This is a genomic window from Comamonas sp. GCA5, assembly GCF_036541385.1.
In the GTDB taxonomy this organism is placed as follows: domain Bacteria; phylum Pseudomonadota; class Gammaproteobacteria; order Burkholderiales; family Burkholderiaceae_C; genus Comamonas; species Comamonas aquatica.
In genome coordinates, this window is sequence record NZ_JAZHFR010000002.1 from 1 (window position 1) to 56889 (window position 56889).

Consider the following 56889-nt stretch of genomic DNA (forward strand, 5'->3'; position numbering starts at 1 on the left):
GCCGGCGCGCCGAGACCACCGGACGGCCCGGTGGGCGCCGCGCTGTCGTGCCCGCCGACGCCTGGCTGCCCGCCGGTGCCATGTCACCCCACTGGATGTCTTCACGCGCAATCGCGCGCCACTGGCCCGGGGTCAGCGCCTCCAGCTGCAGGTTGGCAATGCTGCGCCGGATCAGGCGCAAGGTCGGGTGGCCGATGGCCGCCGTCATCTTGCGCACCTGGCGGTTCTTGCCCTCGACCACGGTGATTTCCAGCCACACGTCCTGCACGCTCTTGCGCACCCGCACCGGCGGATCGCGCGGCGCCACCTGCGGCTGGGGCTGCAGCAGCTGGGCCTGGCACGGCAAGGTGGTGTAGTCCTCGATGCGCAGGCCGTCGCGCAGGCGCTGCAGCGCGGCCTCGTCGGGCACGCGCTCGACCAGTACCCAATAGGTCTTGGGCTTCTGGTAGCGCGGGTGGAGCAATTGCTCGATCAACGGGCCGTCGTCGGTCAGCAGCAGCAGGCCCTCGGAATCCTTGTCCAGCCGCCCGGCCGGGTACACCCCGGGCGGCAGGTCGAACTCCGCCAGCGACCGCGCCCCATCCTCGGGGGTGAACTGGGACAGGACGCCATACGGCTTGTGGAAGAGGATGTACTGGGGCATGCCGGATCGATAGTGCGCAAAGGCCGTGATTGTCGGCCCAAAACAAAGCCCCGGCATGCCAGGCATGCGGGGCTGTAATCCTCAGGGGGAAGCAGGTTCTCAGCGGCGCTGGGCGCCCTTGCACAGCAGCGCCAACAGCACCAGCGCAAAGCCGACAAACCACAGGAAGGACCAGTTGGCGATGGTGCCGCCCAGGAAGGTCCAGTCCACGGCCGTGCAGTCGCCCGAGCCGCGGAAGATCATGGGAATGGCGCGGCTGATGGGGTAGTTCTCGATCATGCCGTACAGGTCACGGCCGCAGCTGGCGAACTCGGGCGGGTTCCACTGCAGCCAGCTCTGGCGGGCGGCCACGAAGGCACCCAAGCCGGCGGCCACCGCGGCCAGCAGGCTCCAGGTCTTCCACCAGGCACTGCGCCGGCCCAGGCTGGCCAGGCCGGTACACAGGGCCACCAGCACCAGGGCGTAGCGCTGCACGATGCACATGGGGCAAGGCTCCAGGCCCTGCACATGCTGCAGGTACATGCCAAAGGCCAGCAAGGCCACGCAGGCGGCGGCAATCAGCGCCAGGCTGCGGCGGGGGGCGGAAGTGATCCAGTTCAAAACCAGCATGTTGTTCTCATTTCAGGGGACGGCACCAGCGCCCCCTGCCCCATGCAGGTGGCGGACTCAGATACCGGCTGCTTCGTCCAAGAATACCTTGGCGCGCCGTGGTGTGACCACCAAGGTCTCCCCCTCGCGCAGTGCCATCTCGTGGAACTGCTGGGCAGGGATTTGCGCCTCGATCAAACGCTCGGAACCCGCATTGTCTGCGGATTGGGTGTCGTCCGCGGGAATAAGTTCCAGGCGCGCGATCGGACCCACCACGATGGCGCGGCTGAGCTGCACCACCATGCCGGTCTGGCGGCCGTTGCCGTCGGTGTTCTGGCCGGGGGAATAGCGCTCCACCTCCAGCTCGTGCGGGCGCACATAGGCGAAGGCGTTGCGGTCCACGGCCCCGGCGGCATCGCTGCTGGCCAGCTGCGTGCCATCGTCCAGCACCACGTGTCCATCCTGGGCGCGGCCCTTGAACAGGTTCACATCGCCCAGGAAGCCGTACACAAACGGGCTGGCCGGGTTGTTCCAGACTTCCTGCGGCGTGCCTTCCTGCTCGATCTTGCCCTGGTTGATGACCACCACGCGGTCGGCCACTTCCAGCGCTTCCTCCTGGTCGTGCGTCACGAAGATGGAGGTCACATGCAGCTCATCGTGCAGGTGGCGCAGCCAGCGGCGCAGCTCCTTGCGCACCTTGGCATCCAACGCACCGAAGGGCTCGTCCAGCAGCAGCACCTTGGGCTCCACCGCCAGAGCGCGCGCCAGGGCAATACGCTGGCGCTGCCCCCCCGACAGCTGCGAGGGGAAGCGGTCGGCGATCCAGTCCAGCTGCACCAGCTTGAGCAGGCTCATCACCTTCTCCTTGATCTGGGCTTCGCTGGGGCGCTCGCGGCGGGGCTTGACGCGCAGGCCGAAGGCCACGTTCTCGAACACGGTCATGTGGCGGAACAGCGCGTAGTGCTGGAACACGAAGCCCACGTTGCGCTCGCGCACGTGCACGTCGGTGGTGTCTTCGCCGCTGAAGTGGATGCTGCCGACGTCGGGCGTTTCCAGCCCGGCGATGATGCGCAGCAGCGTGGTCTTGCCGCAGCCCGAGGGGCCCAGCAAGGCAATCAGTTCCCCGGACTGGATGTCCAGGCTCACATCGCGCAGGGCCTGGAAGTCGCCGAACTGCTTGCTGACATTGCGGATTTCAATGCTCATGGTCTTGATCTTTCATGCGCGCCGCGCTTCAGGCGGCGGAGCGTGGCGTGGGTTGCTCGGGCGGCAGGCTGGCCGCGTCCTTGAGCTGTTGTTCATGCTTCCATTCGGCCATGGTCTTGATGACCAGGGTCACCAGCGCCAGCAGGGCCAGCAGGGAGGCCGCTGCAAACGCCGCCACGGATTGGTATTCGTTGTAGAGGATCTCCACGTGCAGCGGGATGGTGTTGGTCTGGCCGCGGATGTGGCCCGAGACCACCGACACCGCACCGAACTCGCCCATGGCGCGGGCGTTACACAGGATCACGCCGTACAGCAGGCCCCACTTGATGTTGGGCAGCGTCACCTTCCAGAAGGTCTGCCAGCCGCTGGCCCCCAGCACGATGGCAGCCTGCTCCTCGTCATTGCCCTGGGCCTGCATCAGCGGGATCAGCTCGCGGGCGATAAAGGGGAAGGTCACGAACACGGTGGCCAGCACGATGCCGGGCACGGCGAAGATGATCTTGATGTCGTGCGCCGCCAGCCAGGGGCCGAACCAGCCATGCGCGCCGAACACCAGCACATACATCAGGCCCGCCACCACGGGCGAGATGGAGAACGGCAGGTCGATCAGCGTGATCAGGAAGGCCTTGCCACGGAAGTTGTACTTGGCGATGCACCAGGCGGCCGCCACGCCGAACACCAGGTTCAGCGGCACGGCAATCACCGCAGTGATCAGCGTCAGCTTGATGGCGGCCCAGGCGTCGGGTTCGTTCAAGCCCTCCAGGTAGGCCCCAAAGCCCTTGCGCAGCGCCTCGGTGAACACGGCCGCCAGCGGCAGCACCAGGAACAGGGCGATGAAGGACAGCGCCACCCCGGTCAGCACCCAGCGCACCCAGCGCGGCTCGGTGGTGGACAGCTTTTCAGGCTTGCTGCCCTTGCGCGGGGCCGTCAGGTGGTAGGCCACCACGGCCAGCACCAGCACGGCCAGCAGCAGCTTCAACAGGAAATAGTGTTGTTCGTTCATGCGGGGGCTCCTGCATGGCGGCGCTGCCACGCCTGCAAGGCGTTGATGACCAGCAGCAGCACAAAGGAGATCACCAGCATCACCACCGCCACGGCCGTGGCGCCGGCGTAGTCATACTGCTCCAGCTTGCCGATGATGATCAGCGGTGTAATTTCGGAAATCATGGGCATGTTGCCGGCGATGAAGATGACCGAGCCGTACTCGCCCACCGCGCGCGCAAAGGCCATGGCAAAGCCAGTCAGCAAGGCCGGTGTGATGGCCGGCAGGATCACCTTGTAGAAGATCTGCCAGCGGGTGGCGCCCAGGCTGGTGGCGGCCTCTTCCAGCTCTTTCTCGGTGTCTTCCAGCACGGGCTGGACGGTGCGCACCACGAACGGCAGGCCGATGAAGATCAAGGCGATGACGATGCCGTTGGGGTTGAAGGCCAGCTGGACGCCCAGCGGCTCCAGGTACTGGCCCACCCAGCCGTTGCCGGCCAGCAAGGCCGTCAGCGAGATGCCGGCCACAGCCGTGGGCAGGGCAAACGGCAGATCGACCAGGGCATCGACGATTTTCTTGCCGGGGAACTGGTAGCGCACCAGCACCCAGGCGATCAGCAGGCCGAACACCAGGTTCACCAGCGCGGCGGCGAAGGAGGCGCCAAAGGTCAGCTTGTAGGAGGCGACCACCCGCGGTGCGGCCACGGCCTCCCAGAACTGGGCCCAGGACAGGTCAAAGGTTCTGAGCAGCAAGGCCGACAAGGGGACCAGCACGATCACGCTCAGATAAAACAGGGTGTAGCCCAGCGTCAGCCCGAAACCGGGCAGGACGCGGCCCGCGCCACGGCCCCGGCGTGGCCCTGAGGGCTGACCGGAGGCTGTGGCGCTGGGCGTGGGGCTGGCAGGGGATACGACGGACATTGTTGGTTTTTCCCAGTCGGCCAGAAATCGTTGTTGTTATGAAAAGGGACGCTGTCGCCAGCGTCCCGTGCACAGCCCGGGCTTACTTGCCGGGGGTGTAGATCTCGTCGAACTTGCCGCCGTCGTTGAAGTGCACCTTCTGCGCTTCGCCCAGCGAGCCGAAGTACTTGGCGACTGTGAACTGCTTCAGGGGCTTGAACACGTCGGCATGCTTTTTCAGCACGGCTTCCGAACGGGGGCGCAGGGCGTGGTTGGCGGCGATTTCCTGGGCTTCGTCCGAGTACAGGTAGTCCAGGTAGGCCTTGGCCAGCGCGCTGCTGCCCTTCTTCTCGGCCGTGCGCTGCACGATGGCGATGGGGTTCTCGGCGACGATGGAGCTGGAGGGGTAGACCGCCTGCACCTTGCCCTTGCCGAACTCGCGGTCCACGGAGATCACCTCGGATTCAAAGGTGATCAGCACGTCGCCGATGTTGCGCTGCAGGAAGATGGCCGTGGCATCGCGCCCGCCCTTGCCCAGCACGGGCACGTTCTTGTACAGCTGCTTCACGAATTCCTGGGCCTGGGCGTCGGTCCCGCCGGCTTCACGCACCGAGCCCCAGGCCGCCAGGTAGGCGTAGCGGCCGTTGCCACCAGTCTTGGGATTGACCACCACCACCTTCACGTCGGGGCGGGTCAGGTCCTTCCAGTCCTTGATGTTCTTGGGGTTGCCGTTGCGCACCAGGAACAGCATGGTCGAGGTGGTGGGCGAAGCGTCATGGGGGAACTGCTTGGCCCAGTCCTTGGCCACCACGCCGTTGTTGGCCAGGAACTCGATGTCGGTGGTGGTGTTGAAGGTCACCACATCAGCGGGCAGGCCGTCGTTGACCGCACGCGCCTGGGCGCTGGAGCCGCCGTGCGCCTGGTCAATCTTCACATCCTGGCCGGTGGTCTTTTTGTAGTGCGCAATGAAGGCCTGGTTGTAGTCCTTGTAGAACTCGCGGGCCACGTCGTAGGAGACGTTGAGCAACTGGCTCTGCGCGGAGGCCATGCCGGTGGCGGCCAGCGCAATCGTTGCCAGGAAAGTCTTGAGCTTCAAAGAGGTCATGGTGCGGTCGCCTTACTCACGCGGAGTCTGTTGCAAGAGATGCAGCGGATTGTGAAGAACAATCTTTAAAACTCAAAAGAATATATTTTTTAAATTAATCCAAAATAAGAATAAAGAAAAAGTGAGCTATCTGTGCATACTCAGCAAGCGAAAGACCACGATTTGATGCAAATTCAGGCCGCCACCGTGCGCGGCTGGGCCCCCCAGGCCATGTCCTGCACCAGGGATTGCAGCAGCGCCCGGCCCAGCGGCCATTCGCCGTGCCCGGACTCGGTGTTGATGTGGCCGGCGTTCTGCAGGCGCACGAACTCGCTGCCCCAGGCGCGGGCATAGGCACCGGCCAGGCGCACGGGGCAATAGGGATCGTTGCTGCTGGCCACCAGGATGCTGCGGTACGGCAGCGCCTGGTAGGGCACGGGGGCAAAGTCCGCCAGGTGGGCCCGGCGCTCGGGATCGGCCGGCGCCACCAGCAAGGCGCTTTGGATGCGCGCGGCCGCCTCCGGGCCGACGTGGCTGGTGGTGATGCAGCCCAGGCTGTGGGCCACGATGATGACCGGCTCGGGCCGCGACAGGATCAGCGCCTCCAGCGCGTGGACCCAGTAGGCGCGCTTGGGGGTGAGCCAGTCGTCCTGCTCGACCCGCTCGGCCTGCGGAAGGCTGTGGGCCCACAGGCTCTGCCAGTGGTCGGGGCCGGAATTGCGCCACCCCGGAACGATGACGATGCGCGGTTCTGTGTGTGCCATGGCTGGCCCTCCTTTGAGGCCGCCGATTGTCTGCGCCCATGCCGCCAAACCCAACGAATGATTGGTTGTTTTCTTATGTGCATAAGCTTGTGCGCCGGCAGCCCTGCTGGGGCGTCCAGGCCGCCTCAGGCCCTGGGGGCGGGCACCCGGACCGGGCTGCACGCGACCGGTGGCCCACACGCATAGCCACGCCTGGGGTTGGGAGCTCTTGCCTAGAACTGATTTATGCAAGAGCGCCCCTATCGGGCCTCGCAACAACTCACAGCGCCCGCAAAGCTTCTGCCTCGCGGGCCAGCGCGGTGATGCGGCTCCAGTCGCCCTGTTCCATCGCCTCCACCGGCACCAGCCAGGAGCCACCGACGCAGACCACGTTCTTCAACGCCAGGAACTCGGCTGCGTTGCCGGGAGAAATCCCGCCCGTGGGGCAAAAACGCACATCGCCAAACGGCCCCTGCCAAGCTTTGAGCATGGCCGAGCCACCGGCCTGCACGGCGGGGAAGAATTTCAGCTCGTTGAAGCCGTCGGCCTGGGCGGCCATGATCTCGCCGCTGGTGGCCACGCCGGGCAGCAGCGGCAATTGCAGGTCCTGGCAGGCTCGGCCCAGCGCACTGGTGTAGCCCGGACTCACCGCAAAACGCGCACCCGCATTCGCACAGGCCTGCGCATCGCCGGCGCTGCGCACGGTGCCGGCGCCGACAATGGCTTCGGGCACGGCGCGCGCGATGGCCTCGATGCTGGCCAGCCCCTGGGGCGTGCGCAATGTAACTTCCAGCACACGCACCCCGCCCGCGACCAGGGCCTGGGCCATGGGCACGGCATGCGCGACGTTGTTCAGGACGATGACCGGGATGACCGGCGCGTCCTGCATGATCTCGAGGGCGGTCAGTCGTTGTTGATCCATGTGCAGGCTCCCTCTTCTGCGCTGAGCGCGTGGCGCCGGAATCCGGCAAACAGTTCGCGGCCGAAACCTCGGCCATTGGCGTGGCGCAGCGCCTGGGGCATGGTGGCCACGGGGCGTTGCAGCCATTCGTCTTGGCTGACCAGTACGGCCAGCGTGCCGGCCACGGCGTCCAGGCGCACGCTATCGCCGTCGCGCAGGCGCGCCAGCGGCCCGCCCACGCAGGCCTCGGGCGAAACGTGGATGGCGGCGGGCACCTTGCCTGAGGCGCCGCTCATGCGGCCATCGGTCACCAGGGCCACCTTGTAGCCCTTGCCCTGCAGCACGGCCAGCGGCGGCGTGAGCTTGTGCAACTCGGGCATGCCGTTGGCGCGCGGACCTTGCCAGCGCACGACGCAGACCACGTCGCGGTCCAGTTCGCCGGCCTTGAAGGCCTGCTGCAGCGCTTCCTGCGAATCGAACACGCGCGCGGGCGCCTCGATGATGTGGCGGTCCTCGGGTACGGCGCTGACCTTGATCACGCTGCGCCCCAGGTTGCCGGACAGCAGCTTGAGCCCGCCCGTGGCGCTGAAAGGCTGGTCGGCGGGGCGCAGCACGGACAAGTCGCCCGAGGTGCCGACCTCATGCCATGCCAGCTGGCCGGCCTGCACGGCGGGGATGCAGGCGAATTCCTGCAGGCCCTGCTCGCGCACGGTCAGCACGTCGCCATGCATGAGCCCGGCCTTGAGCAGCTGGCCGATGACGTAGCCCGGGCCGCCTGCGGACTGGAACTGGTTCACGTCGGCGCTGCCGTTGGGATAGACGCGGGCCAGCAGCGGCACCACGCCCGAGAGTTCGGAAAAATCGTTCCAGTCGATGCGGATGCCCGCCGCGCGCGCCACGGCCACCCAGTGGATCAGGTGGTTGGTGGAGCCGCCCGTGGCCAGCAAGGCCACCATGGCGTTGACGATGCAGCGCTCGTCCACCACATGGCCTATCGGCGCGAAGCGCCGGCTTTTCGTGATGTCCAGCACCGTGCGCATGGCTTCGCGGGTGAGCAGCTCGCGCTCGCCATCAGCCGGGTTGATGAAGGCCGTGCCCGGCACGTGCAGGCCCATCGCTTCCAGCAGCATCTGGTTGCTGTTGGCTGTGCCGTAGAAGGTGCAGGTGCCCTCGCCGTGGTAGGCGGCCGTTTCGGCGGCCAGCAGTTCCTTGCGGCCCACCAGCCCCTGGGCGGCCTGTTCGCGCACCTTGGCCTTGTCGCTGTTGGACAGCCCCGAGGTCATGGGCCCGGCCGGCACGAAGACCGTGGGCAGGTGGCCGAAATGCAGGGCGCCGATCAAGAGCCCCGGCACGATCTTGTCGCAGATGCCCAGCATCAGCGCCGCATCGAACACATCGTGCGACAGCGCGATGGCCGTGCCCATGGCGATGGCATCGCGGCTGAACAAGCTCAGCTCCATCCCCGGCGCACCCTGGGTCACACCGTCGCACATGGCGGGCACGCCGCCCGCCACCTGGGCCGTGGCACCCAGTCTGCGGGCCTCGTCCTTGAGGACCTCCGGATAATGTGCCAGCGGCGCATGGGCCGACAGCACGTCGTTGTAGGCCGTGACGATGGCGACGTTGGGCGCCTTTTCCTCCACGATGCGGATGCGGTCACGACCGGGAATGCCGGCAAAGGCATGGGCCACATTGGCACAGCCCATGGATTGGGCGCCTGGCGGCCTGGCGGCCATGGCGTCCACCTGTTCAAGGTAGGCGGCGCGCGACGCGGCGCTGCGCGCACGGATGCGGCGCGTGACCTGGTCGACGATGGGGTGGATAGTGCTCATGCGTGGTTCCTGCGATGCGCTCGGTGGCGCCTCTTCTCTGGTTCATGGGGCGTCCGGGACACGGCCCCCTGCCGTGTCCCGGACCACCCGGTGCGCCTTACTTGGCGGCGCGTGCCTGCTTGACGGCAGCCTGCACCTCGTCCCAGGTGCCTTGGCCCACGGTCTTGGCGATACCGGTGTTCACCGCCGTGAGCTTGTCGCGCATGCGGCCGGCTTCAGCGGCAGGCAGTTCGTTGACCTGCATGCCCTTGGCCTTGATGTCCGCCAGGGCCTTGGCCGCCTCCTCGCGGGTGTCCTTGCGCTCGAACTCGCGGCTCTTGATGGCCGCGTCCTGCAGCACCTTCTTTTCGGCGGCGCTCAGGGTGTCCCACCACTTCTTGCTGACGGTGACGATCCAGGGGCTGTAGACGTGGTTGGAGACCGTCAGGTACTTCTGCACTTCATAGAACTTGCTGGACAGCACGGTGTTGAACGGATTTTCCTGGCCATCGACAGCTTTGGTTTCCAGCGCCGTGAACAGCTCGGAGAACGGCAGCGGCACGGCATTGGCCCCCAGCGCCTTGAAACTGTCGAGGAACACATTGTTCTGCATCACACGCAGCTTGACGTCGGCCAGGTCTTCCAGCTTGGCAATGGGGCGCTTGTTGTTGGTGAGGTTGCGGAAACCATTCTCCCAGTACACCAGCCCCACCATGCCCTTGGGCTCCAGCGTGGCCTTGACCTTTTCGCCCACGGGACCGTCGAGCACCACGTCAGCCTCCTTGGCGTTGCTGAACAGGAAAGGCGTGTCCCACACCGCCATCTCCGGCGACAGACCGACCAGCGTGGCCGTGGAGCCGACCATCATCTCCTGCGCACCGCCGATCAGCGCCTGCTGCATCTGCGTGTCCGAGCCCAGCGAGGCATTGCCGATCGCCCGCACCTTCATCTTGCCACCCGTCGCCTTCTCCACCTCCTTGGCGAAGAAGCGCACAGCGCGCCCCTGGTTCGAATCATCCACCAGGCCATAGCCGAATCGCACGATGCGAGGCTTGAAGTCCTGGGCCAGGGCCTGGCCGGTGGCGGCCAGCGTGGTGAGAGCGGCCATGAGGCTGGCCAGTGCAAAGGGAATACGCATTTTCATCTCCTTAGGTTGTAGGGTGTCGGTGAAATGGGACTAACTTTGTCAATGCATCCAGCGCAACGGTGCCAGGATGATTTGTGGGAAGAGCACGAATAGCACAGCCAGCAACACGTAGACCATCAGGAACGGGTTGGTGCCTCTGATCACGGTCTCCATGCGCAGCCGGCCCACGCCGGCTACCACGTTTTGCACCGTGCCCACGGGTGGGGTGATAAGCCCGATACAGCCCACGTAGATGAACATGAAGCCAAAGTAGACGGGGTCGATCCCAGCCTTGACAGCCAGCGGCGCACAGACGGGGCCGAAGATCAGGATGGTCGGCGTCAGGTCCATGGCAGTGCCCACCACCAGCAAGAAAAGCATCATCGTGGCCATGAAGAGCACAGGATTGCCCAACAGGCCCGAGAAACTCTCTGCCAGCATATTCGGCAGGTCCGCCAGCGTGATCATGTAAGCCGTCACCGTGGCCGCCCCACACAGGAACATCACCACGGCCGTGGTCTTGGCCGCCGCCAGGAAGACGGCATACAACCGGCCCCAGGTCATCTCGCGGTAGATCACCATCGACACGAACAGGGCATAGACGGCGGCGACCACGGCCGCCTCTGTGGGGGTGAACACACCGCCTTTAAGACCACCCAGGATGATGACCGGCATCATCATGGCCCAGAAACTCTGGGCAAGGGTCTTCAGGCGCTGCCCCCAGGCCATGCGCGGGCCGCGCGACAGGTCATATTTGCGGGCAATGGACCACCAGGCAAAGATCAGGAACAGGCCCATGATCAGGCCCGGCACCAGCCCGGACAGGAACAGCTTGCTGATCGAGGTGTTGGTGGTCACGCCATAGATCACGAAGGGCATGGACGGCGGGATGATGGGCGCGATGATGCCACCCGATGCCAACAGCCCGGCGCTGTAGCTGTCGGGGTACTTCTGGTCCCGCATCATGGGCAGCAGAATGGTGGCCAGCGCAGCGGTGTCGGCGATGGCCGAGCCGCTCATCGAGGCCAGCAACACTGCCGCGCCGATGGCCACGTAGCCCAGGCCTCCACGGATATGGCCCACATAGGCGCGCGCCAGGTCGATGATGCGGCGCGACAGACCGCCCGCATTCATCAACTCGCCCGCCAGGATGAAGAAAGGCACGGCCAGCAGCGGAAAGTTGTCGAAACCGGCCTGCAGGTTCTGCGCAAGCAACTGCGAATCGAAGAAATCCAGGTGCCACATCAGCGCCACGCCCGTGAGCACCAGCGCCTGTGCGATCGGCATGCCGATCACCATGCCGCCGATCAGCACCGCCAGAAAGATCAGGGTCACAACCATGGTGTGTACTCCTTACTCGACCGAAGTCTCGGCATGGTTTTCAGCCGGCGCACCGCGGCGCAGGTCGCGCAAGGTCACCACGATCAGGCCCACGGCCAGCACCAGGGTGGCCGCCGCGCCCAGCGCCAGCGGGTAGCCGAGCACCGTGCTGAAACTGTTCAGCCCGGCCTGGACCTGGTCCCAGGAGCCCGACAGCAGCAAGCCCATGCATGCCAGCACCAGCAGCTGCGACAGCCAGAACAGCAGCTTGCGTGCAGCGGGTCCCACGCGCGAGGTCACCAGATCGAAACCCAGGTGGCTGCCTTCGAAGGCCGCGACGATGGCACCGATGGCCACCAGCCAGACAAAGAGCAGGCGCGAGATCTCCTCGTACGACACGATGCTGGTGTGAAACACATAGCGCAGCACCACATTGACGAAGACGGCAATGACCATGCCGGCCAGCGCCAGCACCATCAGCGCCTCGGCCAGCCGCTGAAGGCGCGGCTTGGGGCGGGCTGCGGGGGAATCGGTTTGCATGTGGGGTCTCCTGATGTTGTGTTTATGTTGTTAGGTGGTCAGTGCATGGGGCCGGCCCAGCCACGATTGGGTGCGTTGCACGATCTCGGTCAGCGGCAGCGTGGCATCCACGCAGAGCACGGCGCCCTCACCCTCGGGGCGCTCCAGGGTCGCAAACTGGTTGGCCACGAGTTCCGGCGAGAAAAAATGCCCGGAGCGGCCCTGCACACGCTGCAGCGCGGTGTCGTAGCCCAGGTCCAGGAAGACGAAGCCCACCGTACCGCTCGGGCCGGCATCGCGCAGGCGATCACGGTATTTGCGCTTGAGCGCCGAACAGGTCAGTACCACGCCAGTACCGGGCGTTGCAATGGCCGAGTCAAGCAAGTGCGTCAGCGTGTCAAGCCAGCCGCTGCGATCTTCATCGGTCAAGGGAATGCCGGCTTGCATCTTGCGAATGCTCTCTTCAGCGTGGTAGGTATCTCCTTCGTGCAGTGTCCAGCCCAAGGAACAGGCCAGCGCCTGTCCCACGCTGGACTTGCCGCAGCCTGAGACGCCCATGACGACCAGCACACTGGGATTGGTTTCTGGATGATTTTTTGGATAGCGCTATCCATAACTTTGCAAAAAAAGACAGGCTAGAACCTGCCCTGGATTTCGGTGCTTATCCCAGACATACTGCGTATAAACCCGCAGCTGCACTGTCTTCTGGATAAATTGGTTAGCGCTATCATAGCCTTCACAAATAAAGCCATCGACCTAGGACATTCCCTTGGATCAACACCTGCCTACAGCTTCGCAACCCAATCCCGCCGAGCAGGCTCGCAGTCGCACTCGGTCTTCTCGCGCCAGTGGCCGAGTCACGCTCAGCGATGTCGCAGAAGCCGTCGGCGTCAGTCCCATGACGGTCTCGCGCGCACTGCGCGGCGAACGCCGCGTGGACCCCGCTTTGGTCGAGAAAATACGCGCCACCGCCGCGCAGATGGGCTATGTGCCAGACCCGGCAGCCCGCGCACTGGCTTCGCAAAAAAGTGCACAGGTGCTGGTGCTGGTGCCGATGCTGTCCAACACCCTGTTCGTGGATCTGATCGAGGCCGTGCACAAAGAGCTGTTCGCGGCGGGCTACCACGCCCTGATCGGCGTGACCCACTACGACCGTGCCGAGGAAGAGCAGCTGTTGCGCACCTACCTGCCCATGCGCCCTGCGGGCCTGCTGCTCACCGGCTTTGACCGCAGCCCCGCCGCACGTGCACTGGTGGCCGCCAGCAAGGTGCCGTGCGTGCACCTGATGGAGCTGGGCGACGGTAGCGGCACGCCCAGCGTCGGGTTTTCACAGGCCGATGCAGGCACCACCATCACCCGGCACCTGGTGGAACGCGGCCACAAGCGCATCGCCTTTTGCGCCGGTCAGCTCGATGCCCGTGTGATGCAGCGGGCCACCGGCTACCGCCGTGCATTGCAGGAAGCCGGCCTGTACGACCCTTCTCTGGAACTGCTCTGGCCCCGCCCCACATCGATGGCCCTGGGGGCCGAACTGCTGGACGCCGCGCTGCAGCTGAAGCCCGCACCCGATGCCCTGTTCTTCTGCAACGATGACATTGCTCAGGGCGCCTTGCTAGAAGCACTGCGCCGGGGGCTGCAGGTGCCGCAGCGCGTCGCTATCACAGGCTTCAATGACCTGCCGGGCAGCGACCAGATGGTGCCGCCGCTGACCACCATACGCACGCCGCGCAGCCATATCGGCACCGAAGGCGCACGCATGCTGTTGAAGCTCATACGGGGCGATGCCGTTGAACGACCCAATCTAGATTTGGGGTACGAGTTGGTTGTACGTAAAAGTAGCTAAGGGCCTCAGTTTCAAGGGGCTCTGTTGCACAAATCCAGGCCAAGCCGCTGCTAGGCTCTGGGCATGAGTGAGAGCAAGCGCCCTCGGGGCAAGTACAAGACGACGAACTGGGCCAACTACAACGCCTCACTCAAGGCCCGTGGGTCACTTACGGTCTGGCTGGACAAGGACCTGCAGTGGTATGCCCCGGCTACCGGCAAACGGGGCCGTCAACCCATCTTCTCTGATGCCACCATCCAGTTCTGCCTGAGCATCAAGAGCCTCTTGGGCTTGCCCCTGCGCCAGAGCCTGGGAATGGTTGAAAGCCTGTTGCGCTTGGCCGGGCTGGAATGGAAGGTTCCGGATTTCAGTACCGTATGCCGGCGTCAGAAGCACCTGAGCGTCAAACTGCCCTACCGACCCAGCACCACCGCGCTGGACCTGCTGGTCGACAGCACCGGCATCAAGTTCCTGGGTGAGGGCGAATGCAAGCGCAAGAAGCATGGAGCGGACTATCGGCGCCAGTGGCGCAAGGTGCACCTGGCCATTGATGCCCACACACTGGACATCCGGGCCATCGAGGTCACCGACAACGCCACGGGTGATGCCCCCATGCTGCCTGAACTGCTCAGCCAGATACCCGCAGATGAGCCGATTGCCAGCGTGGGCGGCGACGGGGCCTACGACACCAAGGCATGTCACGCGGCGATAGCCAGACGCAACGCCCAGGCCATCATTCCTCCACGCAAAAACGCTCGGGCATGGAAGAGCAGCCAGACAGGTGCGGCCTCACGCAACGAAGCTTTGCGAGCATGCCAACGGCTGGGACGACGAATCTGGAAGAAGTGGATTGGTTACCACCGGCGCAGCCTGGTGGAGACGAAGATGAATTGCTTCAAGCGGCTGGGCGAGCGGGTGATGGCCAGGACGTTTGAGCGTCAGGTGACGGAATTGCACATCCGTGTGGCTCTGCTCAACCGCTTCAGCCAACTCGGACGCCCGGTGACTGTGGCCGTGGCCTAAGTCCGTCTGGGGTTGGGGTTACTGCGTCCGCACGGGTCTTTGTGCAACAACGCCTACTTGCTGAGCAAACGATTGTGGGATCACGATATTCAAATACCTATTTAGCAATCCCTGAAAAAGCGCCCTAGCCCTTGCGGGATGGGCGCTGGTAACTATGGTTTGCTGACTCAGAGATCGGCAGCCAGACCGATGCGCACGGTATCACAACTGCCGTACAAGGCATTCAGCGAAGCCTTGGCCATGATGGGTTGGCCGTCGGGCAGCTCCAGCTCGAACACGAAGTGGCTGCCGCGGAAGGTCCGCTCGCGCACCTGGGCACTCACCCCCTCCTCCACTAGGCGCACATGCTCGGGCCGCAGCAGCACCTGCACCCCTTGTTCGGTCTGGAAGTGGGGGTGGCCGGCGGGCAACATGCCCAGCGCCGTTTGCCACTGGCCCCCGGGGGTGGATTGCGCCGGCACCAGCGCGCCCTCGCCCACGAAGCGGGCCACCTCCTGCGTGGCGGGTGCGCAGTAGACCTGCACGGCATTGCCCCACTGCATGAGCTGGCCGTGCGACATGACGCCCACGTTGTCGGCCATGGCAAAGGCTTCGTTCTGGTCGTGCGTGACCATCAGGGCCGTGGCCTTGGCGTGCTTGAGGATGGCGCGCACTTCGCGCGCAATGCTCTCGCGCATGGTGGTGTCCAGGCTGGAGAAGGGTTCGTCCATCAGCAGCAGGCGGGGCTTGGGAGCCAGGGCCCGCGCCAGCGCCACGCGCTGCTGCTGGCCGCCCGACAGCTCATGCGGCCAGCGCTGGCCCATGCCCTGCAGGCCCACCAACTCCAGCATTTCCTGCACGCGCGCGGCCCGCTCGGTCTTGGACAGCTGCTGCAGACCGAAGCCCACATTGCCATCCACCGTCAGGTGCGGGAACAAGGCATGGTCCTGGAACACCATGCCGATGTCGCGGTGCTGAGGGGGCACGCGCTGCGCCACGGCCGCCACCGTGCGGCCTTGCAGGTCGATGTGGCCGGCACGCACCGGCTCGAAGCCGGCGATGGCCCGCAGCAAGGTGGTCTTGCCGCAGCCCGACGGGCCCAGCAGGCAACCGATCTCACCCTGATCCAGACGCAGGCTGACGTTCTGCACCACCGTGGTGGCGCCGTATCCCAGTGAAACGTTTTTGACTTCAAGCATCACAAAATCTCGGCGATGTTCAACCGGCCGCAGACGGTTGTTTCTCGGTCTGCAGCACCAGCAGGATCACGGGCAGCAGCCCCACCAGCACAATCGCCAGCGCGGGCAAGGCCGCCTGGTCCCACATGGACTCGGAGGTCAGCTGGAACACGCGCACGGCCAGGGTGTCCCAGCCGAACTGGCGCATCATCAGCGTGATGGGCATTTCCTTCATCACGTCCACCACCACCATCAGGAAGGCGGACAGCAGGCCCGTGCGCAGCAACGGCAGGTGCAGGCGGCGCAAGGTCTGCCACGGCCCCAGACCCAGGGAGGCGCAGGCCTCCTCCTGGCTGCGCGTGATGCGCTGCATGGCCGCGTCCGTGGCGTTGTAGGCCACGGCCATGAAGCGTGCGGCCAGCGCCAGCAGCATACCGGCCAGGCTGCCCTTGAGGATGGCCAGGGTCTCGATCCCCAGCGGGGCCAGCAGGGCAATGAGGCGCTCGTCCAGCCAGGCAATCGGCACGAACACGCCCACCGCCAGCACCACGCCAGGCATGGCATAGCCCAGCACGGCCAGGCGCACGGTCCAGGCCGTCCAGGGGTCGCTGTGGCGGCGCCGCGTCCACGACAGCAGCAGGGCAAACACCGTGGTGACGGCGGCCGTGAACAGCGCCAGGCACAGCGTGTTCCAGACATAGCCCCAGTAGTCGCTGTTCAGGTCCTGGCGCCACACCGACCACACCCAGGCCACGATCTGCACCATGGGCACGGCAAAGGCCGCGCCAAACACCAGGGCGCAGGCGGCGAACGCCAGCCAGCGGCGGCCACCCTGCAGCACGGTGCGCTGCTGCTGTGGGTTGCTGACGTGGAAGCGCTTGGCGCGGCGCGAGCGCTGCTCCGCCGTCACCAGCACCAGCACCACCAGTACCAGGATTGCGGCCAGCTGCGCGGCGGCCGTGATATTGAACAGGTTGAACCACGACTTGTACAAGGCCGTGGTGAAGGTGTCGAAGTTGAAGACCGAGATCGCACCGAAGTCGGCCAGCACCTCCATCAGCACCAGGGCAAGGCCTGCGCCGATCCAGGGCCGCGCCAGGGGCAAGGCCACCTTGAAGAACGCGGCCAGGGGGCTGTAGCCTAGGGCCTGCGCCGCCTCCATGCTGCGGTGCCCTTGCGTCAGGAACGCGCTGCGCGCCATCAGGTAGACGTAGGGGTAGAAGGCCATGACCAGCACCATGACCAGACCCCACAGGCTGCCACGGATGTCGGGGAACCAGTGGCTGCTGCCCACCACCTCGCGCAGCAGGCGCTGCACCGGCCCGGCATATTCGAACAGGCCCATCTGTACGAAGGCCAGCACATAGGCCGGAATGGCCAGCGGCAACACCAGGGCCCAGGCAAAGAACTTGCGGCCCGGAAATTCGCACATCGCCGTCAGCCAGGCCAGGGGCACGCCCACCACCAGCACCACGCTGCCCACCAGCAGCATCAGCAGCAAGGTGTTGCCCAGCACGCGCGGCAGCACGTAGTTCCACAGGTGCTGCCAGATCTCAGGTTGGGGCGTCAATGCCATGCCGACCACCGTGAGCAAAGGCACGATGGTCAGCAAGGCGATGGGCAGCGCAAAAGCAAAACCGCGCCAGCGGTGCGCTGGCGCGGCATGGTCTACAACAGACAAGGGTCGAACCTAATTCCAAAAACCGATTAACGATAGCCTACACGATCCAGCAGCTTGATCGCTTCCGCTTGCTTGGAGCCGATGTCCGAAGCATTCAGAGGGCTGGGCGTGAACTTGCCCCATGCCTTGACGATGGGATCGACATCCGCCTTGGGATTGATCGGGCTTTCGTACGTGCCGTGAGTGTAAGCCGTCTGCACATTGGCCGAGGACAGCCATTCCAGCAGCTTGCGCGCGCCTTCGGGGTTCTTGGCGTGCTTGGTCACACCAGCGCCGGACAGGTTCACGTGGGCGCCGCCCTCGTTCTTGCCCTGGTTGGCCCAGAACAGCTTGACCTGCTTGTTGAAGTCAGGTTCCTTGGCCAGGATGCGGCCAAAGTAGTAGGTGTTGGCAATGCCCACGTCGCACTGGCCGGCGGCAATCGCCTTCAGCAGGCTGGTGTCGTTGGTGAACACGTCACCCGCCAGGTTGTTGACCCAGCCCTTGACGATGGCTTCGGACTTCTCCACACCGTGCTTGGCGATCAGCATGGCCACCAGCGACTGGGTGTAGGCCTGCTTGGAGGTGCGCAGGCACAGCTTGCCCTTCCACTTGGGGTCGGCCAGGTCTTCGTAGGTGCTCAGCTGCTCGGGCTTGACGCGGTCGGCCGAGAAGAAAATGGTGCGCGAGCGCTCCGACAGACCCCACCAGCGGTTGCCGGGGTCGCGGAAGTTGGCGGGCACATTGGCGTTCAGCAGGGGCGAATCCACCTTCTGCAGCAGGCCACGCTCGGCCACGTTCCACAGATTGCCCACGTCCACGGTGATCAGCACGTCGGCGGGCGAGCTGGCGCCTTCGGCGGCCAGGCGCTCGGTCAGGGAGCCACCGCTGTCGGTCAGCAGGTTGATCTTGACACCGGTCTGCTTGGTGTATTCGTCCAACGTGGGCTTGAGCAGGGCTTCAATGCGTGCGGAGTACACCGTCACAGCCTGGGGCTGTGCAGCCTGGGCCAAAGTGGCCGCGCCAACCAAGCTCAGGCACAGCGCCGTCTTCCAAATTTTCATCTTCTTCGCTTCCAGTGGTCAGGGGACGGCCAGCGGGTGCGCTGGCCAAACAGGAGAAGCACCGCCATTCGGGCTTTGCTTCAGAGTGAGAATTATTCCTGTTATGAATTCTGCCACGGTTTGCTGGCCTTGCCACCCCGACCACCCAGGAATCGAAGGGCTTCTGTGTCGGTGGTGGACAACAGGGCACGCCTGCTCAGCCGGTCCGCACCCCGGTGTCAGGGCCCGGGCCGTGGCTGGCCATGTGCTCACCCAGGAAATCCAGAAAGCTGCGCACCGCCGGGGTCAGGCCGCGGCGCGAGCCGAACACGGCATGGACGATGCTCAGCGGGAAGCGCCATTGCGGCAGCACATGCACCAGCTCGCCCCGGTCCATCTCGGCCTGGCACATGTAGTCGGGCAGATAGCACACGCCCGCGCCGCCCAGCACCGCATACTTGAGGGTCAGCAAATCGTCGGCCATGTAGCGCACCTGGGGCTGCAACTGCACCTCGGCGCCGGTGTCGCTGCGCAGGCGCCAGTGCGCCACACCGTCGAAGACCGACATCGACAGCACATGGTGCTGCAGCAGGTCCTGCGGGTTCTGCGGCGTGCCCTGGCGTTGCAGATAGGCCGGACTGGCCAGCAGGATCTGGTTGGCCAGCCCCAGGCGCTTGACGACCATGCTGGCACTGTCTTCCAGCGTGGAGCGCACCCGCAGGGCCACATCCACGCCCTCTTCCACCACGTTGACGGGGCGGTTGACCACCATCATCTCCACCCGCACCTGGGGGTATTTCTCGAGGAACAGCGGCATCAGCGGGGCCAGCACGGTCTGCGACAGGGTGACCGGGCAGCTGACTCGCACCGTGCCGCGCGGCTCGCTTTGCACCTGCTCGACCGTGTCCTGCGCGGCCTCGGCGGCATCGCGCATGGCCTGACAATGGCGCAGGTAGGCCGACCCCACCTCGGTCAGTGACAGCTTGCGCGTGGTGCGCTGCAGCAGGCGCACGCCCAGGCGGGCCTCCAGCTCAGCAATGCGCCGCGACAGCCGCGACTTGGGAATGCCCAGGGCCCGGCCGGCCGCGGCGAAGCCCCCGCGCTCCACCACCTCGGCGAAGTACAGCATGTCATTGAGATCTTGCATGGTTGGATCCAATTGAATCTATATTCAGAACAATCTATCGCATTTTCGATGACTTATCCGAACAGCGGGATCAATGCATACTTCAACCCATCGAACTTTGATTTCTCAGGAGCACCCCTTGAAACTGCTGCACATTGACTCTGCGATCACCGGCGACAACTCGGCTTCGCGCAAGCTGACCCAGCAAATCGTCAACGCCTGGACGGCCAAGCACGCCGGCACCGAAGTGACCTACCTGGACCTGGTGGCCCAGGCCCCCAACCACTTCACCATGGCCGCGATGACCCCCCGCACCGGCCAGACCGACGGCCTGACCGCCGAGCAAGTGGCAGAGAACGCCGTGTCCGAACAGCTGGTGAGCCAGTTCCTGGCGGCCGACGTGGTCGTGATCGGTGCCCCGTTCTACAACTTCAGCATCCCCACCCAGCTGAAGGCCTGGATCGACCGCATCGCCCAGCCCGGCCGCACCTTCCGCTACACCGCCAACGGCCCTGAAGGCCTGGCCAAGGGCAAGACCGTGATCATCGCCTCCTCGCGCGGCGGCATGTACTCCACCAGCGAAGCCGGTCAGGCCATGGAACACCAGGAAAGCTACCTGAAGGTGGTGATGGGCTTCTTCGGCGTCACCGACGTGCGCTTTGTGCGCGCCGAAGGTCTGGGCATGGGCCCCGACGCTGTGGCCGCCGCCTTTGAAAGCGCCGCCAACGATGTGAAGGCCGCCGTGGCCGCCTGATCGCCGCCCTGGTACCCACACCAAAAAGCCTGCTGGATCAGCAGGCTTTTTGCATTGCGCATTTCAGGAGCAGCCCGCGCACGGCTGCAGGGCGTTTCCGCCAACAATCGATCGCAAACGCTGACAGAACGAGCGCAAGGCGCTCTGTTTTTTTACTTGCCGATCCCGCCGTGGGCCAGCGACCACTTGGCCGGGTCCTGCAGGAAGGTCTGCCACACGGCCAGCTGCTCGACCGAGAAGCCACCGCGCTGGAAGGCCATGGCCAGCACGTCCTGCCAGTTGCACAGCGCGTGCACGCGCACGCCGTGCTGGGCCAGCACCGCGTCGGAGCCGAAGCAGGCGTAGTCAAAGACCACGAACAGGTCTTCCACGCGCGCACCCTGGGCCCGCAGGGCGTCGATGAAGCTCAGCTTGTACTGGCCGGCGGACACCATGTCGTCGACCAGCAGCACCTTGCCCCCCGGCTCCACCGTGCCTTCGATCTGGCGGCTGCCCACGGCGCGCTTACGCACGTACTGCAGCGGCATGTCCAGCTTCTCAGCAAACCAGGCGGCAAAGGCGATGCCGCTGGACTCGCCCCCGGCCACGGCACTCAGGCCCTGCAGGGCGCCGGCATCCAGCAGGCGCTGCACGCCCTGCTTCATCAGTTCGCGGCGGATGGTGGGCAGCGAGATCAGGCGCGTGGCATCCATGTACACCGGGCTGGCCCAGCCCGAGGGCAGCACGAAGGGCGCATCGGTGCGCACTTCCACACAACCGGCTTCCAACAACCAGGCCGCGGCCTGCTGGCTCATCAAAGGTGTCATTGCAATCTTCTTTCTTGGTCAGTCCGGGGCCGTGCGTTCCAGCAAGGCGCGCAGGCGCTGTGCGCCGGCGGGGCCCTTGCTGGCCGTGGCCCATAAATTCGTGGTCATGCGCTCGTGCAGCGCCACGGCCTCCTGCGAGGCGGTCACCATGGCGATGCCGTTGCGCACATTCGGCAGCTCACCCAGGCGGAACGGGCTGTGCATCAGCACCCGGTGCTGGGCGCCGATCAGCACCTGGTAGGTGGCCGAGGGCATGGCATCGTCCACCAGCCCCACCTGGGCATACCAGGGCTCGCTGTCCATCAGCTCGGCGATGCGCTGCACCTCCTGGCGCGCAGCCTGCACGCGCGCACGGCGCACGCCGGGTGCCACGTCCATGCGGCCGACCAGGCCGGTCTGCACGAAGCGCTCCAGCTCGCGCAGGCCGATCAGGCTGACGATGTGCGGCTTGCGCCGCTCGAAGTTCAGCCGCCGCTCGCGCAGGATGTCCATGATCTGCTGCGCCTGGCGCGCGTGCAGCGGGGCATCGGCGCCCTGCGGCAAGGCCTCGGCCAGCATCAGGCCCAGGTGCTCCAGGTAGTGCTCGGACATCAGCAGCAGCGAGATCGGCTCGAAATGCGCCAGGATGCGGTCCGAGGTCTGCTCCAGCTGGCGCATGCGCTCGAACAGCGCCAGCGCCGAAGCGTAGTACTCTGCCTCCACCCCCAGCAGCGAGGCCAGGCTGGTGCCCAGCAGGTGGGCCAGCCGCTCCAGGGTGTCGATCTTGACGATCTCGCCCTTTTCCATGCGATAGACCACGGCGCGCGACACGCCCAGCTGCTGCGCCACCTCGTCGGCCTGCAGGCCGGCCCCCATGCGGTAGGCGCGCAGGCGGTCGCCCAGCGCGGCATAGTCGATGTGGGAGGTGAAGGGGTCCGTGGTCATGGTGGCGGCTGCCCGCGACTATACCGAGGCCGGGGCCACGGGAATGGCGGCGATGGTGTCGGCCATCACCTGGGTGCCGAGCATGAAGTCCGACAGCTCCATGGCCTCGTGCGGGTTGTGCGAACCATGCTGGTTGCGCACGAACACCATGGCCGAGGGCACGCCGCCGTTGGCGAACAGGGCCGCATCGTGGCCGGCGCCACTGGGGATGCGCTCGTGGGCAATGCCGCGCTCGCGGCAGGCCTTGGCCATCAGGTCGCACAGCTGGGGGTCGGTGACGGCGGGCTCGCTCAGCAGGCGGCGGTCCAGCTGGAACTTGACGCCGCGCTCGCGCTCGATGGAGGCCATCTCGGCCTGCACCAGCTGGTAGAAGGCTTCCAGCGTGTCGCTGCTCTTGCTGCGCGCCTCGAAGCTGAAATGCGCATAGCCCGGCACGCGCGAGATGGAATGCTCGGCCGGGTTGGTCTGCACCACGCCGCAGGTCACCACCAGGTCGGTGCCGCGCTCCAGCAGCGCGCGCCAGTGGGTGTCCAGGCGCACGATCAGGTCGGACACGGCGAACACCGCGTCCTTGCGCAGCCAGCGCGGCACCACGCCGGAGTGCTGGGCCTCGCCAAAGCATTCGATCTTGTTGTGGCGCACATTGCCGCGGATGCCGCTGACCACGCCCACGGGGATCTCGCGCGCCACCATCACCGGGCCTTGCTCGATGTGCAGCTCCACATAGGCGCGGATGTCGACCGGGTTGAACAGCTTGTCCTGGCGGGCGATGGCGGCCAGGTCGGCGCCGCAGGCGGCCAGGGCGTCGCCCAGGGTCACGCCGTCCTCGCGGCGCTGCAGGGCCAGGTCGGCCGCAGTCAGCTTTCCCCACAGCGCGCCCGAGCCCATGTAGGCCTTGCCGAACCAGGCGCTCTCCTCACCGCGGAAACCGATCACCTGCAGCGGCGCGGGCAGCGTCACGCCCTGGCGCTTGGCCGCAATCAGCACCAGCAGGCCGGCGACGATGCCGGCCAGGCCGTCGTAATTGCCGCCCTGCGGCACGGAATCCAGGTGCGAGCCGGTCCAGATGACCGGCCCCTGGCGGGTGTCGGCCGGGTCGCTGTAGACAAAGTTGCCGGCGCGGTCGGTGGTCACCTCCAGCCCCTCGGCGCGGGCAAAGGCCTCCAGATGGCGGGCACAGGCGTTTTCACCGGCCCCATAGCTGGCGCGGGTGACGCCCACACCATCGAAAGTCAGCGCACGAATGTCGGCAAACAGTTGCTGTGCCAGTGGCTGTAGAGACTGCAGTTCCATGTCGGACGGGCCTGCCGCACGCGACGCGCAGGCTGTGAGGGTTGCTAAGAAAGCATCTTAATCTCAAAAAAGATACGCAATACCCACATTGCATGCGCCCATCTGCGACTGTTTTGTATCTTTTTTGGAATACCCCGCACGACACCGCGCCCCCTCCGCGTCCGCCCCGGCGATCAGGCATGAAAAAAGCAGCAGGTGCCCGTTCAGTGGGCGCCTGCTGCTCTGTTTTTTGATGCGCTACGGTGCGATCAGGCCGCGGCGGTTGCGGTGACGACTTCGGTCACGGCCTCGGTGACAGCCTCCGCCTCACGGCGGGGCATGTAGCGGTCGCGCTTGTGCGGCTTCAAGCGCTGCACGTCCACCAGCACCAGGCCATCAACGCAGTGCGAGAAATCCGGGTCCACGCCAAAGTCCAGGAAGCGCACGCCCCCGGGCTCGGCCACTTCGGCGTACTGCTTGTACAGCGTGGGCACGCTGGAGCCCATGTGGGCCAGCAGGTGCTTGAGGCGCACGAAGTCGGCCGCGCTGTCCTCGCCCGTGAACTGGGAGCACATCTCCAGCCCCTCGCCCGGCACATAGGGCCGGCGGGCGTGGGCCAGGCAGGCTGCGCCGTAGTGCGTGCGGTAGTGGTAGATCAGCAGATCGCGCGCTGCCTGGGGCATTTCGCGGCTGATGGACACCGGGCCGAACAGGTAGCGGCATTCCGGATAGCGCTGGATGTAGGCCCCGATGCCAAACCACAGGTAGTCCAGCGACCGCTTGCCCCAGTAGCGCGGCTGCACGAAGGAGCGTCCCAGCTCCAGCCCCTGCTGCAAAAAGCTCTGCATGCCGGGTGTGAACTCGAACAGGCTGTGCGTGTACAAGGCCTCCACGCCCTGCTCGGCCAGCACCTGGGCGGTGCGCGCCATGCGGTAGGCACCGGCGATCTCCAGGTCCTGCGGGTCCCACAGGATCAGGTGGTCGTAGTGGGCGTCATAGCGATCCAGGTCGCGGCGGGCACCGCTGCCCTCGCCCACGGCGCGGAAGGACAGCTCGCGCAGCCGTCCCACCTCGCGCAGGATGGGCGAATCCAGCGCGCCGCGGAACAGGTGGATGCGCTTGCCATCCGGGGTCTCGCCCAGCAGCTCGCAGGCCGTCACGGCCTGGGCCAGTGCGCTGCGGTTGACCGGGTGGGCAATCGCCGTCTCCACCTTCAGCAGATTGGGTTTGTCCTGGGCCACGCGGTACAGGTGCTTGCGCAGCAGCTTGGCGGCGGCCTCGGGCTCCACCGGCAGGCTGCCGTAGCTGCTGTGCGGGATCGGATGGCCGATGCGCAGGGCAATGCTCTTTTGGTGCTGGCCGAACATCTCCTTGACCAGCAGCAGCGTGGCCAGGGGCTTGTACAGCAGCGAGGCGCCGTAGAACAGCGCCGAATTGCGCCCGTCGATGTGGATGGGCACGATGGGCGCCTGGGCCTGGCCGGCCAGGCGCAGGAAGCCAGGGTTCCAGCGGCCGTCGCGCACGCCCTCGGGGTGCAGGCGCGAGACCTCACCCGCCGGGAAGATGATGACCGCGCCCTCGCCCTGCAGGTGCTCCATGATGGCCTTGAGCTGGCGCGCCGCACTGCGCCCGCCCATCATGGTCACCGGCAGCAGCAGGCGCTTGAGTGGCGCCAGCTCGGCCAGCAGGCCGTTGGCGACGATCTTCACGTCGCGGCGGATGCCGCCCACCATGTTCAGCAGGGCCAGACCGTCCAGCGAGCCGATGGGGTGGTTGGCGATGATGACCACGCGCCCGTGGGCAGGAATGCGCTCGCGCTCGTTGTCGCGCACGGCAGAGCTGAAGGCAAAGTGCTCCAGCACCTGCTCCACGAACTGGAAACCCTCCAGGTGCGGGTACTGCTGGGCAAAGCTGCGGAAGCTCTGCTCGCGCAGCAACCGGCGCAGCACGCCGCGCACACCCTGGCTGAGTCGGGGGTGCCGCTGCAATTGCGGCAGGTGCAGGTCGACGATCTGGTCCACAGAAATCATGGGCGCATCCTTGCAAAAGCGGGGTGTCGCGATGGTCGGCAACTGCCGTGACAGGCTCGCGACAAGTGTGTGAAGCCTGTGTGACAGCCGCACCGCGCACCGCGGCCCGCAGGCGCCGTACTCCGGCCGCCGCCAGGGCCAGGGCTGTGGCCGCATACTCTCGCCCTTGTGTTTTTTCCGTGAATGCCATGCAAGCCCTGCTCGACACCATCGCCCAGCTCGAAGTCCCGACCGATGCCTGCCGCCTGTTCCACGGTCGCGGCGGGCGCCACCCCGGCTGCGAGCACCTGGTGCTGGACGCCTTCCCCCCCGTGCTGGTGCTGACCAGCTTCCAGCCGCTGGACGAGACCGCGCTGCAGGCCCTGGACACCGCCCTGCTCGCGCGCTGGGCGCAGATCGCCCAGGGGCAGCCGCTGAACTGGGTCTTCCAGATGCGCCAGCCCGGCACCAAGGCCGAGACGCGCCTGGTGCGCGGCAGCGTGCCCGAGCCGCACATCGTCACCGAGGCCGGCCTGCAGTACCGCGCCCATGTGCTGCGCGGCCAGAACCACGGCCTGTTCCTGGACATGGCCGCCGGCCGCCGCTGGGTGCGCGCGCATGTGGCGCAACACCCCGAACACCGCCACAGCCTGAAGGTGCTGAACCTGTTCGCCTACACCTGCGCCTTCTCCGTCGCTGCGCTGGACGCCGGCGCGCGCCAGGTGCTGAACATGGACATGGCCCAGGGCGCCCTGGCCACGGGCCAGCACAACCACCAGCTCAACGGGCTGACGGGCGCCAGCTTTCTGGCGCACGACATCTTCAGCAGCTGGGGCAAGATCACGCGCAGCGGCCCCTACCACCTGATCGTCATCGACCCGCCCAGCTACCAGAAGGGCAGCTTTGTGGCCACCAAGGACTACGCCAAGCTGATGCGCCGCCTGCCCGACCTGCTGCGCCCCGGCGGCCATGTGCTGCTGTGCCTGAACGCGCCCGAACTGGGCACGGCCTTCCTCCAGGACCAGATGGCCGAGATCGCGCCCACGCTGCAGTTTGTGGAACGCATCGCCAACCCCGCCGCCTTTGCCGATGTGGACGAGGAACGCAGCCTGAAGGTGCTGCTGTACCGCGCTCCTGCGGCCGACGGGCTGGCGCCGGCTTGACACACCAAACAGGCATTTCACGCAGTCACAGCTAGCGCTGACAGCTATGGATTTTCATGATACACACCCCTGACCCCACCCCCATCGATCCCGCCCTGGCACACACCCAGCACCGCTTTGCCCAACTGGATGCGGACACACCCACGCCCCAGCTGGACTATGTGCAGCGCCGCCGCCTGCTCAGCGAACTGCAGGCGCGCCTGCTGCGCACCCAGCCGCTGCCGGGCATTGCCATCCAGCAGCACTTTGTCAGCGCCCCCGGGCGCGAGATTGCCGTGCGCAGCTACACCCCGGCGGCCCGCGCCAGCGGCCAGACCCTGGTCTGGCTGCATGGCGGCGGCTGGATGGTGGGCAGCCTGGACACGCACGACGACCTGTGCGAACACCTGGCCCACTTCAGCGGCCACACCGTGCTCAGCGTGCACTACCGCCGCACGCCCGAAAGCCCGTTCCCGGCCGCCGTGGAGGATGCCCACGCCGTGCTGCAGTGGCTGCACCAGATGCAGGGCGTACTGCCCTTCGCCCAGCCCCAAGTGCTGCTGGGCGGTGACAGCGCGGGTGGCCACCTGGCCCTGTGCAGCGCGGTGCATGCCATCCAGCAACCCGCGGCCGACCGCGCGCAGATCCAGGCCCTGCTGCTGTTCTACCCCTGCCTGCAGCCCGGCCTGTCCACGCCCAGCATGGCGGCATTCGCCCAGGGCTACGGCCTGACCGACGCCGCCATGGACGCTTACTGGCAGCAGCTGGGCGGCGCCGAACTGGCCTGGCGAAGCCCGGGCCTGTGTATCGATGCCCTGCCGCAGCTGCCGCCCACGGCCATCGTCACCGCCAGCCACGACATCCTGCGCGACGAGGCCGAGGACTTTGCGCGCCAGCTCCAGGCCCTGCCCCAAAGCCCGGCCGTGCAGTGGACGCGCGCCGAAGGCATGGTGCACGGCTTTGCCCGCATGCTGGTCGCCAGCCCCGCAGCGCGCCAGGCGGTGGAAGCCGCCTGCCAGATGCTGGAACAGGTGCGCCGCCAGGCACGCTGAGCACGGCGCACACCGGCCTCGACGGGTCCCCCCGCGTGCGGCCTGCAGCAGTTGGCCGCGTCGCGACAGCCGGTGCGGGGCTGCACGGCCCTGCCGCGCCAAGTTCTACGGGTTATGCCCCCCGTTGAACGCGGTTGCCGACAGCTTGCACGCGGATAAACAGCGCTTGCGCCATCCTGCCGGCAATTGCCGCGAAATGCGGTGTTTCACACCCCATCGCCGCCCGCAGATCGACGCAGTTAGGCACCGTCAAAAATGCAGATTTAAATGCAGATGCATTCATGTTCCACATGCGTTTCTGCAATTTGGCGTGCATAAAATACCGCCACCACTGCGAGGAACACCTGCCATGACCACCGCCTTGACCCGCCGCCACTCCGAATCCATCGCCCTGGTGGCCCTGTTTGCCGCCCTGCTGGGCGTGATGGGCCTGATCCCTAAGATCGATCTGCCGCTGGGCGTGCACATCTCCATCCAGACCCTGGGCGTGATGCTGGCTGGCTGCCTGCTGGGCCCCTGGCGCGGCCTGCAGGCCATGCTGGTGTTCCTGGTGGCCGTGGCCGCCGGTCTGCCCCTGCTGTCGGGCGGCCGTGGTGGCCTGGGCGTGTTCATGGCGCCGACCGCGGGCTACCTGGTGGGCTGGACGGCTGCGGCCTTCGTCACCGGCTGGCTGATGGCGCTGCTGCCCAAGTCCACGCCCCTGCGCGCCGCGGGCAGCGCCTTCGTCGCCTCGGCCGTGGGCTGCATTGCCGTGCTGTATGCCTTTGGCATTGCCGGCCTGGTGTGGATTGCCAAGCTGCCGCTGACCCAGGCCCTCTGGGTGAATGTGGCCTTCATCCCCGGCGACCTGATCAAGTGCGCCCTGACGGCCCTGGTGGTGCACAGCATTGCCCGCGCCATGCCAGACTGGCAGTTCGGCGGCGTGCGCCGTTGACGCTGCGGGCGCTGTCGAATCGATAGCGTCAGCACCCAAAGCGCTGGCAGCGCTGATGCAGTCAGCGCAAACAGCTATCAAAAAAATGAAATTTCCCTGCAGGGGTCACAGCCTCCCCTGCCGCCATGGCCTACCATGCGCGCCGCGCGATACCTACATCCATACCACGCGCCAGGGAGATTCACCATGCAAACACCACCCCACCACTCCACGCCCACCGGCGGCTGGTACTTCGGCTGGAACATCGTGGCGGCCGCCACGCTGCTGACCTTGCTGACCGTCGGCATGCGCCTGGGCATCGGCCCGCTGTTCCTGCCCATGGCCGACGATCTGGGCTTCAGTCGCAGCCTGCTGGCCGGCATCATCGCCATCGGCATGCTGTGCTATGGCCTGGCCATGCCTGTGGCGGGCTGGCTGGTGGCCCGCGTGGGCACGCGCCACGTGCTGCTGCTGGGCACGGTCATCCTGGTGCTGTCCACGCTGTGGGCGGTCAACACCCGCTCGGCCCAGGGCATTTTCTGGAGCTTCGGCGTCTGCATGTCGGTGGGTGCGGGCTTCACCAGCCCCGTGGCCCTGACACCGGTGATCAGCCGCTGGTTCCAGCGCCGCCGCGGCATGGCGCTGTTCTTTCTGTCCACCGGCTCCATGGCCGGGATTGCCGTCATGACCCCGGCCCTGGGCTGGGCCCTGCAGCACTTCAGCTGGCAGCACACGCTGCTGGGTTTTGCGGCCGTGTTCACGCTGATCACCGTGCCCGCGGCGCTGTGGGTGGTGCACGACGCCGCCCCCGAAGGCGGTGACGCCCCCCTGGGCACGGCCACCGGCAGCACCGCCGCACGCCCCGCCCCGGGGGCCGAGCTGAGCGTGCTGCAAGCCATGCGCACGGCCCCGTTCCTGAAGGTGACGCTGGGCCTGTTTGCCTGTGGCTTCAGCATGAACCTGATGGGCACGCACTGCATGCCCATGCTGCTGGACCATGGCTTTGACGCCACCACCAGCGCCCTGGGCATCGGGCTGATCGGCCTGGTCGCCATTCCCAGCACCATGGTGCTGGGCCGCCTGGCCGATCGGGTGGAGCGGCGCAAGATGCTGAGCGTGATCTACGGCGTGCGCGGCCTGGGCTTTCTGGGGCTGATGCTGGTGGGCAGCGCCTGGCAGCTGTACGGCGTGGCGGCGGTGGGCGGCGTGGTCTGGGCCGGCAGCATTGCGCTGTCGTCCGCCATCCTGGCCGATGTGTATGGCGTCAAGAAGGTGGGCATGCTGTATGGCTGGGCCTACCTGGGCCACCAAGTGGGCGCCATGATCAGCGCGTGGCTGGGCGGCTGGGGGTTCGAGCAGCACGGCACGCACTGGCTGGCCTTTGGCGCCGCTGCGGCCCTGCTGGTGCTGGCTGCGGGCGTGGCCCTGCGCCTGCCCGGCACGATCGCCCCGCGGTCTTCGGCCCGGCGCAGGCCGCCTGAGCCAGGGGCCGCCTTACTGCACGCTGCTGCGCATGCGCGGGTGGCGGTGGAACAGCCCCCCCACCACCAGCCCCAGCACGATCACCATGGCGCAGAAGCTGCACACCGCCACCGTCATGCCCCAGTGGTCGGCCAGCCAGCCCATGCCCAGCATGGGCAGCATGCTGCCGATGTAGCCGATCACCAGATAGGTCGACAGCAGGCCGGAGCGGTTGGACGGGGTGGCAATGCGGTTGACCATGCTCATGCCCGACAGCATGCTCATGCCATGGCCCATGGCCGTGCACGCCACGCCCAGCACGAACAGCCAGGCCGAGCCCACCCACAGGTTCACCATCAGCAGCGCATTGCTGAGGGCCAGGCTCAGCAGGCCGCCCAGGCCACACCACTGGGTGGGCAGGTTGCCCACCAGCACCTGTACGCAGGCCGAGGCCAGCAGGATCACGGCGATGGCCGTGCCACTGACCACGGGGCCATGCCAGGGCACCAGCCGGTCCAGGAACAGCGGCGACATCGAGGCGTAGAGGCCAAACACGCCAAACGCCAGGAAGGGCAGCATGCAGGTCAGCACAAAGGCCGTGGAGGCACTGGGCTCCGGCCAGGTCAGCTTGGGCAGCACGTCCTGCAGCCGCAGCCGGCCCGCCTGGCGCGGCAGCGCGGCGGGCGGCAGCTCCAGCCGCGCCAGCACGTACAGGCCCAGCCCGCCCAGCACCAGGGTTGGGATGTAGGTGGTGACCAGCGGATAGGGGGCCCACTGCCCCATGATGCCGCCAACCAGGGGGCCCAGGCCGAAGCCCAGCGCCATCAGAAAGCCGGTGACCATGGCCACGCGCTGCACATGACCGGGGCGCGACAGCACGGCCAGGCCCTGCGTGGCACTGGTGGTCATCAGGCTGGAGGCCACGCCGACGATGAAGCGCCCGACGATCAGGCTGGTCATGTTCCAGGCGACCAGGCTCAGGAAAGTGCCCAGCAGGGTCAGCACCAGACCGGCCTGCATCACGGCCTTGAAGCCGGCGCGGTCCGGCAGGCGCCCCAGAAACAGCAGGCTGCACAGCGCCCCGCTCATGTAGACCACGTAGATCAGCGAGATGTCGCTGGCCTGCAGTTGCCATGCCTCTTTGTAGAGCGCGTACAGTGGGCTGATGAGGGCCGTGCCCATCACGCCGACGATCATGGCAAAACTCACCCACGCAAAGGGCGAACCTCTCAACTTCATTCTTCAAGCAGTGTGTAAGGCCACAGGAACGCGCAGCGTGGCGCTCCAAAGCAAGACCGCGCCCGGAATGACCCGGGCGCGGTCCAGCGGTGGCATGGGAAAAAAGATTCAGTCCATTGTGCGCCGGCACGGCGCGGCGGCGCAATCCCCGGTTGGACAGCCGACAAGCAAGCAGGGTTGCCACGCCCTGCCATGAAGCGGTCACACAAGCGGCCGATCAAATGTTGCAAGGTATTGCAAATGCATCAAGCCTTATAAAAGACTGCAAAAAATTAATGCCGCCTGGGGATTTACACGACCTGCGGATTCATGCGCCGATGGCATATCAACCGCATTTTCCATTGGATATTCAAGATGAATGCGGTGCACCCTGCAATAAACCTGCGGCTTATTCAATTTCAGAATTCCCTGTAGGCATGGAATTTCGTATAGCGAGATGCGCGCACACATATTTTTGCAGCGCCCTGCGGCCGTCCCCCTAGAATCCGCGTGTCTTGCTGTTGTGACCCACAGACAGACGCTTGTATTTTGCGCCTCCTTCCCGGGAGGCGATTTTTTGGGCGATGCCCGAAGCCACTCCGCGCCATGCACGGCAGATGTCCGGATTCGCGGGGTTGGAGATATTCGGGGCCTTCCAAAGCGGCCCACGCGATGGTGCTGCCGGCCTTGGTATTCATTTGCGCAGCGAGACCCAAGACAGGGGCCGCCCACAGGCCGGGGCATCCCGCAGGTCCTGCGGCGCGACCTCTCGGCGCGCAGCGCATGACATTCCCCCTGGAACGTGCCGGGCACGCCCCCAACCCCAGACGGCCTGCACAGGCCCGCCAAGAAGGGGCGGGCTCGCCGGCCGTCAGAAGGCCTCGGCCGGCAGCTGGGCGCAGGTCAGATCGCGCGCGCTTACCACCTGCAGCCAGGCGGTGATCTTGGGCAGCTCATAGTGGTAGAAATAGCGTATTGAGCCCATCCTGCCTGCGTTGGCAGCTATCGATAGCGCAGCATCGCGCTGCAGCACGGTCAGGGCCACGTCCAGCCACACCCAGGCCAGCACCATGTGGCCAAAGGCCTGCATGTACGGCACGGCATTCGCCAGCGCTTCCTGCGGGTTGCCCGTGGCCCAGGCTTTTTTGGTGGCGCTGCCCACCTCCTGCAGTGCCTGGGCCAGCTGGTTGGCATAAGCGGCCAGGGCCGGCTGCTGCAGGGCGCGTTCGATGGTGGCGTGGATGGTGGTGGCCAGCAGCTGCAGGCCCGCACCGCCCTGCATCAGCACCTTGCGGCCCAGCAGATCGGCCGCCTGGATGCCGTGCGTGCCCTCGTGGATCATGTTCAGGCGGTTGTCACGCCAGTACTGCTCCACCGGGAAGTCGCGCGTGTAGCCATAGCCGCCGTGGATCTGGATGGCCAGGGAGTTGGCTTCCAGGCAGTTCTCGCTGGGCCAGCTCTTGGCAATCGGTGTCAGCACCTCCAGCAGCAGCTTGGCGCGTGCGGCCTCCTCCGGCGACCCTGTGCGACCTTCGTCCACCAGCTGGGCGCAGTACAGGTTCAGCGCCAGCGCGCCTTCGCAGTACGCTTTTTGCGCCAGCAGCATGCGCTTGACGTCGGCGTGTTCAATGATGGCCACCTGCGGGCTGCTGGCGTCCTTGCCGCCTTCGGTCATACGACGGCCCTGCGGGCGGTTCTTGGCGTAGTCCAGGCTGGCGTAGTAGCCGGCCAGGCCCAGCATGGTCGCCGCCATGCCGATGCCGATGCGCGCCTCGTTCATCATGTGGAACATGCATTTGAGGCCTTCGTGCGGCCGGCCCACCAGGTAGCCGATGGCGCCTGCGCCGCCGCGCACGGGGTATTTGCCCTCGCCAAAGTTCAGCAGCGTGTTGGTGGTGCCGCGCCAGCCCAGCTTGTGGTTCAAGCCGGCCAGGGCCACGTCGTTGCGCTCGCCGGTCAACTGGCCGGTGGTGTCCACCAGCTTCTTGGGCACGATGAACAACGAGATGCCTTTCACGCCCGGAATCAGTTTGCCATCCGGCCCGGGGATCTTGGCCAACACCAGGTGCACGATGTTCTCGGTCAACTCGTGGTCGCCCGAGCTGATCCACATCTTGTTGCCCTTGAGGCGGTAGCGTGCCCCCAGCGGGTCGGCCTCAAAGTCGGCGCCATCGGGCTCGGCACGCGTGGCGATGTCGCTCAGGCTGGAGCCGGCCTGCGGCTCTGACAGCGCCATGGTGCCGGCCCAGCGGCCGTTGAATGCGTTGTCGGCAAACACCTGCTGCTGCATGGGCGTGCCGTGCACGCGCAGCAGGTTGGCGTTACCCACGGTCAGCAGGTTGGAGCCGATGCTGATGCTGGCGCAGGCAAAAAAGCTGTTGGCCGCCGCCTCCACCACATACGGCAGCTGCATGCCGCCTTGCTCGTAGGGCTGGGCCGCGCTGAGCATGCCGCTGTCCGCATAGGCCTTGCGCGCCTCGCCGGTGCAGGCGGGCTGGATGACCTTCTCGCCGTCGAAGCTGGGCTCCTGCGTGTCCACCATGCGGTTGAAAGGCGCGTACTTCTCGCGGGCGATGCGCTCGCAGGTGTCCCACACCGCGTCAAAGGTTTCGCGGCTGTGGTCGGCATAGCGGGTGCGGGCGGTCAGGCTTTCGGCGTGCAGCCAGTCATAGACCAGAAATTCCAGGGTGGAGCGCAGCTGGGACATGGTTTTGAAGCGAAATCAGCCTCCAGCGCTTGCTGAGCAAGCGCCGACAGCTATGGTTGTTGAAACTGACACACCGGGGCGCGGGGCGAGGCAAAGCCCCGCACCGGCACGGCTTCAGGCCTTGGGGTCGGGCAGGACGTTGATCGTGCCCTGCGCCGTGGCGCACAGTTTTTCCACACCGTCCTGCACGGCAAACACGTCACAGCGCGTGACGGCTTGCGAGCGGCCGGCATGGATGCAGCTGGAGCGCGCGATCAGGTATTCGCCCACGGCGGGGCGCACATAGTTGATCTTGAACTCGCTGGTGATCACCGGCACCCGCAGGGCCACGGCCCCGGCATAGGTCAGGGCGTTGTCGGCCATGTAGCTGACCACGCCGCCGTGGGCGAAGCCGTACTGCTGGGTCAGCGCCGGGCGCAGGGGCAGGCGCAGCTCGCACATGCCTTCGGCGGTCAGCTGCGTCAGCTCAGCGCCCAGCAACTGGCTGAACGGCTGGCTGGCCAGAATCTGCCGGCCAAAGGCCAGCACGGCCTCGGGCGTGGCCGCCGCGGGTGCGGCGTCGCGCGCGCCCACGCTCACAGCACCTCGAAGATACCGGCCGCGCCCATGCCGCCGCCGATGCACATGGTCACGCAGACGCGCTTGGCGCCACGGCGCTTGCCTTCGATCAGCGCATGGCCCGTCAGGCGCTGGCCCGATACGCCATAGGGGTGGCCCAGGGCGATGGCGCCGCCGTTGACATTCAGGCGCTCGTTCGGGATGCCCAGCTTGTCGCGGCAGTAGATCACCTGCACGGCAAAGGCTTCGTTGAGCTCCCACAGGTCGATATCCTCGACCTTAAGGCCCAGCTTTTTGAGCACCTTAGGGATGGCAAACACCGGGCCAATGCCCATCTCGTCGGGCTCGCAACCGGCCACGGCAAAGCCCAGGAAACGACCCAGTGGCTGCAGCCCCTTTTTGCTGGCGTAGTCCTCGTGCACCAGCACGCAAGCGCCTGCACCGTCGGAGAACTGGCTGGCGTTGCCCGCCGAAATCAAGCCACCGGGCAGCGCGCTGCGCAGGCCGGAGATGCCTTCCACGGTCGTGCCTTCCCGGATGCCCTCATCCTTGGAGACGGTGACTTGCTTGGTCGTCAGCCCCATGACCTTGTCAGCCACGCCCATGGTGACCGTGATGGGGGCAATCTCTGCATCAAACAAGCCTGCGCTTTGGGCGGCAAACGCTTTTTGCTGGCTGGCAGCACCGTATTCGTCCATGGCCGCGCGCCCAATCTGGTAGCGCTTGGCCACTTGTTCGGCCGTTTGCAGCATGCTCCAGTAGATCTCGGGCTTCATCTTCATCAGCTCGGGGTCTACGGCCATGTGCTGGTTCACCTCTTGCTGCACGCAAGAGATGGATTCCAGGCCCCCAGCCACCAGCACCTCGTTTTCGCCCGCAATGATGCGCTGCGCTGCCAGTGCAATCGATTGCAGGCCCGAGGAGCAAAAGCGGTTGATGGTCATGCCAGACGTTGTCACAGGAAGCCCTGCGCGGGTGGCAATCAACCGCGCCACGTTGCCGCCGGTCGTGCCTTCGGGCAGCGACAGGCCCATGATCACGTCTTCCACCTCGGCACCGTCGATGCCGGCGCGCTGCACAGCATGTGCAACCGCGTGGGCACCCAGCGTGGGGCCGTAGGTCATATTGAACGAACCCTTCCAACTCTTGGCCAGCGGGGTGCGCGCGGTAGAAACAATCACTGCGGATGTCATAACTTCAATCCTTCAAATTCTGGGTTTGCCAACGGCGCTTTAAGCGAACGACTTGCCTTCGGCGGCCAAGCGCGCCAACAGAGGAGCGGGTTTCCAGAACTGGGCGTCGTCGTGGGGGTTTTGAGCAAAGCGGTTCATGGCTTGCACCACATTGATCAGGCCCAGCTCGCTGGCGTAGTGCATGGGGCCACCACGGTAGATGGGGAAGCCATAGCCCGTCAGGTACACCATGTCGATGTCGCCCGACTTGCTGGCAATGCCGTCTTCAAGGATCTGCGCCCCCTCATTGACCAGGGCGAACACCAGGCGCTGCACGATTTCCTCGTCGGAAATCTTGCGCGGCGTGATGCCCTGGCTCTGGCGGTAGGTGCTGATCATGTCCAGCACTTCCTGGCTGGGGATGGCGTCGCGCTTGCCAGCCTGGTAGTCGTACCAGCCCTTGCCGGTCTTTTGGCCATAGCGCCCCATCTCGCACAGCAGGTCGGCGGTCTTGCTGTACTTCATGTGCGGTTTTTCCACATAGCGGCGCTTGCGGATGGCCCAGCCGATGTCGTTGCCGGCCAGATCGCCCATGCGGAACGGCCCCATGGCGAAGCCGAACTTCTCGACGGCCTTGTCCACCTGCTGCGGGGTGGCGCCCTCCTCGATCAGGAAGCCGGCCTGGCGGCTGTATTGCTCGATCATGCGGTTGCCGATGAAGCCGTCGCACACGCCCGAGACCACGGCCGTCTTCTTGATCTTCTTGGCGATCTGCATCACGGTGGCCAGCACGTCGTGGGCCGTGGCCTTGCCGCGCACCACCTCCAGCAGCTTCATCACGTTGGCGGGGCTGAAGAAGTGCATGCCCACCACGTCCTGCGGGCGGCGCGTGAAGGCGGCGATCTTGTCCACGTCCAGCGTGGAGGTGTTGGAGGCCAGGATGGCGCCGGGCTTGGCCACGGCGTCCAGCTGCTTGAACACGGCCTCCTTGACGCCCAGCTCCTCGAACACGGCCTCGATGATCAGGTCGCAGTCCTTCAGGTCGTCATAGGCCAGCGTGGTGGACAGCAAGGCCATGCGCTGTGCGTACTTGTCTTCCTTGAGCTTGCCCTTCTTGACCTGGGCCTCGTAGTTCTTGCGGATGGTGGCCACGCCACGGTCCAGCGCCTCCTGCTTGGTCTCCAGAATGGTCACGGGGATTCCGGCATTCAGGAAGTTCATGCTGATGCCGCCGCCCATGGTGCCGGCGCCGATCACGCCCACCTTCTGGATGGCGCGCACCGGGGTGTCGGCGGGCACGTCGGCGATCTTGGAGGCCGCGCGCTCGGCCATGAACAGGTGGCGCAGCGCACGCGACTCGGGCGTCCACATCAGGTTGACGAACAGCTCGCGCTCGAAGTCCAGGCCTTCCTGGAACTTGCGCCGCGTTGCGGCTTCCACGGCGTCCACACACTTTAGGGGCGCGGGGTAGTTCTTGGACATGCCCTTGACCATGTTGCGCACAAAGCCGAAATAGGCATCGCCCTGGGGGTGCTTGCACTTCAGGTCGCGCACCAGAGGCAGGGCCTCGTTACCGTCGGCATGGCGCTCGCCCACGGTCTGGGCCAGGGCCAGGGCCTCGGCGGCCAGCGCTTCGGGGCTGGAGGCCAGCTTGTCGAACAGCTTTTGCCCGGGGATCTGCGCCAGCAGCTCGCTTTTCACGGCCTCGCCGCTGACGATCATGTTCAGTGCCGGCTCCACGCCGATGGCGCGCGGCAGGCGCTGCGTGCCCCCGGCGCCGGGCAGCAGGCCCAGTTTGACTTCCGGCAGGGCCACGGTGGTGCCGGGCGCCGCAATCCGGTAGTGGCAGCCCAGGGCCAACTCCAGCCCGCCGCCCATGCACACGCTGTGGATGGCGGCCACCACGGGCTTGCCGGACTGCTCCACCTGCGCGATCACGGTGTGCAGGTTCGGCTCCTGCAGGGCCGCCTCCTTGCCGAATTCCTTGATGTCCGCACCGCCCGAGAAGGCCTTGCCGGCACCGGTGATCACGATGGCTTGCACGCTGCTGTCGGTGTTGGCCTGGTTCAGGCCTTCGATGACCGCACGGCGGGTGGACAGCCCCAGGCCATTGACCGGAGGATTGTTGAGCGTGATCACGGCCACGGCGCCGTGGACCTTGTATTCAGCCGTCATGGCTTGTCTCCTTCAGTTCTATGAAAAAAGAACGGGCGTTCTGCAATTCATTCTAGGAAGGGTGCTGGCACAACGCCATCGCGTTTTGCCCTGTGTTTGTCTCAACTGGGACATCTGGGCCAAGGCAGGTTCTGCAGGTCGGAACACCGCCCAGCGCCCCACCGGTGCGCCGGGGGCACGGCCACGATCCGACCAACGGTCAGGACCGTGCCTGTGGTGTGGCGCAGTTCTTGCGATGCGGTCTGCGCAAGCGCAGCGCCGGAGGGGCTGTGGCTGCAATAAAACGCTGGGGAAAGCCATAGCCATGCCGGTCAGGGCTGCCCCAACAATGTGCACAGCGCGTGCCGTGGCGCGTGCATTCAACCCCTATCGGAAGGCTCACTCTATGCAACGCAAAACATTCATTCGCCTGAGTACCTCCTGGGCCGCCGCCGCCCTGCTGGGCACGGCATCCCTGGGCGCCCATGCGGCGGACCCCATCCTGATCGGTGTGCCCATCCCCATGACCGGGCCCAACACCCAGTATGGCGACGAGGTGCAGGCGGGTTTGTTGACTGCCGTGGAGGCGCTGAACGCCGCCGGCGGCATGAATGGCCGCATGTACAAGCCCGTGCTGATCGATGATGCCTGCGAACCCAAGCAGGCCGTGCCAGCCGCCAACCGCGTGCTCAATTCGGGTGCCAAGTTCGCCATCACCCACGTCTGCTCGGGCGTGACCATTCCCGCCTCCAAGATCTATGAGGAAGAAGGCATCGTCGCCATCACCCCTGGCGCCACCGCGCCCCAGGTGACCGACGGCCTCAAGGGCCACTACTTCTTCCGCACCATCGGCCGCGATGACCAGCAAGGCCCGTTCGCCGCCAAGTTCATCGCCAACAAGATCAAGCCCAAGGCCGTGGCCGTGCTGCACGACAAGCAGACCTATGGCGCCGGCGTGGCCCAGCACGTGAAGAACACGCTGGACAGCCTGAAGGTGCCCGTGGTGATGTACGACGGCCTGAATGCCGGCGACAGCGACTATTCCGCCGTGATCACCAAGCTCAAGACCGCCAAGGTCGATGCCGTGTTCTTCGGCGGCTACCACCCTGAAATGGGCCTGCTGCTGCGCCAGGCCAAGGAGCAAGGCCTGCAGACCCGCTGGATCGGCCCCGAAGGCGTGTTCAACCAGGGCCTTATCGAGATCGCCGGCCCCGCCGTCGAGGGCATGATGTTCACCTTCCCCGCCGACTTCAGCCAGCGCCCCGAGAACAAGTCCGTGGTCGAGGCCTTCAAGAAGGCCAAGCGCTCGGCCAACGGCGCCTACCAGATGCCCGCCTACGCGGCCCTGCAGGTGCTGGACAAGTCGATGAAGGCCGTGGGCCCCGACGCCAAGAAGGTGGCCGCCTACATGCACGCCAACACCTTCGACACCGTGATCGGCAAAGTGGCGTTCGACGCCAAGGGCGACCTGAAGGACTTCGAGTTCGTGGTGTTCGAGCTGGCCAAGGACGGCAGCCGCAAGGCCGTGCAATAAACCACGGCCCCGTCATGCACAAGGGCACCTCGCGGTGCCCTTTTTTGATGGCGGCAAGAATATCAACAAAAACGGCCGCTAGCGCTTACCTATCCAGCGCCAGCAGCTATGGTTTTCACACCTCCAGCCATTCCTTGCGGATGTGCTGGTTGGCCTTCAGCCCTTCGGGCGTGCCGTCGAACACGATGGCGCCGTGGCCCATGACCAGGGCACGGTCGGAGATGCGCATGGCGATCGTCAGCTTCTGCTCGATCAACAGCACCGACACCCCGCGCTGCTTGATCTTCTGCAGGTACTCGCCCACCAGCTCGACGATCTTGGGCGCCAGCCCTTCCGTGGGTTCGTCGATGATGATCAGGTCCGGGTCGCCCATCAGCGTGCGGCACAGGGTCAGCATCTGCTGCTCGCCGCCGGACATGACGCCGGCCTCGGTGTGCTGGCGCTCCTTGAGGCGCGGGAACATGGCGTACATGTCGTCAAAGCCCCAGCGGCTGCCCTTGCCGCGGCCCTTCTGGCCCAGCAGCAGGTTCTGGTGCACGGTCAGGTTGGGGAACACGTCGCGGCTTTCGGGCACATAGCCCAGGCCCAGGTGCGCGATCTCGTAGGTCTTGTGGCCGTGCAGGGCGCGGTCCTTCCAGGTGATCTCGCCCTCCCAGTCCACCAGCCCCATGATGGCCTTGGCGGTGGTGGAGCGGCCCGAGCCATTGCGCCCCAGCAGGGCCACGATCTCGCCGGGCTGCACGGCAAAGTCCACGCCGTGCAGCACATGGCTCTTGCCGTAATAGGCGTGCAGGTTATTGATCTTCAACATGGTGTCTCCCCCTCCTCAATGCAGGGCCGCCTGCTCTTCGGCAATGACCGAACCCAGGTAGGCCTCCTGCACCCGTGGATTGGCGCGCACCGCCTCCGGTGTGTCGAAGGCGATCACCTCGCCGTAGACAACCACGGCAATCTTGTCGGCCAGCCCGAACACCACGCCCATGTCGTGCTCCACGGTCAGCAAGGTCTTGCCCACGGTCACCTCGCGGATCAGGTTGATGAAGCGTGCGGTCTCGCTGTTGCTCATGCCGGCCGTGGGTTCGTCCAGCAGGATCACGTCGGCCCGCCGGCGATGGTGATGCCGATCTCCAGCGCGCGCTGCTCGGCATAGGTCAGGTTCACGGCCAGCTCGTCGCGCTTCTTGTGCAGGCCGATCTGCTCCATCAGCTGCTTGGCACGCTCGTTGACCGCATCCATGCGCGACAGGAAACGCAAGAAGGTGTAGCGGTAGCCCATGCTCCACAGCACGCCGCAGCGCAGGTTCTCGAACACGCTGAGCTTGGGGAAGATGTTGGTGATCTGGAAGCTGCGCGACAGGCCCAGGCGGTTGATCTCGTACGGCTGGCGGCCGTCAATGCGCTGGCCGTGCAGCAGCACTTCGCCGCTGGTGGGGGCGAAGCGCCCGCTAATGAGGTTGAACAGCGTGCTCTTGCCCGCGCCGTTGGGTCCGATGATGGCCACGCGCTCGCCGGCCTGCACGGCCAGGTCGGCGCCGCGGATGATCTCGGTCTTGCCAAAGCTCTTGCGCAGGCCGCGCAGCTCCAGCGCATAGGTGGATGTGTGCGTCATCAGTGGCCCTCCGCGCGCTGGATCTCGTGCTCAATCTCTTCCTGGATCTGGCCCCAGTGGCGCAGGTACTCGCGGCGCGTCAGCTCGAACAGGCCCAGCCCGGTCGCAAAGACCAGCACCGCCCCCAGCCAGCTGTCCACGCTGCGCACGTTCAGCTGCATGCCCATGAAGCGCAGCGTGTCGCCCAGCGCGCTGTTGAGCTGCAGGTGGTAGAGCATCTCCACCACCGCCGCCAGCCCCACCAGCATGGCCAGCGCCGTGCCGGCCAGCGCCAGGTAGGCGCCAAAGATGCGGCCCAGCTTGCCGTACTTGGCCAGGCGCAGGTTCATCATGATCAGGCTGGCGATGCCGCCGGGCGCATACATCACCATGAACAGGAAGATCAGGCCCAGGTACAGCATCCAGGCCTTGGTCAGCTCGGACAGGAACACCGTGGCAATCACCATCAGCACGCCACCGATGATGGGGCCGAAGAAGAAGGTGGCGCCCCCCAGGAAGGTGAACAGCAGGAAGGTGCCGGAGCGGATGATGCTGACGCTGTCCATGGCGGTGACGATCTCGAAGTTGATCGCCGCCAGCCCACCACCGATGCCGGCGAAAAAGCCCGCGATGATGAAGCCCATGTAGCGCACGCGCTGGGTGTTGTAGCCGACGAAGGCCACGCGCTCGGGGTTGTCGCGCACGGCGTTGAGCATGCGGCCCAGCGGCGTGGCGGTGAAGGCAAACATCAGCGCCGTGCAGACGAAGCAGTAGAAGGCGATGAGGTAGTACACCTGGATGCCCGGGCCGAAGTCCAGCCCCAGCAAAGGCTGGCCATAGACGCGGTTGGTGGTGATGCCGCCCTCGCCGCCGAAGAAGCCCGGCAGCATCAGCGACATGGCCGCCACCAACTCGCCCACGCCCAGCGTGATCATGGCGAAGGTGGTGCCAGACTTCTTGGTCGTCACCCAGCCCAGCACGGCGGCAAAGAACATGCCGGCCAGGCCGCCCACCACGGGGATCAGCACCAGCGGAATCGGCAGGCTGCCGTCGGCGGCGCGGTTCATGGCGTGGATGGCCACGAACGAGCCCAGGCCGGTGTACACCGCGTGGCCGAAGCTGAGCATGCCGCCCTGCCCCAACAGGATGTTGTAGGACAGGCAGATGATGATGGCGTAACCCATCTGACTGAGCATGGTCAGCGCCAGCGAGCTGGTGAACACATGGGGCGCGGCGATCAGCAGCAGCGCGAACACGCCCCAGACCACCATGCGCCCGATGTTCCAGGGCTTGAAGCGGTAATAGGCCGGTGCGGTGCGCGCGGCGCCCCCGCCCGGAACGGGCACGACTTCGTTGGGCATGTGCGGAATCAGGATGGCGGACATGGGATCAATCCTCCCGGGTGCCCATCAGCCCCTTGGGGCGGAAGATGAGCATGAGGACCAGGAACAGGTACGGCAGGATGGGCGCCATCTGCGAGATCGTCAGGCTGAGCAGCGACCAGCCGAAGCTCTCAGGCGTCAGTTGCAGGCCCAGGGCCTGCAGCGCGCTGGCGCCGGAGTAGTCCAGCGCCACGGCAAAGGTCTGCACCACGCCGATCAGCAGCGAGGCCAGGAAGGCCCCGGCCAGCGAACCCAGGCCACCGACCACCACCACCACGAAGATGATGGAGCCGACCGACATGGCCATGGCCGGCTCCGTCACATAGGTGTTGCCGCCGATCACGCCGGCCAGCCCGGCCAGGGCGCAGCCGCCGCCGAACACCAGCATGAACACGCGTGGCACGTTGTGGCCCAGGGCCTCGACCATCTCGGGCTTTTTCAGCGCCGCCTGGATCACCAGGCCGATGCGCGTGCGCGTCAGCAGCAGCCACACGGCCAGCAGCATCAGCAGCGCCATCAGCATGATGAAGGAGCGCGACTTGGGAAACTGCGTGCCGTACAGCGTGAACAGCGGCCCCTGCAGCGACGGCGGCAGGCCGTAGGGCACGGCGCTGCGCCCCCAGACCAGCTGCACCACCTCCAGCACCAGGTAGGACAGGCCGAAGGTGACCAGCAGCTCCGGCACATGGCCGTACTTGTGCACCTTGCGCAGGCTGTAGCGCTCGAACACCGCGCCCAGCGCGCCGACCAGCAGCGGCGCCAGCAGCAGCGCCGGCCAGAAGCCGATGACGCCCGAGAGCATGTAACCGAAGTAGGCACCCAGCATGTAGAAGCTGGTGTGCGCGAAATTGAGCACGCCCATCATGCTGAAGATGAGCGTCAGGCCCGAACTTAGCATGAACAGCAGCAGCCCGTAGCTGATGCCGTTGAGCATGGAGATGGTAAAAAATTCAAGATTCATCAGACCCTACCCGCGCTGAAGCCACTGCGGCCCGCCGCGTGCGCGGGCCGTACCCACCCGCAGCGCAGGGTCGCGCTGCGGGGCCATGCACCCCGCCGGTCAGCTGGGGCGCTTCATCTGGCAGGACGTGGGGGTGCTGGCCACGTAGGGTTCGAAGAACTTCACCTGCTTGAAGGTGTGGCCTGTGTTTTCCATGTCCATCGGGTTCTGCGCATCGGTCTTGTCCCAGCGGCTGATGTACAGGCCCTGCTGCAGCTGGTGGTCCTGCTTGCGCATCTCCACCTCGCCGTTGAAGCTCTTGAACTTCATGCCCTCCATCACCGCCGCCACCTTCACGGGGTCGGTGCTCTTGGCACGCTTGAAGGCCTCGCTGAGCATGGCAAAGCCGTGGTAGACGGCGCCGGTGTACATGTCGTCGTTGAACTTGGCCTTGAAGCCCTTGACCACGTCATTGATCGGTCCGGGCTGGTTGGTGTACGAGTACGCCACCATGTAGACCTTGCCCGCCGCGCCCGCGCCCATGGCCGTAGGCACGCCGGTGGTGGCGCCGTAGTAGGTGTAGAACTTGACGTTGTTCAGGCCCGCATCGTTGGCGGCCTTGATCAGCAGCGACAGGTCCGAGCCCCAGTTGCCAGTGATCACGCTGTCGGCGCCGGACTGCTTGATCTTGGCGATGTAGGGCGAGAAGTCGCGCACCTGCGCCAGCGGGGCCATGTCGTCGCCCACGATCTCGATGTCGGGGCGCTTGCGCTGCAGCATCTCCTTGGCGTACTTGCTGACCTGGTGGCCGTGCGCGTAGTTCTGGTTCATGAGGTAGACCTTCTTCACCTCGGGCTGGTCCTTCATGTAGGTGGTCAGCGCCTCCATCTTCATCGAGGTGTCGGCATCCAGGCGGAAGTGCCAGTAGCTGCACTTGCTGTTGGTCAGGTCGGGGTCCACGGCGGCGTAGTTCAGGTACAGCACTTCCTTGCCCTTGTTGCGGGCGTTGTGCTTTTCCAGCGCGTCCATGATGGCCAGCGCCGGGCCCGAGCCATTGCCCTGCACCACGTAGCGCACGCCCTGGTCCATCGCCGAGCGCAGGGCGCTGGTGGTCTCCTGGGGGCTGAGCTTGTTGTCGATGGGGATGATCTCGAACTTCACCCCGGCAGGATTGTTCTTGCTGAACTCCTCGGCCAGGTACTGCCAGCTCTTCATCTGGTTGGTCCCCAGCGCGGCCATCAGACCCGACAAGGGGTCCAGCCACGCGATCTTGACGGTCTCGCCCTGCTGCGCCACGGCAGCGCCGGCACAGCTGAGCAACACGGAAGCGGCCACGGTCTTCAACACAAACTGCATGCTTGTCTCCTGCATTGGAATGGGATGGGTTGGTTGGAACTCACCGAAACACCCGACAAGCGTAGTCAGCCTTGCGTCAAACACGCATGGTGGTTTCACTCTTGGGACTATCCCCCTCCGTAGGAATACCCATAAAAAAAAGAGCACCTGGCGCTCATCCACACTGGGTTTCAGATACTTTTCATATCCGAACCAAGGGTGGATGAGCGCCAGGCGCTCATGATTTCTCAGCCCGCCGCACGGCGGGCACCGGCGCTCAGGCCGTGGGCAGCTTGTAGTCCTTGAGCAGCTCGCGCAGCTTGGTCTTGAGCATCTTGCCGGTCGCACCCAGGGGGATGGCATCGACGAACACCACGTCGTCCGGGATCTGCCACTTGGCGGTCTTGCCCTCGAAGAAGGCCAGCAGATCCTCGCGCGAGACCTCGGCGCCCGGCTTCTTGGCCACGGCCACGATGGGGCGCTCGTCCCACTTGGGGTGCGGCATGCCGATGCAGGCCGCCATGGCCACGGCCGGGTGGCCCATGGCGATGTTCTCCACATCAATCGAGCTGATCCATTCGCCGCCGGACTTGATCACGTCCTTGGTGCGGTCCGTGATCTGCATGAAGCCATCGGCATCGATGGTCGCCACGTCCCCGGTGGGGAACCAGCCCAGGCCCTGCTCATCCAGGATCAGCGGGCTGTCGCCCTTGTAGTAGCGGTCGATGATCCAGGGGCCGCGCACCAGCAGGTCGCCATAGGTCTTGCCGTCCCAGGGCTGGTCCTTGCCGTCGTGGCCGACGATGCGCATGTCCACGCCGAAGATGCAGCGGCCCTGCTTTTGCAGCAGGCGGCGCTGTTCGGCCTTGGGCAGGTCCAGGTGCTTGTTCTTGAGCGTGCCCAGAGTGCCCAGCGGGCTCATCTCGGTCATGCCCCAGGCGTGCAGCACGCGCACGTTGTAGGTGTCCTCGAACATGTCGATCATGGCCGGCGGGCAGGCCGAGCCGCCGATCACCGTGCGGTTCAGGGTGCGGAACTTCAGGCCGTTCTGCTGCGCATGGCCCAGCAGCATCTGCCAGACCGTGGGCACGCCGGCGGCAAAGGTCACACCCTCGGCCTCGATCAGCTCGTACAGCGACTTGCCATCCAGCGCCGGGCCGGGGAACACCACCTTGGCCCCGGTCAGCGCGGCCGAGTACGGCAGGCCCCAGGCGTTGACGTGGAACATGGGCACCACGGGCAGCACCGCATCGCGCGAGGACAGGCACATCACGTCGGGCAATGCCGCGCCATAGGCGTGCAGCACGGTGGAGCGGTGGCTGTACAACGCCGCCTTGGGGTTGCCCGTGGTGCCGCTGGTGTAGCACATGCTGGACGCCGTGTTCTCGTCCAGCTGCGGCCAGCGGTAGTGCGGCGACTGGCCGCCGATCCAGGCCTCATAGCTGATCAGCCCGGGGATGCCGCTGTCGGCCGGCAGCTTGTCGGCATCGCACAGCGCCACCCACTGGCGCACCGTGGGGCACTTGGCGTGCACGGCCTGGATGATGGGCAGGAAGGTCATGTCGAAGCACAGCACCTGGTCTTCGGCGTGGTTGACGATCCAGGCCACCTGGTCCGGGTGCAGGCGCGGGTTGATGGTGTGCAGCACGCGGCCCGAGCCGCTGACGCCGTAGTACATCTCCATGTGGCGGTAACCGTTCCAGGCCAGGCTGGCGACGCGGTCGCCATGCGCCAGCTTCATCGCATCCAGCGTATTGGCCAGCTGCTTGGCGCGCCCGCACAGGTCCTGGTAGGTGTAGCGGTGGATGTCGCCCTCGACCCGGCGCGACACGATCTGCGCATCACTGTGGTGGCGCGCGGCAAATTCAATCAGATTCGAGATCAGCAGCTGCTGGTTCTGCATCAAGCCTTGCATGGAAATGGTGCTCCTGGTTTTTATGGTGCTGCACGGCCACGGCCCATCGCCGCCACGCGCGCATTCACCCCCATCCTAAGCGCATGTCCCGCACTGCGGGTGCGGGCTTTCCTGCATGCATGTGTCGCCCAGGCGTCACTTGGACGGCAATTCGCCGCGTGCCGTGCGCGGCCGAGGCCCCAATCGCCCAGGGCGTGCAAGGTCAAGCCGCTTGGCCACAATGGTGGGCATGCATTCCCCTGACGGTTCCCCCACCCCGGACTGGCACACCGGCTTTGCCGCCCTGGGCCCGGCGTTTCTGACCCACCTGCCCCCCACCCCGCTGCCCGCCCCCGCCTGGGTGGCGCACAGCGAAGAGGTGGCGCAGCTGGTCGGCCTGCCCCCGGGCTTCATGCCGTCCGAGACGGCCTTGCAGGCCTTCAGCGGCAACACCATGCTGCCCGGCAGCCAGCCCTATGCCAGCGTCTACAGCGGCCACCAGTTCGGCGTGTGGGCCGGGCAGTTGGGCGATGGCCGCGCCCTGCACCTGGGCGAGACCACTGAGGGCTGGGAGCTGCAACTCAAGGGCGCAGGCCGCACCCCGTATTCGCGCGGCGGCGACGGCCGGGCCGTGCTGCGCTCGTCCATCCGCGAGTTCCTGTGCAGTGAAGCCATGCACGCCCTGGGCATTCCCACCACGCGCGCGCTGTGCCTGACCGCCTCGCCCGCCCCGGTGCACCGCGAGACCATGGAAACCGCCGCCGTGGTCACGCGGGCCGCGCCCAGCTTCATCCGCTTTGGCCATTTCGAGCACTTTGCCGCCCGCGACATGCAGACCGAGCTGCGCGCCCTGGCCGACTATGTGATCGACCGCTACGACCCCGACTGCCGCCAGGGCTGGTCCGGCCAGGATGCCGAGGGCCGGGCCCTGCACGGCAACGCCTACGCGGCCCTGCTGCATGCCATCGGCCAGCGCACGGCCACCCTGCTGGCGCACTGGCAGGCCGTGGGCTTTTGCCACGGCGTGATGAACACCGACAACATGAGCGTGCTGGGCCTGACCATCGACTACGGCCCCTTCCAGTTCCTCGACGGCTTCGACCCCGGCCACATCTGCAACCACAGCGACCACCAGGGGCGCTACGCCTTCAACAAGCAGCCCCAGATCGCCTACTGGAACCTGTTCTGTCTGGGCCAGGCCCTGCTGCCGCTGATCGAAGACCAGGACGTGACCGTGGCGGCGCTGGAAGCCTACCGCCCGGCCTTCAGCCAGGCCTTTCGCACCCTGGTGTGCCGCAAGCTGGGCCTGCCCGGTGCCGAACTGCAGCACGAAGCAGCCGCCACCGCCACCATCGGCCAGCTGCTGGAATTGCTGGCGGCCCAGCGCGTGGACCACAGCATCTTCTGGCGGCGCCTGTCGCTGTCGGCCCAGGACGGCGACCCCGAGCGCACGCGCGAGCTGTTCCTGGACACCGAGGCCTTCGACCGCTGGTTGCTCACCTATCAAGAGCTGTCTGCGCAGATGGGACAAGCGCCAGACGCCAATTTGATGCTGAACACTAACCCCGCCTTCGTGCTGCGCAACCATGTGGGCGAGCTGGCCATTCGCGCCGCGCAGCAAGGCGACTTCAGCGTGGTGCAATCCTTGCACCAGGTGCTGCGTACCCCGTTTGACGACCACCCGGCGCACCGCGCCTGGGCCGACTTCCCGCCCGACTGGGCGTCCTCCATCGCCATCAGCTGCTCCTCATGACCTACCCCATCCAGAAAACCGACGCCGAATGGCTGGACACCCTGCGTGCCAATGGGGCCGAACCCGTGGCCTACCAGGTCACACGCCACGCCGCCACGGAGCGCCCCTTCACCGGCCGCTACGAACAGCACTGGGCCGACGGCAGCTACCACTGCATCTGCTGCGGCGCCAAGCTGTTCGATGCAGACACCAAGTTCGACGCCGGCTGCGGCTGGCCCAGCTTCCACCAGGCCATCCCCGGCGCCATCACCGAGATCGTGGACCACAGCCACCACATGGTGCGCACCGAAACCGTGTGCAGCCAGTGCGGCGCCCACCTGGGCCATGTGTTTGAGGATGGCCCCCAGCCGACCGGTTTGCGCTACTGCATGAACTCGGCCTCGCTGCAGTTCCAGGAACCCGAGGCCTGAAGGCGTGCGCCCCTGTGGGGCCAGCCAGCCCCGGGCGCCGTCGGTCTTGCCCGGCGACCGGCGCGCGCTCGGTGACTGAAACCCTTGGACTTCCCGGATTTGTGCACCCGCCAGCCCCCGGGGCTATGGCATGCTTGGCATCTTTTCGCATGACCCTGGGCCCTGCGACGCCCGAATGCTTTTCATGAAACTGCTGATCGACTTTTTCCCCATCATTTTGTTTTTCGCGGCCTTCAAGGTCTGGGGCATCTACGCCGCCACGGCGGTGGCCATCGTGGCCACCATCGCGCAGATCGCCTACCTGCGCATCAAGACGGGCAAGGTCGAGACCATGCAATGGCTGAGCCTGGGGGTCATCGTGCTGTTCGGCGGCGCCACCCTGATCGCCCACGATGAGAATTTCATCAAGTGGAAGCCCACTGTGCTGTACTGGCTGATGTGCGGCGCCCTGCTGGTGGGCCTGGTGCTGTTCAAGAAGAACTTCCTCAAGAGCCTGATGGGCGCGCAGCTGCAACTGCCCGAGCCAGTCTGGACCACGCTGAACTGGGCCTGGACCGGCTTCTTCGCCGTCATGGGCGTGCTCAACCTGTGGGTGGCCTACAACTTTGACACCGACGCCTGGGTCAATTTCAAGATGTTCGGCGGCATGGGTTTGATGCTGCTGTTCGTCGTGGGCCAGGCCTTCTACCTGGGCCGCTACCTCAAGGACGGCGAGCAGGCCCCCTCGCAGGAGCGCGGCCATGAGTGAGGCCATCACCGCCGCCGCCATCGAGCAGGTGCTGCGCGCCCAACTGGCGCCCACCCAGCTCGAAGTCATCGATGAAAGCGGCGCCCACGCCGGCCACGCCGGCGCCAACGGCACGGGTTTTGGCACCCACTTTCGCGTACGCATTGCCTCACCATTTTTTGAAGGCAAGAGCCGCGTGGCACGCCACCGTGTTGTGTATGATTCCTTGCAGCATTTCATCGACCAAGGCCTTCATGCTTTAGCCATCGAAGTGCTTTGACGAACCCCATTGCTAGAAACGCCAACGGTCGTTGGCGGCAATCACCTACTCTTACCTCTTTGTTGGATTTCCGCATGAAAAAACAGCTTTTGCCCAGCCTCGTGGCTGTCGCCGTGTTGGGCACAGCCGCCCTTTCGGCTTCTGCGCAAAACTTGGCCATCGTCAATGGCAAGCCCGTGCCTCTGGAGCGCGTGAAGGTGCTCAAGCAGCAGATCGAGCGCTCGGGACGCCAGGTGCCTGCAGAGATGGAGGTCCAGATCAAGGAAGAAGTGATTGCCCGTGAAATCTTCCTGCAGGAAGCCACCAAGCGCGGCCTGGATGCCACGCCCGAATACAAGCAGCAGATGGACCTGGCCCGCCAGACCATCCTGATCCGCGAGCTGTTCGTGGACTACCAGAAGAAGAACCCCGTGACCGACGCCGAGATCAAGGCCGAGTACGACAAGTTCGTGGCGGCCAACGCCGGCAAGGAATACCGCGCCAGCCACATCCTGGTGGAATCCGAAGACCGCGCCAAGGCCATCATTGCCGAAGTCAAGGCCGGCAAGAAGTTCGAAGACATCGCCAAGAAGGAGTCCAAGGACCCCGGATCGGGCGCCCAAGGCGGCGACCTGGGCTGGGCCAGCCCGCGAACTATGTGCCCGAGTTCACCGAGGCCATGGTCAAGCTGCAAAAGGGTGGCCTGACCGATGCGCCCGTGAAGAGCCAGTTTGGCTGGCACATCATCCGCGTGGACGACCTGCGCGACGCCCAGCTGCCTTCGCTGGACGACATCAAGCCCCAGATCGCCGAGCAGCTGGAACAGCAAAAGATGATGCAGTTCCAGGAATCCCTGCGCGCCAAGGCCAAGGTGCAATAAGCCCCGTGCCCATAGGCCAGCAAAAAGCGACCCATCGGGTCGCTTTTTTCATGGCCGGCAGGGCCTGCGCCCTGCCTGGCTGCACCCGCCCACTCAGGCGCCGCGCGTGATCGGCACCTGCGCGTCGCGGCCGTAGGTGCCCCACTTGCCCAGCTCCCACTTGGCGATCGCGTTGCGGTGCACTTCGTCCGGGCCGTCGGCAAAGCGCAGCGTGCGCGCCGTGGCGTAGGCGTGGGCCAGGGGGAAGTCCTGGCTCATGCCGCCGCCGCCGTGGACCTGCATCGCCCAGTCGATCACATCGCAGGCCAGCTTGGGCGCCACCACCTTGATCATGGCGATTTCGGTGCGTGCCACCTTGTTGCCCACGGTGTCCATCATCCACGCGGCCTTGAGCGTCAGCAGGCGCGCCATGTCGATGCGACAGCGCGCCTCGGCAATGCGCTCCTGGGTCACGGTCTGCTGGGCAATCGTCTTGCCGAAGGCCACGCGGCTGGAGGCGCGCTGGCACATCAGCTCCAGCGCACGCTCGGCCTGGCCGATGAGGCGCATGCAGTGGTGGATGCGGCCAGGGCCCAGGCGGCCCTGGGCGATCTCGAAGCCACGGCCTTCGCCCAGCAGGATGTTGCTGACCGGCACGCGCACGTTCTCGAAATACATCTCCATGTGGCCGTGCGGTGCATCGTCGTAGCCCAGCACGCTCAGCGGACGCACCACGCGCACGCCGGGGGCATCGGCCGGCACCAGCACCATGCTCTGCTGCGAGTGCTTGGGCGCATCGGGGTCGGTCTTGCCCATGGTGATGTAGATGGCGCAGCGCGGGTCGCCCGCCCCGGAGATCCACCACTTGTGGCCGTTGATGACGTACTCGTCGCCCTGGCGCTCGATGCGGGTGCAGATGTTGGTGGCATCGCTGGAGGCCACCTCGGGTTCGGTCATCGCGAAGGCGGAGCGGATTTCACCGCGCAGCAAGGGCAGCAACCACTGGTCGCGGTGCTCCTGGGTGCCGTAGCGGGCAATGGTTTCCATGTTGCCGGTGTCGGGCGCCGAGCAGTTGAAGACTTCCGATGCCCAGCCCACACGGCCCATGATTTCGGCCAGCGGCGCGTACTCCTGGTTGGTCAGACCGGCACCGCGCACGCCGGCGATCTCGGCGCTGTCCTGGGGCAGGAACAGGTTCCACAGATCCTGGGCCTTGGCCTTGTCCTTGAGGTCTTCGATGACCTTCAGCGGGGTCCAGCGCTTGCCCGCCTGGGTGTTGGCCTCCAGCTCGTGGTGGACGGCCGCTTCGGCGGGATAGATGTGCTCGTCCATGAAGCGCAGCAACCGCGCCTGCAGTTCCTTGGTCTTGGGGGAGTAGTCGAAATCCATGGAGTGCTCCTTTTCATTAACAGGCAAACATGGGCGTGCACTGCCCCCCGGCAGCTGCAGCCGTCTAACACACGAGGGGAAAACTGGGGTGCGGCCCCTGCGCCGCCGGGCTCAGGCGCCGTGCTTTTGCGCGTAGGACCAGGCCAGCTGCGCCATGGGCCGCGCGGTATCGCCCGCGGCCTTGGCCTGCGCGCTGGAGGCGGTCCCCGCCTCGACCCGCTTGGCAATGCCCTGCAAGATGGCCGCGATGCGGAACATGTTGTAGGCCAGGTAGAAATTCCAGTCGGCCTGCAGCTGCTGCGGCGTGGCCAGCCCGGTGCGCTCGCAGTAGCGGCGCATGTATTCGGCTTCGCTGGGAATGCCCAGGGCTGCAATGTCCAGACCGCCAATGCCGCGCCCCAGGCTGGCCGGAATGTGCCAGGCCATGCAGTGGTAGCTGAAGTCGGCCAGGGGGTGGCCCAGCGTGGACAGCTCCCAGTCCAGCACGGCCACCACCTGCGGGGCATCGGCGACGAACATGAGGTTGTCCATGCGGTAGTCGCCATGGACGATGGAGACCTTGCTGTCGTCCTTGGCGCTGGCCGGCATGTTCATCGGCAGCCAGGCCATCAGCTTGTCCATCTCGTCAATCGGCTGGGTGACCGAGGCCACGTACTGCTTGCTCCAGCGGCCGATCTGGCGCTCGAAATAGTTGCCCGGCTTGCCGTAGTCGGCCAGGCCCTGGCGTGTCACATCGACCGTGTGCAGCGCAGCCATCACGCGGTTCATCTCGTCATAGATCGCACCACGCTGCTGCGGCGTCATGCCGGGCAGAGACTGGTCCCACAGCACGCGGCCGGCCTTGAACTCCATGATGTAGAAGGCGCGCCCGATGATGGACTCGTCCTCGCACAGGGCATACATGTGCGGCACGGGGACATCGGTCCCGGCCAGCCCCTGCATGACCTTGAATTCACGCTCGATCGCATGCGCCGAGGGCAGGAGCTTGGCGACCGGGCCGGGCTTGGAGCGCATCACATAGCTGCGCCCCGGCGTGACCAGTTTGTAGGTGGGGTTGGATTGTCCGCCCTTGAACATCTCCACCGTGATCGGGCCTGCAAAGCCCGCCACCTGGGCGCTCATCCAGACCTCCAGAGCCGACACATCGAACGCATGGGTGTCGGAAACTGGCTTGGTACCTACAAAATGGTCAAAGTTACTCATGGTTGTTTAAAGGTCAGTTTCCACAATGCGCAGCAGCGCATCGCGGTCGCGCACCACCAGACCCCCCGGTTCGATCCGGATGATGTCCTCGCGCTCCATGCCCTTGAGCTCCTGGTTCACGCGCTGGCGTGAAGCCCCGAGCAACTGGGCCAACTCTTCCTGCGCCAGCTGCAGGCCGATGCGCACTTCCTCGGCATGCGCCAGGCTGGGAATGCCATAGCTGCGCACCAGGTGCAGCAGCTGCTTGGCCAGCCGCGCGCGCAGCGGCAGCGTGTTCAGGTCCTCGACCAGGCCGTACAGCTGACGGATGCGGCGCGCCGCCAGCCACAGCATGGCCTCGTAGAACTCGGTGTGCGTCGCCAGGATGCGCTTGAAGTCCGCCTTGGCCACGCACAGCAGCGTGGTCGCCCCGTGGGCATACGCGTCGTGCGTGCGGCGATCCCCGTCGAAGATCGAGGTATCGCCAAACCACAGCCCCGGCTCCACATAGGTCAGCGTGATCTGCTTGCCCGTGATGGACGTCGAGCTCACCCGCACGGCCCCCTTGGCACACGCAAACCATTCCTCCGGCACTTCGCCGCGGGCGCAGATCAAAGCACCATCCTTGAATCGTTTGACGTAAGCGCATCGGAGTATGTCGTGCCGCAGCGAAGGTGAGAGGGATGAAAACCAGCGACCTGCATTGATCGCTTCACGTTCTTCGATAGTAAGAATCGGGTCGTCCATATCCTGTCGTTTCTGTGACTGAAAACCGGACCATTGTCGCGTCAGAGACCAGCCGCTTGGGGTCTGAACGCGCGCCCTGGGCATGAACTTGTCCAGAAAGTGACAGTCTGGATCGTGCTCACGCCCCAAATAAAGGGTAAACCCTTAACTCTTTGATGCTGCACGCGTTTTCCAGCCCCAGGCTGTGCACCACACCACGGTCCATCGCAGGTTTTTTCAACTCGGGCATTCCGCCCAGCAGAACCCTGCCAGCATCCACCCCGTCCGGTCTCGGTCACCGCCCGGCCGTGGCCCAGCACCGCGCCCACCGGGTGGGCCGCCACCATGCAAAAGCGGCATGTCCGCCCCAGCCGACATGCCGCTTTGCTCATCCATCCATAGCTGTCCGCGCAGGATTTACCTGCCTTCAACGCCGATTGGATGCAGTTTCAAGACGTGGACACCGCGCCCGCCAAGGCCACCGGCACCCGCTCGCCGCTGGCCAGAACCAGGCTGTTGGTGGCCCCCACCTGCAGCTTGGCGCCATGAAACATGTCCTCCCAGCCCTCAGCCTGCTTGAAGTTCATGGTGTCGTTGATCAGTTTGCGCTCGGCGTTCAAGGCCTGCAGGTCGGCGGCGGTCAGCTCGATGCACGAAGGGTAGGCGTTGTCGTGCGCCTTCCAGTGCGCGCGCAAGGCCTCAACCAGAGAGTCGTAGAGATTGGGCATGGCTGAAGTTTAGGGCGTGTTCCGGTGCTCCGGGCCCAGCTGCGGTCCGGCCCATGTGCGGGTCTGCGACCGGGGAAACCCCGGTTTCATGGGACAATCGCGCCCGCTGCATCGCACGGTGCGGCGCTTGCTGGGGGTGCCCTGCCGCAAGGCCGGGCTGAGAGAGTCCCTTTGAACCTGATTGAGATCATCCTCGCGCAGGGAAGCTGTTCATGCTGGTTGCTCGTCCGCAGGCTGTTGGCCATTGCGGGCCGCGAGCCTGTCACGGCCCCTGCTTCGTAGGCTTACGGAGCATGTATGCATTCCTCGTCTTCCGCGCCCGCCAACCAGGCGCTGTCTCCCACCACACCGTCTGAACGGGTGTTCGCCCTGCACGACCATGCCGCGCTGTGGTTCAGCCTGGGCGTGGGCCTGCTGGTGATGCAGGTGGGTGCCTACCTGCTGCCCGCCCTGTCCACCCAGCAGGCCGTGCTGGCGATTGTCTCCGGGTCGCTGCTCGGCGCCGGCCTGCTGGGCTGGATGGCCAAGATTGCCTGCGACACCGGGCTGTCCAGCGCCGCGCTGATGACCCACGTCTACGGCCGCCAGTTCGCCAAGCTGCCCATCCTGCTGAACCTGGTGCAACTGATCGGCTGGGGCACCTTCGAGCTGGTGGTGATGCGCGACGCCAGCGTGGCCATTGCCCGCCAGGCCGGCGGCATGGCGGCCAGCCACTGGCCGGTGGTCATGACCCTGGTGTGGGGTGCCGTGATCGGGCTGCTGATCAGTGGCTCCATGCTCAAGCTGGTGCGCCAGCTGATTGCCCGCATTGCGCTGCCGCTGGTGGTGCTGTCGCTGCTGTGGCTGACCTGGCATTTTGTCGGCCTGGCCCTGGAACAGGGCTGGGAAGGCATCTGGCAACGCCCCGGCACCGGTGGCATGGGCTGGTTGCCCGCCATGGACCTGGTGGTGGTCATGCCCATCTCCTGGCTGCCGCTGGTGGCGGACTATGCCCGCCATGGCCGCGATGGTCGCAGCGCCCTGCGCGGCACCTGGCTGGGCTTTGGACTGGCCAACGTGTGGTGCTACGGCCTGGGCGTGCTGATCACGCTGACCCTGCCCAGCGAGAACCTGGTCACCGCCCTGCTGCTGGCCCAGGGGGGCCTGATCGCCCTGACGCTGATCTTGATCGACGAGGTGGACAACGCCTATGGCGACACCTACTCCGGTGCCATGGCCGCCCACAGCATGGCACCCCGCTGGAGCCTGCGCCGCTGGGGCCTGGGGCTGACCGTGGTCTGCGTGCTGCTGGCCCTGGTGCTGCCCATGCACAGCATCGAACCCTTCCTGCTGATGCTCAGCTCGGTCTTCGTGCCCCTGTTTGGCGTGATCCTGGGCCGCCTGGCCTGGCAAGCGGCTGACCAGCGCCTGGCCCAGGCGCCGCAATGGCTGGCGCAAGCGCGCAGCGCACACTGGCCGGCCGTGCTGCTGTGGCTGGCGGGGGTGGGCTTCTACCACGGTGTGCCCCTGCTGGCCCCTGCCGCAGGCAGCGCGCTGCCAACGCTGCTGGTGTGCTTTGTGCTGGCGCGACTGCTGCCGCGCGCAGCCCCGGCACAGTGACCCCAGGCCAGCCGCAATTTGGTCGGTTTGTCCAGACGGTGCATCGCCAAGCATGACCAGAAACACGACAGCGGTCACATTTCACGCATTTTTTTGTGAGTGGAATGCAAATTTCAGTGAAACTGCGCGGGCATGATGCAAATTCTTACAGGTACGGGGCACACGGCTCGCACCTGGCCCCCCTTGATTCACAGGAGTTATTGCCGCGTGTTGTCACCACTTGCCCCCCACCTCTCCCGCCGCCTGCGCAGCAGCGGCCTTGCTGCCCTGCTGTTGACCGGTGTGCTTGCCGCCGCCCCTGCCTTGGCCCAAGCACAAGAGTTTTTGAGCATCAAGGGCAATACCGTCAACATCCGCGCCAAGCCCACGACAAAGTCCGAGATTGCCTGGGAACTGATCAAAGGCTATCCCGTGCAGGTGATGGAGCGCCGGGACGACTGGATCAAGGTCAAGGACTTTGAAGGCCCGCTGGGCTGGGTGCACCAGCCCCTGACCGACAGCGTGCCCCACTACCTGATCAAGGCCGACACCGTCAACCTGCGCGCAGGCCCGGGCACCAACCACAGCGTGGTGACCAAGCTGAGCAAGTACGACATCGTCCAAACCCTGGAAAAGCGCGACGACTGGGCCAAAGTCCAGACGGCCGAAGGCCAGTCTGGCTGGATGCTGGAAAAGCTGGGATGGGGTTGGTAGACACCCCCTCCTGGCAGGCAGAACCTCCATAAAAAACGGCGCCCTGGGCGCCGTTTTTTATGGAGAATCCGCAGCCCTTCCAGGCCACCACCCTCAG

General features: G+C 65.8%; 50 protein-coding genes, 3 pseudogenes and 1 riboswitch (1 of these 54 only partly in view). Of the genes and pseudogenes, 15 read left to right on the forward strand and 38 right to left on the reverse strand.

What is annotated here, in order from left to right; all coding sequences use genetic code 11:
* The 13 genes from SJH88_RS00640 to SJH88_RS00700 form a co-directional block, all read right to left on the reverse strand.
* On the reverse strand, window positions 1-643 hold a 643-nt coding region (locus tag SJH88_RS00640), incomplete at its 3' end, for a pseudouridine synthase (RefSeq protein WP_274753320.1).
* 99 nt (window positions 644-742) lie between these two features.
* Window positions 743-1249: a disulfide bond formation protein B gene (locus tag SJH88_RS00645; RefSeq protein ID WP_274753383.1), complete on the reverse strand. Its 507-nt coding sequence runs from the start codon at window positions 1247-1249 to the stop codon at window positions 743-745.
* 60 nt (window positions 1250-1309) lie between these two features.
* Window positions 1310-2437 (reverse strand): sulfate/molybdate ABC transporter ATP-binding protein, encoded by a 1128-nt coding sequence (locus tag SJH88_RS00650; RefSeq protein ID WP_042412864.1) that lies wholly within the window; start codon window positions 2435-2437, stop codon window positions 1310-1312.
* Between the two features lie 28 nt (window positions 2438-2465).
* Window positions 2466-3440 carry a sulfate ABC transporter permease subunit CysW gene (gene cysW, locus SJH88_RS00655; protein ID WP_274753321.1) on the reverse strand — a complete coding sequence of 325 codons (975 nt, stop codon included), beginning with the start codon at window positions 3438-3440 and terminating at the stop codon, window positions 2466-2468.
* On the reverse strand, window positions 3437-4339 hold the full coding sequence (gene cysT, locus SJH88_RS00660; RefSeq protein ID WP_274753322.1) for a sulfate ABC transporter permease subunit CysT: 903 nt from the start codon (window positions 4337-4339) through the stop codon (window positions 3437-3439). Before cysT ends, cysW begins: the two co-directional genes overlap by 4 nt.
* Window positions 4340-4421: 82 nt before the next feature.
* Complete coding sequence (locus tag SJH88_RS00665; protein ID WP_154163915.1) at window positions 4422-5423, reverse strand: sulfate ABC transporter substrate-binding protein; 1002 nt, start codon at window positions 5421-5423, stop codon at window positions 4422-4424.
* Between the two features lie 173 nt (window positions 5424-5596).
* Entirely contained in the window at window positions 5597-6166 is a 570-nt protein-coding gene (locus SJH88_RS00670; protein ID WP_274753323.1) for an RBBP9/YdeN family alpha/beta hydrolase, read from the reverse strand.
* Between the two features lie 259 nt (window positions 6167-6425).
* Complete coding sequence (locus SJH88_RS00675; protein WP_045266988.1) at window positions 6426-7067, reverse strand: bifunctional 4-hydroxy-2-oxoglutarate aldolase/2-dehydro-3-deoxy-phosphogluconate aldolase; 642 nt, start codon at window positions 7065-7067, stop codon at window positions 6426-6428.
* Window positions 7049-8878 (reverse strand): phosphogluconate dehydratase, encoded by a 1830-nt coding sequence (gene edd, locus SJH88_RS00680; protein ID WP_274753324.1) that lies wholly within the window; start codon window positions 8876-8878, stop codon window positions 7049-7051. Before edd ends, SJH88_RS00675 begins: the two co-directional genes overlap by 19 nt.
* A 97-nt stretch (window positions 8879-8975) precedes the next feature.
* The gene (locus tag SJH88_RS00685) at window positions 8976-9995 is read right to left on the reverse strand and encodes a TRAP transporter substrate-binding protein (RefSeq protein WP_274753325.1); all 1020 of its coding nucleotides are present in this window, start codon (window positions 9993-9995) and stop codon (window positions 8976-8978) included.
* Between the two features lie 48 nt (window positions 9996-10043).
* Entirely contained in the window at window positions 10044-11324 is a 1281-nt protein-coding gene (locus SJH88_RS00690) for a TRAP transporter large permease (protein ID WP_274753326.1), read from the reverse strand.
* Between the two features lie 12 nt (window positions 11325-11336).
* The gene (locus SJH88_RS00695) at window positions 11337-11843 is read right to left on the reverse strand and encodes a TRAP transporter small permease (protein WP_274753327.1); all 507 of its coding nucleotides are present in this window, start codon (window positions 11841-11843) and stop codon (window positions 11337-11339) included.
* Window positions 11844-11873: 30 nt separating this feature from the next.
* Window positions 11874-12380 (reverse strand): gluconokinase, encoded by a 507-nt coding sequence (locus tag SJH88_RS00700; protein WP_274753384.1) that lies wholly within the window; start codon window positions 12378-12380, stop codon window positions 11874-11876.
* A gap of 223 nt (window positions 12381-12603) precedes the next feature.
* Here SJH88_RS00700 and gntR point away from each other — a divergent pair, with 223 nt between their 5' ends.
* Window positions 12604-13665, forward strand: coding sequence for an HTH-type transcriptional regulator GntR (gene gntR / locus SJH88_RS00705; RefSeq protein ID WP_042413053.1), 1062 nt, complete (start codon window positions 12604-12606; stop codon window positions 13663-13665).
* A gap of 63 nt (window positions 13666-13728) precedes the next feature.
* A complete protein-coding gene (locus tag SJH88_RS00710; RefSeq protein WP_274753328.1) occupies window positions 13729-14667 on the forward strand; it encodes an IS5 family transposase in 939 nt (312 codons plus the stop codon).
* A gap of 167 nt (window positions 14668-14834) precedes the next feature.
* Here the strand turns inward: SJH88_RS00710 and SJH88_RS00715 are convergent, their stop codons facing one another.
* From SJH88_RS00715 to SJH88_RS00730, 4 genes are all read right to left on the reverse strand, one after another.
* Entirely contained in the window at window positions 14835-15845 is a 1011-nt protein-coding gene (locus SJH88_RS00715; RefSeq protein WP_274753329.1) for an ABC transporter ATP-binding protein, read from the reverse strand.
* 19 nt (window positions 15846-15864) lie between these two features.
* Window positions 15865-17505: an ABC transporter permease gene (locus tag SJH88_RS00720; protein WP_274753330.1), complete on the reverse strand. Its 1641-nt coding sequence runs from the start codon at window positions 17503-17505 to the stop codon at window positions 15865-15867.
* Window positions 17506-17531: 26 nt separating this feature from the next.
* A complete protein-coding gene (locus tag SJH88_RS00725) occupies window positions 17532-18548 on the reverse strand; it encodes an extracellular solute-binding protein (protein ID WP_043384683.1) in 1017 nt (338 codons plus the stop codon).
* Window positions 18549-18744: 196 nt separating this feature from the next.
* A complete protein-coding gene (locus SJH88_RS00730; protein ID WP_154163906.1) occupies window positions 18745-19674 on the reverse strand; it encodes a LysR substrate-binding domain-containing protein in 930 nt (309 codons plus the stop codon).
* A 118-nt stretch (window positions 19675-19792) separates the two neighbouring features.
* Between SJH88_RS00730 and SJH88_RS00735 the strand changes: the two genes are divergently transcribed.
* Window positions 19793-20407: an FMN-dependent NADH-azoreductase gene (locus SJH88_RS00735; protein WP_042412894.1), complete on the forward strand. Its 615-nt coding sequence runs from the start codon at window positions 19793-19795 to the stop codon at window positions 20405-20407.
* Between the two features lie 152 nt (window positions 20408-20559).
* Here the strand turns inward: SJH88_RS00735 and SJH88_RS00740 are convergent, their stop codons facing one another.
* The 4 genes from SJH88_RS00740 to olsF all read right to left on the reverse strand — a co-directional run bounded on the left by SJH88_RS00740 (window position 20560) and on the right by olsF (window position 25439).
* The gene (locus SJH88_RS00740) at window positions 20560-21213 is read right to left on the reverse strand and encodes an orotate phosphoribosyltransferase (protein WP_051519554.1); all 654 of its coding nucleotides are present in this window, start codon (window positions 21211-21213) and stop codon (window positions 20560-20562) included.
* A gap of 18 nt (window positions 21214-21231) precedes the next feature.
* Window positions 21232-22137, reverse strand: a complete 906-nt coding sequence (locus tag SJH88_RS00745; RefSeq protein WP_270147749.1) for a helix-turn-helix domain-containing protein — start codon at window positions 22135-22137, stop codon at window positions 21232-21234.
* An 18-nt stretch (window positions 22138-22155) separates the two neighbouring features.
* Window positions 22156-23430, reverse strand: a complete 1275-nt coding sequence (locus tag SJH88_RS00750) for a hydantoinase/carbamoylase family amidase (protein WP_274753331.1) — start codon at window positions 23428-23430, stop codon at window positions 22156-22158.
* Between the two features lie 248 nt (window positions 23431-23678).
* A complete protein-coding gene (gene olsF, locus SJH88_RS00755; protein ID WP_274753332.1) occupies window positions 23679-25439 on the reverse strand; it encodes a bifunctional ornithine lipid synthase OlsF in 1761 nt (586 codons plus the stop codon).
* Between the two features lie 188 nt (window positions 25440-25627).
* On the opposite strand from olsF, the gene SJH88_RS00760 reads away from it, so the two are divergent.
* A complete protein-coding gene (locus SJH88_RS00760; protein ID WP_274753333.1) occupies window positions 25628-26581 on the forward strand; it encodes a class I SAM-dependent methyltransferase in 954 nt (317 codons plus the stop codon).
* A 56-nt stretch (window positions 26582-26637) separates the two neighbouring features.
* A complete protein-coding gene (locus SJH88_RS00765) occupies window positions 26638-27612 on the forward strand; it encodes an alpha/beta hydrolase (RefSeq protein WP_274753334.1) in 975 nt (324 codons plus the stop codon).
* A gap of 112 nt (window positions 27613-27724) precedes the next feature.
* Here the strand turns inward: SJH88_RS00765 and SJH88_RS00770 are convergent, their stop codons facing one another.
* Window positions 27725-27928 carry a hypothetical protein gene (locus SJH88_RS00770; protein WP_274753335.1) on the reverse strand — a complete coding sequence of 68 codons (204 nt, stop codon included), beginning with the start codon at window positions 27926-27928 and terminating at the stop codon, window positions 27725-27727.
* A gap of 33 nt (window positions 27929-27961) precedes the next feature.
* Here SJH88_RS00770 and SJH88_RS00775 point away from each other — a divergent pair, with 33 nt between their 5' ends.
* Both SJH88_RS00775 and SJH88_RS00780 read left to right on the forward strand, forming a co-directional pair.
* A complete protein-coding gene (locus tag SJH88_RS00775) occupies window positions 27962-28546 on the forward strand; it encodes a biotin transporter BioY (RefSeq protein ID WP_274753336.1) in 585 nt (194 codons plus the stop codon).
* A gap of 186 nt (window positions 28547-28732) precedes the next feature.
* Window positions 28733-29989 (forward strand): annotated as a pseudogene (locus tag SJH88_RS00780) (MFS transporter); the annotation flags it as partial.
* A gap of 30 nt (window positions 29990-30019) precedes the next feature.
* Here SJH88_RS00780 and SJH88_RS00785 read toward each other — a convergent pair.
* The 5 genes from SJH88_RS00785 to SJH88_RS00805 all read right to left on the reverse strand — a co-directional run bounded on the left by SJH88_RS00785 (window position 30020) and on the right by SJH88_RS00805 (window position 37816).
* Window positions 30020-31225, reverse strand: coding sequence for an MFS transporter (locus SJH88_RS00785; RefSeq protein ID WP_225890681.1), 1206 nt, complete (start codon window positions 31223-31225; stop codon window positions 30020-30022).
* 850 nt (window positions 31226-32075) lie between these two features.
* Window positions 32076-33911, reverse strand: coding sequence for an acyl-CoA dehydrogenase family protein (locus SJH88_RS00790; protein ID WP_270147764.1), 1836 nt, complete (start codon window positions 33909-33911; stop codon window positions 32076-32078).
* A gap of 114 nt (window positions 33912-34025) precedes the next feature.
* Window positions 34026-34484, reverse strand: coding sequence for a PaaI family thioesterase (locus SJH88_RS00795; protein WP_270147766.1), 459 nt, complete (start codon window positions 34482-34484; stop codon window positions 34026-34028).
* A 2-nt stretch (window positions 34485-34486) separates the two neighbouring features.
* Window positions 34487-35662, reverse strand: coding sequence for an acetyl-CoA C-acyltransferase (locus SJH88_RS00800; protein ID WP_270147768.1), 1176 nt, complete (start codon window positions 35660-35662; stop codon window positions 34487-34489).
* Window positions 35663-35701: 39 nt separating this feature from the next.
* Entirely contained in the window at window positions 35702-37816 is a 2115-nt protein-coding gene (locus SJH88_RS00805) for a 3-hydroxyacyl-CoA dehydrogenase NAD-binding domain-containing protein (protein WP_270147771.1), read from the reverse strand.
* 385 nt (window positions 37817-38201) lie between these two features.
* Here SJH88_RS00805 and SJH88_RS00810 point away from each other — a divergent pair, with 385 nt between their 5' ends.
* On the forward strand, window positions 38202-39329 hold the full coding sequence (locus SJH88_RS00810) for a high-affinity branched-chain amino acid ABC transporter substrate-binding protein (RefSeq protein WP_154163897.1): 1128 nt from the start codon (window positions 38202-38204) through the stop codon (window positions 39327-39329).
* Window positions 39330-39444: 115 nt separating this feature from the next.
* Here the strand turns inward: SJH88_RS00810 and SJH88_RS00815 are convergent, their stop codons facing one another.
* From SJH88_RS00815 to SJH88_RS00840, 6 genes and pseudogenes are all read right to left on the reverse strand, one after another.
* On the reverse strand, window positions 39445-40140 hold the full coding sequence (locus tag SJH88_RS00815; RefSeq protein WP_043384651.1) for an ABC transporter ATP-binding protein: 696 nt from the start codon (window positions 40138-40140) through the stop codon (window positions 39445-39447).
* A gap of 15 nt (window positions 40141-40155) precedes the next feature.
* Window positions 40156-40937: pseudogene (locus tag SJH88_RS00820) on the reverse strand (ABC transporter ATP-binding protein).
* Window positions 40937-42277: a branched-chain amino acid ABC transporter permease gene (locus SJH88_RS00825; protein WP_045267950.1), complete on the reverse strand. Its 1341-nt coding sequence runs from the start codon at window positions 42275-42277 to the stop codon at window positions 40937-40939. Before SJH88_RS00825 ends, SJH88_RS00820 begins: the two are co-directional and overlap by 1 nt.
* A 28-nt stretch (window positions 42278-42305) precedes the next feature.
* A complete protein-coding gene (locus SJH88_RS00830; protein ID WP_043384647.1) occupies window positions 42306-43259 on the reverse strand; it encodes a branched-chain amino acid ABC transporter permease in 954 nt (317 codons plus the stop codon).
* A gap of 99 nt (window positions 43260-43358) precedes the next feature.
* A complete protein-coding gene (locus SJH88_RS00835) occupies window positions 43359-44594 on the reverse strand; it encodes a branched-chain amino acid ABC transporter substrate-binding protein (RefSeq protein WP_045267005.1) in 1236 nt (411 codons plus the stop codon).
* A gap of 256 nt (window positions 44595-44850) precedes the next feature.
* A complete protein-coding gene (locus SJH88_RS00840; protein WP_274753337.1) occupies window positions 44851-46488 on the reverse strand; it encodes a 3-(methylthio)propionyl-CoA ligase in 1638 nt (545 codons plus the stop codon).
* A gap of 220 nt (window positions 46489-46708) precedes the next feature.
* Here SJH88_RS00840 and SJH88_RS00845 point away from each other — a divergent pair, with 220 nt between their 5' ends.
* The 5 genes and pseudogenes from SJH88_RS00845 (at window position 46709) to SJH88_RS00865 (ending at window position 50496) form a co-directional block, all read left to right on the forward strand.
* Complete coding sequence (locus SJH88_RS00845) at window positions 46709-48220, forward strand: protein adenylyltransferase SelO (RefSeq protein ID WP_420921703.1); 1512 nt, start codon at window positions 46709-46711, stop codon at window positions 48218-48220.
* A complete protein-coding gene (gene msrB, locus SJH88_RS00850; protein WP_274753339.1) occupies window positions 48217-48630 on the forward strand; it encodes a peptide-methionine (R)-S-oxide reductase MsrB in 414 nt (137 codons plus the stop codon). Before SJH88_RS00845 ends, msrB begins: the two co-directional genes overlap by 4 nt.
* A gap of 184 nt (window positions 48631-48814) precedes the next feature.
* The gene (locus tag SJH88_RS00855) at window positions 48815-49378 is read left to right on the forward strand and encodes a septation protein A (protein ID WP_274753340.1); all 564 of its coding nucleotides are present in this window, start codon (window positions 48815-48817) and stop codon (window positions 49376-49378) included.
* Window positions 49371-49637, forward strand: coding sequence for a BolA family protein (locus SJH88_RS00860; protein ID WP_042412933.1), 267 nt, complete (start codon window positions 49371-49373; stop codon window positions 49635-49637). Before SJH88_RS00855 ends, SJH88_RS00860 begins: the two co-directional genes overlap by 8 nt.
* A gap of 74 nt (window positions 49638-49711) precedes the next feature.
* Window positions 49712-50496 (forward strand): annotated as a pseudogene (locus tag SJH88_RS00865) (peptidylprolyl isomerase).
* Window positions 50497-50589: 93 nt separating this feature from the next.
* Here the strand turns inward: SJH88_RS00865 and SJH88_RS00870 are convergent.
* From SJH88_RS00870 to SJH88_RS00885, 4 genes are all read right to left on the reverse strand, one after another.
* Window positions 50590-51864, reverse strand: coding sequence for an acyl-CoA dehydrogenase family protein (locus SJH88_RS00870; protein WP_043384631.1), 1275 nt, complete (start codon window positions 51862-51864; stop codon window positions 50590-50592).
* A 111-nt stretch (window positions 51865-51975) separates the two neighbouring features.
* Complete coding sequence (locus SJH88_RS00875) at window positions 51976-53067, reverse strand: phosphotransferase (protein ID WP_274753341.1); 1092 nt, start codon at window positions 53065-53067, stop codon at window positions 51976-51978.
* A gap of 6 nt (window positions 53068-53073) precedes the next feature.
* Complete coding sequence (locus tag SJH88_RS00880) at window positions 53074-53793, reverse strand: Crp/Fnr family transcriptional regulator (protein ID WP_043384622.1); 720 nt, start codon at window positions 53791-53793, stop codon at window positions 53074-53076.
* 428 nt (window positions 53794-54221) lie between these two features.
* A complete protein-coding gene (locus tag SJH88_RS00885; protein ID WP_274753342.1) occupies window positions 54222-54500 on the reverse strand; it encodes a hypothetical protein in 279 nt (92 codons plus the stop codon).
* A gap of 122 nt (window positions 54501-54622) precedes the next feature.
* Window positions 54623-54721: riboswitch (TPP riboswitch) on the forward strand.
* A gap of 76 nt (window positions 54722-54797) precedes the next feature.
* Here SJH88_RS00885 and SJH88_RS00890 point away from each other — a divergent pair.
* Both SJH88_RS00890 and SJH88_RS00895 read left to right on the forward strand, forming a co-directional pair.
* Window positions 54798-56099 carry a purine-cytosine permease family protein gene (locus SJH88_RS00890; RefSeq protein WP_274753343.1) on the forward strand — a complete coding sequence of 434 codons (1302 nt, stop codon included), beginning with the start codon at window positions 54798-54800 and terminating at the stop codon, window positions 56097-56099.
* Between the two features lie 303 nt (window positions 56100-56402).
* Window positions 56403-56792: an SH3 domain-containing protein gene (locus tag SJH88_RS00895; protein ID WP_274753344.1), complete on the forward strand. Its 390-nt coding sequence runs from the start codon at window positions 56403-56405 to the stop codon at window positions 56790-56792.
* Window positions 56793-56885: 93 nt separating this feature from the next.
* Here the strand turns inward: SJH88_RS00895 and thiD are convergent, their stop codons facing one another.
* On the reverse strand, window positions 56886-56889 hold the final stretch of the coding sequence (gene thiD / locus SJH88_RS00900) for a bifunctional hydroxymethylpyrimidine kinase/phosphomethylpyrimidine kinase (protein WP_274753345.1). It continues 863 nt past the right edge of the window; 4 of the gene's 867 nt are visible here — the last part of the coding sequence; the start codon falls outside the window, past its right edge; it ends in the stop codon at window positions 56886-56888.

Bases quoted from the DNA above. Each gene is read 5' to 3' on its own strand.
- SJH88_RS00650 (WP_042412864.1), bottom strand. From the start codon at position 2,437: ATGAGCATTGAAATCCGCAATGTCAGCAAGCAGTTCGGCGACTTCCAG.
- cysW (WP_274753321.1), bottom strand. From the start codon at position 3,440: ATGAACGAACAACACTATTTCCTGTTGAAGCTGCTGCTGGCCGTGCTG.
- cysT (WP_274753322.1), bottom strand. From the start codon at position 4,339: ATGTCCGTCGTATCCCCTGCCAGCCCCACGCCCAGCGCCACAGCCTCC.
- SJH88_RS00665 (WP_154163915.1), bottom strand. From the start codon at position 5,423: ATGACCTCTTTGAAGCTCAAGACTTTCCTGGCAACGATTGCGCTGGCC.
- SJH88_RS00670 (WP_274753323.1), bottom strand. From the start codon at position 6,166: ATGGCACACACAGAACCGCGCATCGTCATCGTTCCGGGGTGGCGCAAT.
- SJH88_RS00675 (WP_045266988.1), bottom strand. From the start codon at position 7,067: ATGGATCAACAACGACTGACCGCCCTCGAGATCATGCAGGACGCGCCG.
- edd (WP_274753324.1), bottom strand. From the start codon at position 8,878: ATGAGCACTATCCACCCCATCGTCGACCAGGTCACGCGCCGCATCCGT.
- SJH88_RS00685 (WP_274753325.1), bottom strand. From the start codon at position 9,995: ATGCGTATTCCCTTTGCACTGGCCAGCCTCATGGCCGCTCTCACCACG.
- SJH88_RS00690 (WP_274753326.1), bottom strand. From the start codon at position 11,324: ATGGTTGTGACCCTGATCTTTCTGGCGGTGCTGATCGGCGGCATGGTG.
- SJH88_RS00695 (WP_274753327.1), bottom strand. From the start codon at position 11,843: ATGCAAACCGATTCCCCCGCAGCCCGCCCCAAGCCGCGCCTTCAGCGG.
- SJH88_RS00700 (WP_274753384.1), bottom strand. From the start codon at position 12,380: ATGGGCGTCTCAGGCTGCGGCAAGTCCAGCGTGGGACAGGCGCTGGCC.
- SJH88_RS00710 (WP_274753328.1), top strand. From the start codon at position 13,729: ATGAGTGAGAGCAAGCGCCCTCGGGGCAAGTACAAGACGACGAACTGG.
- SJH88_RS00715 (WP_274753329.1), bottom strand. From the start codon at position 15,845: ATGCTTGAAGTCAAAAACGTTTCACTGGGATACGGCGCCACCACGGTG.
- SJH88_RS00725 (WP_043384683.1), bottom strand. From the start codon at position 18,548: ATGAAAATTTGGAAGACGGCGCTGTGCCTGAGCTTGGTTGGCGCGGCC.
- SJH88_RS00730 (WP_154163906.1), bottom strand. From the start codon at position 19,674: ATGCAAGATCTCAATGACATGCTGTACTTCGCCGAGGTGGTGGAGCGC.
- SJH88_RS00740 (WP_051519554.1), bottom strand. From the start codon at position 21,213: ATGACACCTTTGATGAGCCAGCAGGCCGCGGCCTGGTTGTTGGAAGCC.
- SJH88_RS00745 (WP_270147749.1), bottom strand. From the start codon at position 22,137: ATGACCACGGACCCCTTCACCTCCCACATCGACTATGCCGCGCTGGGC.
- SJH88_RS00750 (WP_274753331.1), bottom strand. From the start codon at position 23,430: ATGGAACTGCAGTCTCTACAGCCACTGGCACAGCAACTGTTTGCCGAC.
- olsF (WP_274753332.1), bottom strand. From the start codon at position 25,439: ATGATTTCTGTGGACCAGATCGTCGACCTGCACCTGCCGCAATTGCAG.
- SJH88_RS00760 (WP_274753333.1), top strand. From the start codon at position 25,628: ATGCAAGCCCTGCTCGACACCATCGCCCAGCTCGAAGTCCCGACCGAT.
- SJH88_RS00765 (WP_274753334.1), top strand. From the start codon at position 26,638: ATGATACACACCCCTGACCCCACCCCCATCGATCCCGCCCTGGCACAC.
- SJH88_RS00770 (WP_274753335.1), bottom strand. From the start codon at position 27,928: ATGCACGCCAAATTGCAGAAACGCATGTGGAACATGAATGCATCTGCA.
- SJH88_RS00775 (WP_274753336.1), top strand. From the start codon at position 27,962: ATGACCACCGCCTTGACCCGCCGCCACTCCGAATCCATCGCCCTGGTG.
- SJH88_RS00785 (WP_225890681.1), bottom strand. From the start codon at position 31,225: ATGAAGTTGAGAGGTTCGCCCTTTGCGTGGGTGAGTTTTGCCATGATC.
- SJH88_RS00790 (WP_270147764.1), bottom strand. From the start codon at position 33,911: ATGTCCCAGCTGCGCTCCACCCTGGAATTTCTGGTCTATGACTGGCTG.
- SJH88_RS00800 (WP_270147768.1), bottom strand. From the start codon at position 35,662: ATGACATCCGCAGTGATTGTTTCTACCGCGCGCACCCCGCTGGCCAAG.
- SJH88_RS00805 (WP_270147771.1), bottom strand. From the start codon at position 37,816: ATGACGGCTGAATACAAGGTCCACGGCGCCGTGGCCGTGATCACGCTC.
- SJH88_RS00810 (WP_154163897.1), top strand. From the start codon at position 38,202: ATGCAACGCAAAACATTCATTCGCCTGAGTACCTCCTGGGCCGCCGCC.
- SJH88_RS00815 (WP_043384651.1), bottom strand. From the start codon at position 40,140: ATGTTGAAGATCAATAACCTGCACGCCTATTACGGCAAGAGCCATGTG.
- SJH88_RS00825 (WP_045267950.1), bottom strand. From the start codon at position 42,277: ATGCCCAACGAAGTCGTGCCCGTTCCGGGCGGGGGCGCCGCGCGCACC.
- SJH88_RS00830 (WP_043384647.1), bottom strand. From the start codon at position 43,259: ATGAATCTTGAATTTTTTACCATCTCCATGCTCAACGGCATCAGCTAC.
- SJH88_RS00835 (WP_045267005.1), bottom strand. From the start codon at position 44,594: ATGCAGTTTGTGTTGAAGACCGTGGCCGCTTCCGTGTTGCTCAGCTGT.
- SJH88_RS00840 (WP_274753337.1), bottom strand. From the start codon at position 46,488: ATGCAAGGCTTGATGCAGAACCAGCAGCTGCTGATCTCGAATCTGATT.
- SJH88_RS00845 (WP_420921703.1), top strand. From the start codon at position 46,709: ATGGTGGGCATGCATTCCCCTGACGGTTCCCCCACCCCGGACTGGCAC.
- msrB (WP_274753339.1), top strand. From the start codon at position 48,217: ATGACCTACCCCATCCAGAAAACCGACGCCGAATGGCTGGACACCCTG.
- SJH88_RS00855 (WP_274753340.1), top strand. From the start codon at position 48,815: ATGAAACTGCTGATCGACTTTTTCCCCATCATTTTGTTTTTCGCGGCC.
- SJH88_RS00860 (WP_042412933.1), top strand. From the start codon at position 49,371: ATGAGTGAGGCCATCACCGCCGCCGCCATCGAGCAGGTGCTGCGCGCC.
- SJH88_RS00870 (WP_043384631.1), bottom strand. From the start codon at position 51,864: ATGGATTTCGACTACTCCCCCAAGACCAAGGAACTGCAGGCGCGGTTG.
- SJH88_RS00875 (WP_274753341.1), bottom strand. From the start codon at position 53,067: ATGAGTAACTTTGACCATTTTGTAGGTACCAAGCCAGTTTCCGACACC.
- SJH88_RS00880 (WP_043384622.1), bottom strand. From the start codon at position 53,793: ATGGACGACCCGATTCTTACTATCGAAGAACGTGAAGCGATCAATGCA.
- SJH88_RS00885 (WP_274753342.1), bottom strand. From the start codon at position 54,500: ATGCCCAATCTCTACGACTCTCTGGTTGAGGCCTTGCGCGCGCACTGG.
- SJH88_RS00890 (WP_274753343.1), top strand. From the start codon at position 54,798: ATGCATTCCTCGTCTTCCGCGCCCGCCAACCAGGCGCTGTCTCCCACC.